The organism is Bifidobacterium aemilianum (genome assembly GCF_003315635.1).
Classification (GTDB): Bacteria; Actinomycetota; Actinomycetes; order Actinomycetales; family Bifidobacteriaceae; genus Bifidobacterium; species Bifidobacterium aemilianum.
Genome location: NZ_PDCG01000001.1, coordinates 343,204 through 400,874 on the forward strand (window position 1 = coordinate 343,204; position 57,671 = coordinate 400,874).

A 57,671-nucleotide genomic window follows, 5' to 3' on the forward strand; every position below is an offset into this window, starting at 1 on the left:
GCCTGGATGTCGACCTTCAGGGTCCGCTGGGCGGTGGCGGCTTGGGCTGTGGTGCGACCGTTGAGCAGCTGGATGGAGGCCAACTGGCCCAGGCACATCACGGCCAGCAGGGCCAGGACCACCCCCACGGCCATGCATTTGAAGGCGAAACGCCGCTTGCGCGCGAACCTGATGGTGGATGCCATGAATCCCATCACTGCTGCCCTCCGGAAGGTGCTTGATAGCCGTTGAGATCGATGGAGATGGACCCCTGCTGGGGTACCATACCCATCTGCTGGGCCTTGTCGGGCAGGGAGGCCTGGAGGCCATCAAGCGTGGCCTCGTCATCCAGCAAGTCCTGCTTGAGGTTAGCGATGCTGCTCTCCAGCTGGGACTCCTCGAAGGAGCTCTGGACCATTACGGTGCGCAGCACCAGGGAGGTGACCAGGGTGGACAGGAGGAAGATCACAGCGACGACCACGTGGATCAGCGGAATGGTACGGGACTTGGTCCAGGTGACCAGACGGTCCCAGCCACCGGCCATGGGTTTGTCTTGGCTACCCTTGCCGCTGATGACCCTGAGCTGGGGGCGCCCGGCGGCGGCCTGTGCCGTCTCGTGAACCTTACGACGACCTGCCGGAGCCGAACTGGATCGTACGCTTCGTGCTGTCAGTGCCAACGCTTTCCTCCTCTTGCCTTGCCTGCCAGGCCGTCCCCCCCAAGCTCCCGGCCGGCTGCCATACGGTCGAATTCCTGCCGCCATGAATCCGGGATCGGCCTACATAGCTCAATGGCCCTCAAGCGCACAGAGGCCGAACGAGGGTTGTTGTCGATCTCGGCCTGGTCGGCCTTGCGAGCGCCCCGAAGCAGGGGGCGGAAGAATGGTTGGGCCTGGTCGGGAACCACCGGCAGCCCCGCGGGAACATGAACCTGAATACCTTGGTTCATAAAGGATTTGACGGTCTTGTCCTCCAGTGACTGGTAGGACTCGACCACAAGCCTTCCACCCAGGGTCAGGTGGTTTGCCGCCTGTGGCAGGGTTCGGGCCAACTTGTCCAGCTCCCCGTTGACCTCGACCCGCAGGGCCTGGAAGACCCGCTTGGCCGGATTGCCGGCGGGACGGTGGGCCTTGGGCACCACCCGATCGACCAGGTCGTTGAGCTGGGCGGAAGTGACCACGGGGGCGGCCGCTCGCTCCTGGACGATGGCCCGGGCGATGGGGCCGGCGAAGCGTTCCTCGCCGTACTCACGGAAGATATGGGACAGCTGGTCGCCGGAATATTCAGCCAGGACCTTCTGCGCCGTCAGCTCTTGGTCAGTATCCATGCGCATGTCCAGCGGGGCGTTGCGGGAGTATGAGAAACCCCTGTCGGTCTCATCGATCTGCAAGCTGGAGAGCCCCAGGTCCATGAAGACGGCCTGGACTTGGTCGATCTTGAGGTCGGACAGCACCTGGTCCAAGCGGTCAAAGGCTGCATGCACGGGTATGAACCGGTCTGCCAGCCCTTCTGATTCCATACGTTTACTGGCCAAGGCCAGAGCCTGGGCGTCCCGGTCGATGCCGATCAGCCGGGCCTTGGGGGCGGCCTTGAGGACGGCGGCGGCATGGCCGGCCAGCCCCAGGGTGCAATCCACAATCAGTGAGCCCTGGTCTTGGAGGGCCGGGGTGAGCAGATCCACGCAGTCTTCCAGGAGGACTGGCTGGTGGATGTCGGCGATGTCGGTCATCAGAACTCCACCTCCGGCAGCACGTCATCGGCGATGTCCGAATAGCCCTCTTCCTTCTCGGAGAGGTAGGACTCCCAGCTTTCACGGTCCCAGATCTCGGCCCGGGTGCCGACGCCGATCACCACGATGTCCTTGCCCAGGTGGGCGTAATCGCGCAGCATCTGCGGCAGGAGGATACGCCCCTGCTTGTCGGGATCCTGGTCCACGGCGCCTGAGAGGAAGACACGGAGGTACTCACGGGCGGCCTTGTTACCCATGGAGGTGCGCTGAATCTGCATGGCTATGCGCCGGAACTCCTCTTGGGGCAGGAGGTAGATGCATCGTTCCTGGCCGCGGGCCATGACCATGCCCGAACCCAACTGGCTGCGGAACTTGGCCGGCAGGGCCATACGGCCCTTGGCATCGACCTTGGGATTGTAGGTGCCCAGCAGCAGGGCCGGCATGGACGTGGGTAAGGCGGAGGCCTGATTCTGGCTTTCATTGAGGTCGCTCTGACCGCTGGCCCCAGCCTCCTGCTTGCCTTGAGAAACCAAGCTTCCACCTCCTTCCCCGTCATCGATCCAGGATTTGTCGCGCAAACATTTCACCACTTTACCCCACTGAACCCCATTTTCCCCCACCGAGTCGCAGTTTTTTTGCATTTTTGCTCCACCACCCTCCAAAACCCCCGGGCGGTAGAGACCCGGCGATAAAATTGAGTGCCGAAGATTTCGCAGCCAAAGGATCCATGTTCTATGTCGAAGTACAGCGCACAGCTCCTGGAAGAACAAGCGGCCGTGGATAGGGCCTACGGTCGCCTGGACTCCCTGCGCACCCAGATCAAATCACGCCTGGACACAGTTCGGGCGGCTGGCTCCCACGGGTCCCCCACACAAAGGACCGAACGCGATTCCTTCGCCAATATGTATGAGGACAGGCTCACCCAGCTACGCGCAGTTGAAGACCGGCTGGTCTTTGGACGAATCGACGACAACAGCCATGACCGCCGCTACATTGGGCGCATCGGCCTGTCCAGCGAGAACCATGACCCCATCCTGACCGATTGGCGCGCCGACGCCGCACGGGCCTTCTACGAGGCCACCCCGTCCAACCATGGCAACATCGTCATGCGCCGGCATATCAGCCTGCATTTCCGCCAAGTCACCGCCATCGAGGACGAGGTCCTGGACATGGACTCCGACCAGGTGGACCAGGCTGTGGACGCAGGCACCCTGACCGGCGAGGGCGCCCTCCTGGCATCCCTGGGTTCGCGCAGGGTCGGCAAGATGACCGATATCGTCGCCACCATCCAGGCCGAGCAGGACAGAATCATCAGGGCTCCCCTGGACAGGACCATCGTGGTCCAGGGCGGGCCGGGCACCGGCAAGACAGCCGTGGCCCTGCACCGGGCGGCCTACCTGCTCTACACCTACCGCCGCAAGCTGGCCGGATCCGGCGTTCTGGTGGTCGGCCCCAGCTCCGCTTTCCTGCATTACATCGACCAGGTGCTGCCCTCCTTGGGCGAAACCGGAGTAGTCAGCCGCACCATCGGCGACCTGATCCCCGGCATCAGCGCCCAGACCCAGGACGAACCCCATCAGGCCAAGCTCAAGGGCGACCAGCGCATGGCCCGTGCCATCGCCTCGGCAGTGGCCCACCGCGAACGCATTCCGGCCCATCTTCCCACCATCAAGATCAACGGATTCTCCGTACCCATGCTGCCAGTGGACGTCCAGGAGGCCATTCAGGACGCCAAGCGGACCCGCAAGCCCCACAACCAGGCCCGCGAAAGCTTCATATCCTCGGTCCTTTCCGCCATGCGACGGCGCTACCTGGACCAGCTGGACTACACTCCCGAACAGGCCGAGATCAGCGATGTGGCCATGCAACTGCGCATGAGCGACGAGATCCGCAAGACCCTCAACCTGGCATGGCTGCCCATGACCGGCACCTGGCTGGTCGACCAACTCTTCTCCAAACCCAACCAGCTGCGCCGTTTCGCCCCCTGGCTCAGTGACCAGGACGTCCACAGCCTCATCCGCCCCAAGGGCTCGCCCCTGACCATTGCCGACATACCCCTGGTCGACGAGGCCATGGAGCTTCTGGGTCCAGACCCGAAGTTGTCCGCAGGCCAGGCCGCAGCCCGGCGCCAGCAGGCCGAGGAGGAGCAGTATGCCAAGGACACCCTGGCCCAGGCCGGCATAGGGACGGGCATTGTCAACGCCCGCATGTTGCTGGACAACATGGCAGGAGACGACCCGGAGGCCCTGGCCCAGAAGGCCGGCGCGGACAGGGAATGGACCTACGGCCATATCGTGGTTGACGAGGCCCAGGAACTGACCGCCATGGACTGGCGTATGCTCATCCGCCGTTGCCCCTCCCGGTCCCTCACCATCGTGGGCGACCTGGGGCAGACCGCAGCCCTGGGCGGAAGCCGGGATTGGGCCAAGACCATGGACCCCCTCTTCGGCCCCGACCGCTGGGACCTGGCCGAACTGACCACCGACTACCGCAACCCTAAGGAGGTCTCGGAGCTGGCGGTCAAGTTTGCCAAGACCGAAGGCCTCTATGTCTCCACCAGCTCCTCTGTCAGGGAGATGGAGGGCGCTGTCCATCGGATCACAGTCCAGCATATGGACCAGTTGCCGCAAGCGGTGTTGCGTCAAACCCTGGCCCTGGCCAAGGAGTTCCTATCAACAGATGGCAGCGGTCGCCTGGCCATCATCCTGCCAGGAAGCCTGCTCACCATGTTGGAGGGCCCCATCCGCAAGCAATTGGACCTGGACAACAAGGGGCAGGGCCAGCGATATGACTGGAGGGAGCAGCTCTCCATCTGCGACACCAATATGGTCAAGGGTCTGGAATACGACGCGGTGATCCTGGTCCAGCCCGGCCAGATCGAACTGGAGGCCCCCTCCCGCCTCACCGCGGCATCGGACCTCTATGTGGCCATGACCCGCCCGACCCAACGGCTGGTTATTATTCGGACACCGCAGGACTCTGGGGCCTTAGAGCTATAGACTGGGGCCATGCCCACAGCACTATTGTTGGAAAACATTCACCCCTACGCCGCCCAAAGCTTGCGCCAACAAGGCTTCGAAGTCGCAACCCGCAAGGGAGCCCTATCCGAACACGAACTCATCGAGGCCCTGGCAGGTGTGGATCTGCTGGGCATTCGCTCCAAGACCAAGGTCACTGCTGCCGTGGTCGATGCCTGCCCGCAACTGACAGCAGTCGGCTGCTTCTGCATCGGCACCAACCAGGTTGATTTGGACTATGCCGGCCAGCATGGCATCGCGGTCTTTAACGCCCCCTATTCCAACACCCGGTCAGTCGTGGAGCTGGTCATCGCCGACATCATCTGCCTGCTACGGCGCATTCCGGCCCACACCCACCACATCAAGCAGGGCATCTGGGACAAGACAGCCTCCGGTTCCCATGAGGTGAGGGGCAAGACCTTGGGCATCGTCGGCTACGGGCATATCGGCATGCAGCTGTCGGTCGTAGCGGAGGCCCTGGGCATGAAGGTGGTCTTCTACGACCTGGACGAGAAGATGGCCATGGGCAACGCCCAGCGCATGGACAGCCTCCAGGACCTGCTTGCATGCAGCGATGCCGTGACCCTGCATGTCGACGGCCGCAAGTCCAACACCGGCTTCTTCGGTCGGGAGCAGTTTGAGCAGATGAAGCAGGACGCCATCTTTATCAATCTCTCCCGGGGATTCGTGGCGGACCTGGACGCCCTCAAGGATCAGCTGGCTTCGGGCCACCTCTCCGGCGCTGCGGTGGATGTCTTCCCCTCCGAACCCAGCAAGAGCGGTGACCCCTTCGCCACCGACCTGGCCACCGAGGACAACATGATCCTGACCCCCCACATCGGCGGGTCCACCCTTGAGGCCCAGGAGGCCATCGGCCACTTCGTGCCCCAGCGCTTGGAGGATTACTGGTTCGGAGGGTCGACCATGCTTTCGGTCAACCTCCCCCAGGTGACGGTCTCCGGCAACCCCACGGGCATCCGCATCGGACATCTGCATGTGAACCTGCCTGGGGTCTTGGGCAAGCTCAACCACATCCTGGGTCAGTCCGGCATCAACATCACCGCCCAGTCCTTGGGCACCGAGGGCTCCTTGGGTTATGTGGTCACGGACGTGGACCGCAAACCGGACCAGCAGACACTCCAATCCCTCCAGAACATTGAGGGCACCATTCGCCTTCGGACCATGGCCTGAGCCAGCGACCAGAGCCGATATGACCGCCGGCCGCCAAACATGAGACCTTGAATTGGCAGCTAATCACATAGGTATGGGGCTGGGGCCAAATGAACAACCTGGCCCCAGCAACAATTGCATCTCTGAGCTGTAGTCTACTCAAGCACGAAAAATTCAAATGCCCCAGCCGAGTCTCCCCCGCCGACAGTTATCAGCGGCGTGGCCAGTCATCCGAGGCCCCCGCAGAGATTGGCCGGCCGCCAAAACATCCACCCCGACAGCCCCCCAACTCACCGCTGATGGGATTCGCCCTCCTCAGCCCTCAATGCATTGATGGCATCCTGGAAGTCATCCAGGTCGCTGAAGTTCTGATACACACTGGCGAAGCGTAGGTAAGCCACCAGATCCAGATCCTTGAGGGGTTTGAGGATGGCCCTGCCCACCTCTTCGGAATCCACCTGTGCCAGACCCCGGGCCCGAAGGTCCTCCTCCACCTGCTGGCCCAGCATTTTCAGGTCCTCTTCCTTGATGGGCCTGCCTTGGCACGCCTTACGGACACCCGAGACCACCTTTGCCCGGTCGAAAGGTTCCACATTACCCGAGTGCTTGGTGACCAACAGCATGGTGGTCTCCAAGGTGGTGAAACGATTGCCGCACTTGGGGCATTCCCTCCTGCGCCTGATGGCATGGCCATCCTCACTGATACGGGTATCAATGACTTTGGTGTCTGTATTCTGGCAAAAAGGACAGTGCATGGTCATAAGAATAACCACTATGTGGACATTTGTCACACACCAGCACCGATACCTAGCTCACACTTGCCCGGAAGGATCAATTCCCCACCACCGCCAAGTATGTATAAAGCAGGCAGCTATTCTGCGGGCACACGGATGTGCTGGCCGGGCTCCAGGGCGGCGTCGTCCAACTGGTTGATCCTCATCAGCTGGTCCACAGTCCGGGAAACATTCTGACCATCCGGGGTAATGCCGGCAGCATAGCCCCAGAGGGTGTCACCGGGTTGGACCGTGTAGTTGACCACACGAACAGTGCCAGTGGAGGATTGAGCAATCTGAGGAGCGACAAAGCTCCAGCCGGTCCAGGTCAGGAGGGCAACAAGGGCCAGACCCACCAGTTTCCCCCGTAGGGTCAAAGTGGTCTTGGAAGCACAGGAAGTGCCCTTCCCCCTGGAAGCCGCACCCTTCGCCGACGGTGCCGTAGCTGGCTTTACTGCCCGGCCACGCCCATTTCCATACCGCACTGCATGGGGCGCGAATCCCCTGGCGACGACTGCACTGGCCATCACGACCACCTCTCCTTCTATCCTCCCAGGACCAATCAGCTCGCTTGATGCCGATCAGACCCGCCGACACCGACCAACTCTTCCGGTACCGCATCTGACTTCCTCAAGTCATTTCGAACACATGTTCTATCGAACGTATGTTCTAGATTGGCACAGGAGCCCAAAAAAAGCAAGCTGTTTTTCGAACAGATGTTTGATTTCACACGATGGTCACGTTATGCTGTAAGCAAGCAAGACGAAAGGAAGAGCTGTGAGCACCATTGCCTTTACCCCCCCAGCAGATGGGGCGGGAACCTCCAACAACCAGCTGACCGAGCGTCAGTGCAAGGTGTTGGAGGCAATTCGCTCACACGTTGCAGAGTGTGGCTTTGCCCCTTCCTTCCGGGAGATAGGCCAGGCTGTAGGCCTGAAAAGCCCCTCCTCCGTCAAACACCAGTTGCAGGTCCTGGAGGAGAAGGGCCTGATCCGCATGAACGCCAACAAGGGGCGCGCCATTGAATTGGTCGAGGAGCCAGGCGAATCCGCCAAGGCTACCCATACGGAGACCGCCACCATACTGCCCTTCCCGGCTGAGCAGGATCGTGAGTCCATTCTTGAGTCCAGGGATGTGCCCTTGGTCGGCCGCATCGCAGCTGGCACCCCCATCACCGCAGAGCAGCACGTCGACGACGTCATGCGTCTACCGGAACGCCTGACGGGCACCGGCAACCTATTCATGCTGGAGGTCCATGGCGACTCCATGATTGATGCCGCCATCTGCGACGGTGACTTCGTAGTGGTCCGAGAACAGAACACGGCGTCCAACGGTGACATAGTGGCCGCCCTGCTTGACGATGAGGCCACGGTCAAGACCTTCCGCAAGGAAAAGGACCAGGTCTGGCTGATGCCCCACAATCCGTCCTACTCGCCAATTGATGGAACCTATGCCAGCATCATGGGCAAGGTCGTCACGGTCCTGCGCAAGATCTGAAGGTAGCCATTCCTCCCAGGATGCCCTTTCCTGGGTCAGGCAGACTGACAACCAGTCTCATACCTGGCAAGCCATGACCCATAGTACGGCAGGACTTCAATAGAGACCATTCACAGACAAACCACATAGACAAGCGGTGGACCACCCTACTGATTGGGTCCACCGCTTCTCTATATCCGCACACCGATGACCACGGCCGGCCCCTGGGGCAGCGACCACGGCCACTAGCGATGCATGGCCTCGACATCAGGCGCGCTGAAGCCCTCGGGCTCCAGCTGGAAGGTGGTGTGGGGCACCGAGACCGGGAAGTGCTCACGCAGGCAGTGCTGCAGCTGTCTGATGACCTCTCCAGCCTCCTGCATGGTCATGCTGGGATCGACCACCACATGGGCCATGAGGATGGGCATACCGGTGGAGACCGTGGAGGCGTGAAGGTCATGGACGGCCAGCACACGTGGCAGCTGCTCCATGTGCTCACGGACCTTGTCCAGGTCCAGCCCATCAGGGGTCTCCTCCAGGAGCACCTTGACTGCCTTGCGGAGGAGTCCGATGGCCCGGGGAATCATCAGCAAGGCAATCAGGCCACCGGCCACCGCATCGAATGAGGTCCAGCCCGTGGTCAGGATCACGATGGCCGAGACGACCACGGCCACCGAACCCAGGGCGTCGTTCATGACCTCCAGGAAGGCCGCCCGCATGTTCATGTTGTCCTCGCTCTGTGAGGCCAGAATGAAGATGGAACCAGCATTGGCCGCCAGACCCAGCAGGCCGAAGCACAGCAGGAGCTTGATGTCCTGGACCTCTCCCCCGCCATGGCCGAAGAGTCGCATGGCGGCCTCAACCAGGGCGTATATGCCAACCAGCAGCAGCACCAGGGCTCCGGCGGCGGCCGTGATGACCTCCAACCGGGCCCAACCCCAGGTGCGGCGGTTGGAAGGCTTGCGGCGCATGAGCACGGCTGTGATGGTGGATGCGATGAGCACGGACATGTCCGTGAGCATATGACCAGCGTCGACCAGCAGGGCCAGGGAACCGGTGGTGATGGCGCCAGCCACCTCAGCCAGGAACACCAGGCCGGTCAAGGTCAGGGTCAGACTCAGTCGCTGTTGGTGCCGCCGGCTGTCTGCCTCCAAGGCGATCTGATGGTTGCCTTGGACGGCTCCCGCCCGCTTTCCATCATCCCTCTTGCCTCCAGCCTGCAGACTCATCGAATCATCCCCTCCATATGCCTACCCTCAACTTCACCAAGACCCCCGCAGGACTTCCCGGCAGTCCGCCAGCCAGAGTCACGGACACGGGCCTCGCCCCGAACAAGCGTAGAGGAGGCGGCCGCGAGAATCAATGGTTGAATCAAGCTAGCCGAGAAGAGTTGTCCATCTTATGTATTCTCCCCGCACAGCAGTCAGCGCGAAGCTTTAAGCCCCGGATTCGCATGGAAAGGACGTGCCGAGGCATATCGTGACCATGCCCGCAGGGTCTTTCGCTTGCAGAAAGCCATTGCACGCACCTTGGAAATGCACGGGAAATCGGGGAGAAACCTATACCCCTTGTGTTCGTCTAATCAGCCGGGACACCGAACCCCATGAGCGCTCAGGTATGGCCCGCCCCCGCAGCAGCGGCCTGTCGGGCATGCATTCCCATTCCTGGTCAGACCAGTGTCGGACCCACCTACCAGGAGGTGACCATGACAGCCCAGGCGCGGCTTACCGTCGATTCCAACGTAGTTGACCTACCTCTGGTCCAGGCCACCTGCGGCCCCAACGGCATCGTGGTCTCGGGTCTGCGCAATGACGGTTGGGTGACCATGGACCCGGACTTTCTGACCACCGCCCAGTGCGAATCCGCCATCACCTTCATTGACGACAAGCGGTCAATCCTGCGCTATCGAGGCTATGGCATCGAGGACCTGACCGCCCATTCCAGCTTCTTGGAGGTGGCCTGGCTGCTCATGCGCGGCCAACTCCCCAGCCAGCAGGAATATGAGGAATTCCGGAGCAGGATCCTTCACCACACCTTTGTGGGCGAGGACTTCCGCAGCCTCCTGGGGGCCTTTCCCCGCAAGGCCCACCCCATGAGCGTCCTGGCCTCGGCGGTCAACGCCCTGGCCAGCTTCCACCCCGGCACCCGCGACATCAGCGACCCCCAGCAACTGGAGAAGGCCCGTGCCATCATCATGGCCGAGGTGCGCACCATTGTCTCCCTGATCCACCGCCGCCGGCGTGACGAACCCCTCCTGTACCCCGACAAAACCAGAGGCTACGTGGAGGATTTTCTGCGCATGAGCTTTGCCGTGCCCTACGAGCCCCACACTGCGGCCCCAGCCACGATTGATGCCCTGGACAAGCTTCTCATTATTCACGCCGACCATGAGCAGAACTGTTCGACCTCCGTAGTGCGCATCACCGGCTCCGCCCATGCCAACCTCTTATTCGGCCGTGGCCGCCGGCATCAACGCCCTGTCCGGCCCCCTGCACGGAAGGGCCAACGAGGCCGCGCTCAGGCAACTCATGGAGATACGGGACTCGCATATGCCCGTGCGTCAATTCGTCCAGCAGGCCAAGGACCAGGACAGCAAGATCGCAGGGCTGTGCCACCGGGTCTACAAGTCCTACGACCCCCTGGCAGCCGTGGTCAAAGACCAACTCCATCAGCTGACGTCACACGGCGAGGCGACCTTCAACGACAATATCCGCTCCCTGATTGATGTTGCCCTGGAATTGGAGGACCTGGCTCTGCATGACGAGTATTTCGTCTCCCCCCCCCCCCCAGCTCTACCCAACGTCGACTTTTATACGGGACTGATCTACCGGGGCATAGGATTTGCCCCAGAGATGTTCACGACCCTCTTCGCCTTGGAGGGCATACCCGGTTGGTTCGCCCAGTACCGTGAGATACTGGCCGACCCCATGACCAGGATCGGGCGGGTCCGCCAGGTCTACACGGGCGAGGGTCAGCGGCGCTACATGCCCATCGACCAGCGGTAACCCACCGGCAAGACCCAACGGCAACAACCAAGGGTATGACTGAGCGGTAAGACACAACAGCAACGATGACCGGCCACACATGCGAGGTGGGTGGCTTGGTTTCCAGTCCCGCAGGCCCCCTACACATTCCCAGTCTTCTACCTACTCCTTCTTAGCCTCCAGCGTCTGGTCGAGAATGCCGCCCAGGCTCAGATAGGAGATCTGGCTTGCGATTCCAGACGGAGCAGGCTTTCAAATTCAAGTCAGCCGCCATCGGACCGACTTGTCCTCACCCTTACCCGCTGCCTGGGCTGTGGCTGGTTGGGCAGCTGGATGTAAAAGCTCTCGCTACCGTCCAGGCCAAGGGTCTCGGCGTTCTGCCCGTCCAGGTAATTCAGGGGCACCAGGCCCATCATGGCCAGGTTGGAGCGATGGATTCGCTCATAGGATTCGGCGATGACGGCCCTGATGCCCAGGATCTTGACCCCCTTGGCCGCCCAGTCCCTGGAGGAGCCCATCCCGTATTCCTTGCCAGCCAGAATGATCAGCCCTGTGGCCGCCGCCTGGTACTGCTGGGAGGACTTGAAGATGCTGGCGAGCTCGCCAATGGGAAGATAGGTCGTATACCCACCCCTGTCTGCCCTGGCCAAGGGCATTGTGAAGCTGGGTGTTGGCCAGGGTGCCTCGGACCATGATATGGTGGTTGCCCCGCCGCGACCCGTATGAGTTGAAGTCCCTCTGGGCCACTCCCCGCTCGCTCAGGTAGCGGCCGGCCGACGAGAGGTTGGGGATGACACCAGCCGGCGAGATGTGGTCGGTGGTCACCTAGTCGCCCAGCTTGGCCAGTACCCGCAGCCCGTTCAATTCGGCTTGGGTCGGCTGCCCCTTGCTCTGCCGGTCGAAATAGGGGGGTTGGAGATGTAGGTTGATTCGGGGTTCCACGCGAAGGTCTGGGACTCGGTGACCTCCAACCCGTCCAACTCCTTGCGGCCGTCATAGATGTTGCGGTAGGCCTGCCTATAGGTGTCGGAGCTGACACAGCGGCGCATGTATTCGTCGATCTTTTAGCTGCTGGTCCAGATGTCACGCAGGTAGACCAGCTGGCCGGCCTGGTCATGGCCCAGGGGCTGGGTCTGCAGGTCGACCCGCATGTTGCCTACCAGGGCATAGGCCACGACCAGGAAGGGTGAGGCCAGGTAGTTGCCGGTGATCAGCGGGTGGATTCTGCTTTCAAAGTTGCGGTTGCCACTCAGGAAGGCCACTGTGGGAATGCCGCTAGCCCCTATGGCCTCCTCGATGGCCGGGTGCAGGGTCCGTAGTTGCCGATGCAGGTGGCACAACCATAGACCAGGACATTGAACCCCAGTCTGTCCAGGTAGGGCATGAGCTCGGTGTCGGTCAGGTAGCTGGTCACGGCTTGGGAGCCGGGCGCGAAGGAGGTCTTGATCTTGCCTGAGATGGTCAAGCCCCCGCTCCACGGCCCGCTTGGCCAGCAGCCCGGCGCTGATGAGCGCGGTGGGATTGCAGGTGTTGATGCAGCCGGTCAGGGCGGCGATCAGTATGTCTCCGGCCTTGATGGTCTCCTGCTGGCAGCCGATCTCGACCGGCACCGATAGGCCCAGGGCCTCCGGCTTCATGCCGAAGCCTTGGTTGCCCAGGGGACCGGGACCTCCCGGTCGAAGGTCTGGCTCATGTTCTGGAGGCGGATGAGGCCCTGGGGGCTTTGGGGGCCGGCCAGGCTGGTCATCACCGAGAACAGGTCGAAGTCGATCACCTGGCTGTAGGCCAGATGGTCGGCGGACCCAGCCTCGAAGCACAGGCGTTGGCTGCCATATAGGCCTGAGCCCGGTCGATGATCTCCTGCGGACGGCCGGTCAGTTCCATGTATCTGACGGTCTTCTGGTCGAAGGGTGAGAAGCCGCAGGTCGAGCCGTATTCAGGCGCCATGTTGGGCCAGGTTCGGCCTGTCGGCCAACCTCAGGCTTGGTAGCCGGGGTCGAAGCATTCGACGAACTTGCCCACCAGCTGCTGCCGGCGCAGGTTAGTGATGGCCAAGGCCAGGGCCAGGTCCGTGGTCACCACGGCGGAGGATAGCTTGCCGGTGAGCCTGACTCCGATGACCTCGGGGATGGAGAAGACGGATTGGGCGCCCAGCATGCAGGCCTCGGCCTCCAGGCTGCCAACACCCCAGTCCATCACGGCCAGGCCACGATCATGGTGGTGTGTGAGTCGGTGCCGAATACTGTGCCGGGGTAGAGCATACCGGTCTTGGGGTCAAGCTGGACCACCGGTGAGAGGTGCTCGATGTTGATCTGGTGTATGATGCCGGCGTCGGGAGGGATGGCTCGGAAGTTGTCGAAGGACTTGTGGGCCAATTTAAGCAGTTTGTAGCGCTCCGCATTGCGCCCATACACCCGCTTGATGTTGTAGGCCATGGCGCCGGGGTTGCCGGCCTGGTCGATCTGCACGGAATAGTCGACCACCAGGTCCACGGGAATCTCAGGGTTGACCTTGCTAGGGTCTATGCCCATACACCTGGCGGCATCCCGCATGGAGGCCAGGCCGACCACGCAGGGAACTTCCGTACAGTCCTGCAGAATGACCCTGGCCGGGTAGAAGTCCATGGGCTCCCCGATGTGCCCCTGCCAATCCAGCAGCCTAAGCACGTTCTGGTCGCCCAAATCGCCCTTGGCCCTGCGGACCACATTCTCGAGCAGGACCCTGATGGTGTAGGGCAGGGTTGGCAGGTCAAGTCCGGCCCGCTCGCATACAGCTGGCAGGTCCACATAACTGTGCCGCCCCAGTTTCCCGATCCACTGCGCTTCACCTATGAGATTCTCCCCTTCAGCCGACGTCTTGCCATCTGCCAGTCAGCATGGGGCGAATTTGTTTCATGTCAAGGCGGCTTGCATGTATGGGAAGTAACGAATGGAGCAATTGCCTGTAACATACCGGGGAATCTTAGCCCTCAGGCCCTTCGATGAGCCCGCGACGACATAGCCAGAAGCGACATGAACGTCCAGATATTGAGACAAGGGATAGACAGCAGCCCCATGCCCATGGCAGCACAGGTCACTGCCCTTGCGACCGCCTCATGTGCGGTTTCGCAACTGACTCTGGAAACACAAGCGCCGGCCCCTATCTCTGGAAGCCGGCGGCTGAGTGCTATGACGAGAGCCGGTCAGGGCCTGTCAGTTGTGCTTAGAAACCGAAACTGGCAGCGGTCTGCCGCAAGGTATCGGCCGAACGCTTGAGGGCGGCCAGCTCCTTGTCGGAAACGGGGGTGTTGACCTGGGAGTTGACACCGGTCTGGTTCAGGAGCGTGGGCACCGACATGCAGACGTCGGAGATGCCATAGAAGTCCTCCAGGAGGGAGGAGACGGGCAGAATCCGGTTGCTGTCGCGCAGGATGGCCTCGATGATGTCCGCCGAGGACATGGCGATGGCGTAGTTGGTGGAACCCTTGCCGTTGATGATCCGGTAGGCCGCATTCTTGACCTCCTGGTGGATCTCCTCGCGCATGGCCCCATCCAGGGGCTGGTGGCCGGGTAGTTCCTTCCAGTCGCACATGGGCACGCCGCCAATGGTGGCCGATGACCAGAGGGCCACTTCGGAATCCCCGTGCTCGCCGGCGATATAGGCGTGCACGTTCTTGACGTTGACCCCGGTCTGCTGGCCGATCAGGTAGCGCAGGCGGGCCGAGTCCAGGTTGGTGCCCGAGCCGAACATCTGGTTGGAGGGCAGCCCGGAAAGCTTCAAGGACACATAGGTGACGATGTCTACGGGATTGGTGACCAGCATGTAGATGGCGTTGGGTGCCACATTGATGACCGAGGGGATGATGGACTTCATCATGTTGATGGTGGCGGCAGCCAGGTCCAGTCGGGTCTGGCCGGGCTTCTGACGAGCGCCGGCGGTGATGACCACCACATCGGCGTTCCTGCAGATCTCCACATCATCGGAGCCGTCGATGGAGACGGTCGGGAAGAAGCTGGAGCCGTGCTGCATATCGAGCACCTCAGCCTCCACCCGTTCCTTGGCGATGTCCTGCAGGACGATTTCTCGAGCCAAGCCTCGTTGTGCAGCCGTGAAGGCCAGCGTCGATCCGACGGCACCAGCTCCGATTATGGCAAGCTTTGTGGGCTTGATTCTTGAATCAACCATCTGTTGGTCCTCTCTGCATTGCTTGCGTGAGCATATAGCCCTTTAACCTCTGGCGGAGTAATCCGTAGGCCTCATCATACTAGCCGACGAGCCGGTCTTCCATGCCGCGATCCAGGCATCAACCGGAACCTAAGCCATGGTAAGGCAGCCAGCCTCCGGCACAAGCGGGCAGGCCAGGAACATCCGTCCATCCACTCTAACAGCCACGGCCCAGGCAATCAAAGCCAGCCTGGCCAGGCGTAAGGAGAAGGACGCAGGGGGCTCAACCGACTGGCCTTTGATCCTCATCAAGGGCGGCATCCATAAGCTGAGAGGCAAGATGGCTGTCGACCTGGGCCTCGAGCTTGACCCCATCGTCCCGGTAGTCCAGGGAGATGAGGTTGCCATATTGGCGGACACGGGAGATGAGACCACCAGTCGTGTAGGGCAGGAGCGCACTGATATGAACGCCGGGGACCGGCAGAAGCCGCTCTATGGCCTGGCGGAGGTCGTCAAGCCCCTTGCCGCTGTATGCGGAGACCTGATGGGCCTCGGGGGCCAGGGCCGCCAGCCGCGCCAGGATGTCCTGGTCGGCCAGGTCCGTCTTGTTGAAGACCAGGAGGCGTGGGATGCTCTGGACCCCGTCTATGTCGGCCAGCACTTGGTTGACGGCGTCGATCTGGGCGAAGGGATCAGGGTAGGAGGCGTCGACCACATGCACGATCAGGTCGGCCTGGGCCACCTCCTCCAGGGTGGATTTGAAGGCTTCGACCAACTGGGTGGGCAGTCGGCGGACGAAGCCGACCGTGTCGACCAAGGCGTAGAGGCGCCCATTCTGAGCCTTGGCCCGGCGCACAGCCGTGTCCAGGGTAGCGAAGAGGGCGTTCTCGACCAGCTCCTTGGAGCCGGTCAGACGGTTGATGAGCGAGGACTTGCCGGCATTGGTGTAGCCGACCACGGCGATGGTGGGCAGACCGTAGCGCTGCCGCGAGCCACGCTTGACCTGGCGGGCCGGCGCCATCTGGGCGATCTGTCGGCGGAGCCTGGCCATGCGCTTGCGGATGACCCGCCGGTCCAGCTCTATCTGGGTCTCACCGGGGCCACGGGAGCCAATGCCGCCGTCGGCGCCGGCCGCCTGACCACCGGCCTGGCGGGAGAGGGAACCTCCCCAGCCACGCAGCCTGGGTAGCATGTATTCCAACTGGGCCAGCTCCACCTGGGCCTTGCCCTCACGGCTGGTGGCATGTTGGGCGAAGATGTCCAAAATGACGGCCGTGCGGTCCACCACCTTGACTTTGGTGGCGTCCTCCAGGGCGCGGCGCTGGCTGGGGGCCAAGTCGTCGTCGACGATGATGGTGTCGGCCTCCTGGGCCTGGACTATGCCGGCCAGCTCCTTGGCCTTGCCTGATCCCACATAGGTGGCCGCATCAGCTTTGGAGCGCTGTTGCAGGAGGCCGTCGCAGACCTTGGCGCCAGCGGTCTGGGCCAGGGCGGCCAGCTCCCGCAGGGACTCCTCGGCCTCCTCCTGGCTGCCGGTGGCCGAGGACCAGACCCCGACCAGAACGACCCGCTCCAGACGGACCTTGCGGTACTCGACCTCGGAGACATCCTCCAGTTCGCCCAAACCGGAGACATGCTTGAGCTGGTTGCGGGACTGCCTCTCCTGCCAGGTCTCATCTGCATCGAAGAAGGACTGGGGATCGCCATCCTGGTCCAGCAACACCTGGGATTGGTTGGTCAGCAGGTCTTCGTGACGGGACTGGTCTTGAGCCCCTTGGGGCTCCTGCGCACCGGCCCAGGAAGCGACGGCGCGGTCATCGGATGGGGATTGGATGGACTCTTGGGTCAATGACACCTCACTAGTTGAACTATGGGTCCTATTATTATGGGTTTGGCAGACAAACAGACCATTCGCAGCAATGGATTCAGGCGAGGGTCGTGGGCCCGGCCGGCGGAGGGCACTCAGCCGGCGAAGAGCCGAACAATGCATGAACTTAAGGAACAGGGCGCAGGTGGGTAGAGGACAGCAGGCACGAGGGCTTGGCGAGCGGTCAGACAGCAGGGCTGGAGGCCCCGGCCAGGGGCGCGGTCAGGCGGCGGTCGGCAACAGCCTAGGCGGGGCATCGAACCCGCAGCAGGGCCTTGGACCCGCAGACAAGCCACCGGTACAGCAGTATTTTTCCGCCCAACCAAGCTCGCCCGATATCCGCCGTGAGCTGAAGGTGACCCTCCAGGGGCACCCGCTCACCGTCCAGGTCTCCTCCGGGGTTTTTTCCGGCAACCGGCTGGACCTGGGTACGTCGGTCCTGCTCAAACATGTTCCCACCCCACCGGCAAACGGTGATTTTATGGACCTGGGTTGCGGCTGGGGTCCCATCGCCCTATCGCTGGGCCTTTCCTCCCCTGAAGCCAGGGTCTGGGCTCTGGATGTCAACGAGCGCGCCTTGGACCTGACCCAGACCAACGCCCGTTCCCATGGACTGAACGGCATCAGGGCCCTGGTGGCCGAGCAGGTGCCAGCCGAACAGACCTTCGACCTGATCTGGTCCAACCCACCCATCCGCATCGGCAAGGAGCCCCTTCACCAGCTGCTGATGGCCTGGCTCCCCCGGCTCAACCCCGGTGGGGCGGCCTACCTGGTGGTGCAGAAGAATCTGGGCGCCGACTCCCTGATCCTCTGGCTGGATCAGACGCTCAGCGAGCGCTTCAGCGTCTCCAAACACGCCTCCTCCAAGGGCTATCGGGTCATCGAGGTGTTGGCCAGGCCATGAAGTTCACCTACCCCAGCGAGCTGCCGGTTTCCGCCTCCCGGCAGGAGATAGCCCAGGCCGTCGAGTCCTCGCAGGTGGTCATCGTCTCTGGCCAGACCGGCTCGGGCAAGACCACCCAGATTCCCAAGATTCTGCTGGAGATGGGCCGTGGCACCAAGGGTCATCAGATTGTGCACACCCAGCCCCGGCGCCTGGCCGCCCGGACCGTGGCCGAACGCATCGCCTCGGAGATGGACGTGAGCCTGGGGGCCGAGATCGGCTACCAGGTCCGTTTCGACGACCGGACCTCCGACCAGACCCGCATGCGGGTGGTGACCGACGGCATCCTGCTGGCCCAGATCCAGCGGGACCCCCAACTGCGCCAGTATGACACCATCGTCATCGACGAGGCCCACGAACGCAGCCTCAACATCGACTTCCTCCTGGGCTACCTGACCTCCCTTCTGCCCCGGCGGCGGGACCTGAAACTGATCATCACCTCGGCCACCATCGACTCGGTCAAGTTCAAGGACCACTTCGAGGAAGCTCTGCACACCAAGGTGCCCGTCATCGAGGTCTCGGGCCGCACCTACCCCGTTCAGGTGGTCTATGAGCCCTTGGGGTCCGGCCCGGCCCTCATGAACCATGTGCCCGGCTTCACCCAGGGGCCCGGATCCGGCGGGGATGATGATGACTCCGATGGGGGCCATGCCTCCTCCATGGATATGTCCAAGGCCGTGGCCCGCGCCTGCGCCGAGCTGGTCATTCACTCCAGCCATGACCATGGGGCCAGGGACATCCTCGTCTTCGCCTCCGGCGAGCGGGACATACGCGAGTTCGAGACGGCCCTGCGCCGTCACTTCGGCCCCCGGGCCTCCGATATGCACCGGCCCGACGCCATCGAGATCGTGCCCCTCTTCGCCAGGCTCTCCTCAAAGGACCAGCACAAGGTCTTCGAGTCCCATGGCCACCAGCGCATCGTCATCGCCACCAATGTGGCCGAGACCTCCCTGACCGTGCCCGGCATCCGCTATGTGGTCGACCCCGGCACCGCCCGCATCTCCCGCTATTCCAAGACCGCCAAGGTCCAGCGCCTGCCCATCGAGCCCATCTCCCAGGCTTCGGCCGACCAGCGGGCCGGTCGCTGCGGCCGTATCGCCGACGGCATCGCCATCCGCCTCTATGCCCGTGATGACTACGAGACCCGCCCTCGCTTCACGGAGCCTGAGATCCTGCGCACCTCCCTGGGGGCCGTGGTCCTGCACATGCTCTCGGTGGGCGTGGCCCACACCATCGAGGACGTGACCGACTTCGGCTTCATCGACCCGCCGGATGTGCGGTCGGTATCCGACGGCGTCAATGAGCTGACCGAGCTCAAGGCCATCAGCCGCAAGCATGGCGAGATGCAGCTGACCGCCACAGGCCGCCAGCTTGCCCGCATCCCCATTGACATCCGCCTGGGCCGTATGATCATCGAGGCCGCCCGGACCACCACGCCCAACACCCTGGCCGCACTCCTGGTGGTCGTGGCCTTCCTCAGCCTCCAGGACCCGCGCGAGCGCCCGGAGGAGAAGCGCGAGGAGGCCGACCGGATCCATAACCGCTACGTGGACCAGTCCAGCGACTTCCTGACCGCGCTGAATCTTTGGGACCATGTCTTCGGCGACGAGGGCCATACCGGCAACGCGGCCCTGCGCAAGGTCTGCAAGGCCGAATACCTGAGCTTCATGAGGCTGCGCCAGTGGCGGGACCTGGTCAAGCAGCTGACCGACATGTGCCATGACTTCAAGTTCAATGTCGGCAGACCCCAGCCCATCTCACAGCCGGATACGAAGATCCTGGCCCTGCCCCTCAACCAGCAGGCAGCCCATAGTCTGTGCTGTTCCTGGGATTCCGAGGGTATCCACCGGTCCATGCTGGCCGGACTCCTCTCACAGATGGGCATGCAGGTGGTCTCCGAGCCCAAGGCCTCGGACTTCAACCACCTTAAGGGAGCCGCCAGGGCCAAAGCCATGAAGCGGGCTCAGAAGATGTCCAAGAACGATTACCGGGGAGCCCGTGGCACCCGCTTCGCCCTCTTCCCGGCCTCAGCCGCCTCCAAGACCACCCCGCCCTGGGTCATGGCCACCGAACTGGTCGAGACCTCGCGGCTCTGGGCCCGCTATGCGGCCGCCATCGACCCGGCCTGGGCCGAACCCCTAGCCGGCCAGCTGACCCGGACCACCTATGCGGAACCCCACTGGTCGGGCTCGCACGGCTCAGCTGTGGCCGAATCCAAGGTGCTGCTCTACGGACTGCCCATAGTGGAGGGCCGCCAGGTCCAGTGGGGCCGGATTCGCCCGCCCGAGGCCCGAGACTTCCTGATCCGCCAGGGCCTGGTGGAGGGCGACGTGCAGCAACGCTTCTCCTACGACGATTTCATCGACCGCAACCGGCGCATTCTTGAGGATGCCGTGGACGACGCCAGCCGCACCAGGCAGCTGACCGATACCGTCACCGACGAGGACCTCTTCGACTTCTACAATGCCGTGATCCCCGCCGAGGTGACCTCAGTGGCCGACCTGGCCAAGTGGCTCAAGACCATCCATTCCCAGCAGCCGAACATCCTGGACTTCGACCCCTCCCAGGTTGAGCGACTCCAGGAATCCCAGTCGGTCAGCCTGGACGACTACCCCGACCACTGGCACACCCTGGGCACCGACGGCCAGGCCTTGGACCTGCGGCTCTCCTATGTCTACGATCCCAAGGACCCCCTGGACGGCGTCAGCGTCCACATACCACTGAAGGCCCTCTCCCGCCTGACCCCCGAGGAGTTCACCTGGACGGTGCCGGGACTCCTGGACGAACTGATCCTGGCCCTGATCAAGTCCCTTCCCAAGGTCCTGCGCGTCCAGTTCGTACCCGCCCCTGATACAGCCAGGAAGATCCGCGAAGCCATCGACGACCTCTACCCCGACCTGCCGGGTTCCGGCGATATGGGCCGGCCCAAGCTGCCACCCGTCGACCAGGAGACCGGCCAGGCCCGCTGGCCCGACCTGGTCCAGGTCTTCACCCAGGTGGCCATCTCCGTGGTCGGCGCCCAGATCCACCCCGGCGTCTTCGACCAGGAGCGGCTGGAATCGCTGGCACCCTACCTGCGCATGACCTTCCTCATCGAGGACACCGTCACCCCCGGCAAGGCCTCCTCCAAGCCCGGGGCCCAGGGCCGTCAGCACAGGGCAGGCAAGCCCCGGGTCAAGCTGATCGGCCAGGGCAAGTCCCTGACCAAGCTCCAGGAGCAGTTCGCCGCCCAAGCCACGGCCTCGGCCCGCAAGCAGGTTGAGGGCCAGGCCAAACAGGCCGCGGCCCAAGGCAAGCTGGTCGAAGAGGCCAACCTGCTCCACAAGGCCGGAGCCAGCAAGGAACCCAGGGCCATACTCCTCTGGCGGGGTGCCCTGGACAAGCTGCGCCTGCCCACGGAGCGCATATCATCACGCTGGCTGAGCAGCGAGGCCCTGATGCTGGCCTCTTCCCCCTACCAGTCCACCAAGGCCCTGGTCGAGGACCTGCAGATGGCCGCCGTCAAGCGGCTCCTGCCCGACATTGACCAGCTCCCCTCGGACCAGGCCTTGGACCAGGCTGTAGCGGGGGTCGAACAGGTCTACGAGGACACGGTCTATGCTGTGGCCCACGACCTCATCGCCATACTCAAGCGCTACGCCCAGGTCGATAAGGCAGTCTCCGGCCCGGCCGACCTGCCCATGCTGTCCGTACTGCAATCCGTCCGCGAGCACATCGCCTCCCTGGTCCACCCTGGGTTCGTGGCCGCCGTACCAGCCAAGGCCCTGCCCTCCATAGACCGCTACCTGCACGCTGATCTTTTGCGCCTGGGGAAGGCCAAAGCCGACAAGGACCGGGACGTACGCTGGGCCTGGCAGGCCGACGAGGCCAAACAGCTTGTTGACAAGGCCTTGGCCAAGGCCGAACGCCAGCCCGCCGGAGCCCGCCGCGAGAAGGCCCAGAAGAAGGCCGACCGGGCCCGCTGGATGCTGGAGGAGTTCTACGTCTCCCTCTGGGCCCAGGAACTCGGCACCACCGAACCCGCCAGCCTCCAACGCATCCGCAAGGCCTTGGACTGAGGGCTCCCCATCGCTGACTCCCTCCAATAGCTAGCCCCCTAAATGTCGCAAAACACACGCTAGCCACACAATGATGCGTAATTTGTTACGTAAACACGCATAAAGTAACAAATTACGCAGAAAAGTGTGTGACGCGCGTGATTTGTTACGTTAGGCATGAAGACAGGTGTGCTGGGTTCCTCCTCGGAGGAGAGGGGTACGATCAATCTGTTCACAGGGGCGTAGATTACAGACCATCGCGTAGAATTGGGGGGATGACGAATTCAGGCGCAGGAGGCAAGAAGACGAAACTGGGCAAGTGGGCGCGGCCCGTATCTACCCTACGTACCATGTGGAAGCGGGCCGGTCGGGGCAGGAAGGTGGCCTTGGTTTCCGGCGGATTGCTGGCATTCATCTGCCTGATGGCTCTGATTATGGGCGTGGTTCGTTTTGCCCAGTGGCGGGTTGAGGTTCACGAGGCCGAGGACCGGCAGAGTCAGCTCACCAGCCAGTATGACTTCAACCCCGGCAAGATCGTTTCCGATGGGCAGTTCTTCAATGCCAATGCCATGAGTCAGGCGGAGATTCAGGCTTTCCTTGACGACAAGGGCAAGGTCTGTACTGCTGGCCACTGCTTGAAGACCGCTAGCTTCGACACACAGACCAAGCCTGCAGACCAGCTGTGCAAGGCCTATCAGGGGGCGAGCGCCGAGTCGGCTGCCGCCGTGATCAACAAGTCCGCCAAGGCCTGCGGCATCAGTCAGAAGGTCCTGCTCGCCATGCTGCAGAAGGAGCAGCACCTGATCTCCGCCAACAATCCCTCGGATTTCCAGTACAAGTCGGCCATGGGCCTCAGCTGCCCGGACGACGCCGCCTGCGACCCAAACTACGCCGGTTTCTTCAACCAGGTTTACGGGGCCGCCAAACGCTACAAGTACTATCAGGCCCACGAGAATGAATACCCCTACCGCACCCGGCAGCTCAACGATATCCGCTACAACCCCAACACCTCCTGCGGTAGCAGCCAGGTCTACATCGAGAACGAAGCCACACGCCTGCTGTACATCTACACCCCCTACCAGCCCAACCAGGCCGCCCTGGCCGCCGGCTACGGGGAGGGCGACTCCTGCTCCGCCTACGGCAACCGCAACTTCGCCCTCATCTACCGCGACTGGTTCGGCAACCCCCGCGCGTAGAGGCCCAGGATGATGCGACCCATGCTGGCCAGGGGAAGGAACATGGCGCCGGCTGGGCCAAGCCAGGTCAGAGCAAGGTCACTCTTGGCCACACAGCCGAACGGGTGTTCCCAGAGCTATGCCGAAGAGCAGGACCCTGGGCCAGGCAGGCTTTGGGCAAGTAAACTGGTCACGCACGATCAAGGGCAGGTAGGCGTAGAAGATGTAGCTGACCGCCGCATCGAAGACCACCACCGGCACACCCATCTCGATGCGCCGGTCGAAGAAAGGCATGAACTGGGCAGGGGAGCCGACCCGCTCTCGAAGGACGACAAGCCGCTGAACTCCTATCAGCGGCCTAACCCATGGAAGGAACGGGCACGGCTAGAGACGGGGCAGGAACTTCTCCAGCTCGTAGGGGGTGACCTGGCGGCGGTACTCCTCCCATTCCTGACGCTTGTTGCGCAGGAAGTACTCGAAGGCGTGCTCGCCCAGGACTCCGGCCACAAAGTCGGACTTCTCCATGATCTTCAGGGCCTCGGAAAGTGAGGAGGGCAGGGGCGGAATGCCCATGGCCTTGCGTTCCTCGTCGGTCAGCTCCCAAACGTCGTCCGAGGTGGGCTCGCCCAGGGTCATCTGCTGCTCTATGCCATCCATACCGGCGGCCAGCAGGACCGAGTAGGCCAGGTAGGGGTTGGCGACCGGGTCCAGGCCACGGAACTCCATCCGGGCCGAGTTGCCCTTGCCGGGTTTATACTGTGGTATGCGCAGAAGGGCGGACCGGTTGTTGTGGCCCCAGCAGATGTAGGACGGGGCCTCAGCGCCGCCCCAGAGGCGCTTGTAGGAGTTCACGAACTGGTCGGTCACGGCGCAGATTTCGGCGGCATGGTGGAGGATGCCGGCGGCGAACTGGCGGGCAATCAGGGACATGTTGAATTCCTGGCCGGCCTCGTAGAAGGCGTTGGCGTCCCCCTCGAAGAGACTGAGGTGGGTGTGCATGCCGGAGCCGGGCTGGTCGGTCAGGGGCTTGGGCATGAAGGAGGCATAGATGCCCTGTTCCAGGGAGATCTCCTTGACCACGGTGCGGAAGGTCATGATGTTGTCGGCGGTGGTCAGGGCGTCGGCGTAGCGCAGGTCGATCTCGTTCTGGCCCGGTCCGCCCTCGTGGTGGGAGTATTCCACCGAGATGCCCATCTGCTCCAGCATGTTGACGCAGGCCCGGCGGAAGTCCAGGCCAGGACTGCGGGGCACCTGGTCGAAGTAGCCACCCTCGTCGATGGGAACCGGAGCCTTGGACCAGTCCTCCTGGGCCTCGAAGAGGTAGAACTCGATCTCCGGGTGGGTATAGAAGGTGAAGCCCTTCTCCTTGGCCTGGGCCAGGACGGTCTTGAGCACATGCCGGGGGTCGCCCAGGGAGGGTTCGCCATCGGGGGTCAGGATGTCGCAGAACATGCGGGCCGTCCCCTGCGAATTGCCCCGCCAGGGCAGCAGCTGGAAGGTCGACGGGTCCGGGTGGACGATCATGTCGTCCTCGGAGACGCGGGTCATGCCCTCGATGGCCGAGCCATCGAAGCCCAGCCCCTCGTCAAAGGCCGATTCCAATTCCGCAGGCGCTATGGCCACGGACTTCAAGGTGCCCAGCACGTCGGTGAACCATAGGCGAATGAAGCGCACGTCCCGCTCCTCGACCGTGCGCAAGGCGAATTCCTGCTGCTTATCCATAGGGTTCATACTTCCATCCGATTATTACGCTCAGTTAACATGGCGGGGCGTTAGTCCAGGGCGACCCGCAGGGCCTCCTCGAGGCTGAAGGCGCGGGCGTAGAGGGACTTGCCCAAAATGACCGAATCGACGCCCAGACCTTCCAATTCCTTGATGGCCCGCAGGTCGTCGAGCTTGGAGATCCCGCCGGATGCCGTGACCTTGGCCTGGGTTCGCTGGGCCACCTGGCGCAGAAGGTCGATGTTGGGACCGGTCATCATGCCGTCCCTGGCCACGTCGGTAACCACGTACCGGGAACAGCCGGCCTGGTCCAGCAGGGCCATGGTCTCGAAGAGGTCTCCCCCCTCCCTGACCCAGCCCCGGGCCGCCAGGGTATGGCCACGCACGTCCAGGCCCACGGCCACCCTGTCCCCGTATTTGCGGATGACCGAAATGGTCCAGTCAGGGTTCTCCAGGGCGGCGGTGCCGATGTTGACCCGTGCCGCTCCGGCCTCAAGGGCGGCCTCCAGGCTCTCATCGTCCCGAATGCCGCCGGACAGTTCGATGTGGACCTGGGAGCCCAGCTCCTCCACGATGCCACGGAGCTGGCCACGGTTGTCTCCAGTGCCGAAGGCGGCGTCCAGGTCGACCAGGTGAATCCAGTCGGCCCCGGCCCTGGCCCAGGTGCGGGCGGCTTCCAGGGGGCTGCCATAGTCGGTCTCGGAGCCGGATTGGCCCTGCCGGAGGCGCACGGCCTTGCCGTCTCGGACATCTACTGCGGGTAGGAGCGTCAGCATTGCTGCCCTTCTTTCCAAACTCCAACTTCCAGTCGGAGATATTGCTGGGTACCGGTCTGATATTGCTTTGATTCTCCCCCATCGAAGCCTGCTAGGCGAGAATTTCCCATCCTGTGGAAGGCCAGGTGACCGTATGCTGAACAGGTCGGGTCCCTGTAGGGCGCAATGGCGCGAACAGGGGCGATCCGGCGCGCCGAAGTCAGAGCTCAGCCACCCAGTTGGCGAGCAGTTGGGAACCCGCCTCGGCCGACTTCTCCGGGTGGAACTGTGTGGCGAAGAGGGACCCGCGCTCGTAGGCCGCCACAAAGCGGGAGCGACCATAGCTGCACCAGCTGACCTGGGCCTCCTGGCCCCCGAAGTCAATGCGCTGGCCGTCCAGTTCAAGGTCCACTGCTTGGGCCTGGCTGGCGGCACAGGAGTGGACGAAGTAGAAACGCTCCGCCTCCAGTCCCTTCAGCAGCCGGGACCCCTCGGCGGTCTGCACCCCATCCCAACCCATGTGGGGGACCACATCGGCGTCCAGGGGCCCCACCTGTCCGCCAATCAGCCCCAGGCCCGCCGCCCGATGGCCGTTCTCCAGGCCCTCCTGGAAGAGTATCTGCAGGCCCACGCAGACACCCAGGACCGGCAGCCCCTGGGCCAAACGCTCGTAGATGACCTGGTCACCACCCACGGTTCTCAGGCCCTCCATGCAGGCGTCGAAGGCACCCAAGCCGGGGACCACCAGACCGTCGGCCTCCAGGGCCTGGTCATGGTCGGAGGTCAGGGTCACGTCCAGACCTAGGCGGTCCAGGGCCCGGGTCATGGAACGAACATTGCCGAACCCGTAATCGAAGACCACGATCTTCTTCACCCGGCCTCTCCTTCCTTTTCTGCGACTATATGTGTCTGCTCGGTATGTATGGGCGCTTCGTCAGTCTGCACTGTATGAAGTGGCACTCTGTGTATCCGCACTCCATGTGTCTGCACTGTGTATGTCTGCACTGCATGGAGTGGCACTGCGTGAAATGACACTGCGTGACATAACACTGTATGAAACGACACTGCGTGCCGGCACTGCCACCTTGGGCACTTGCGGCAGGACCGTCAGTTGGGTTACTCCCCTCCAGGCGGGGCCTGTCAGCCTTACTGAATACTGGGCCCTCCGCGTCCGTACCTGGTGTGTTCGGCGATGACCTGCATGGCCTGGTCCCTGTCCATGCTGGCCGTGTCGATCAGCGTGTAGCCCTCTTGCTTCAGGTCATCGACCGCTCCGATTCCCAGCATCAGATCCTCCAGGAAGGGCGGTGTGAAGCTGAAGAGGACCGGCGGGGCGAAGGTCTGCCCCGGCTCACCGTGCAGGTAGAGGGTGGAGTCGAGCTTGTCGGCCCGGTTGACGGTCAGGACCGCGGCCATGCCGGAGACCACGGTGGTCAGGTCCTTGGCTGCCGCCTCGGGCGAATCGCCGTCCAGGTTATGAAGAAAGGCCACGGCACCCTGGTCACTGCCGACGCATACGGCGGCGATGTCTGACAGCTGGCAGAAGGCCGCCAGGAGCCGGCCTGATGCAAGACGGGTGACCAGGGCAGCGACCTTGGCCTTGTTGCCGATCAGCCCCTGCAGCTCATCGTCAAAACTGCTCTCCGCCAAGCCCAGGGCGGCCAGATCCGCCTCGGTCTGGTCGGCCAGAGCACCAGGATTGTCCTGACCGGCATCAGCCGATGCCGCCGCCCCCTGCTGCCCTGCCGCCGCCGATGATTCAGGCGCTTGGGGAGATTCATCCTCCTGCGAGGACTGAGCAGAGGATGCGGCCAGCTCCTCCTCGAATTGGGAGAGGGCGGCTTCCAGGTCCTCGTCGCTGAAGTGCTCCTGGCCGGCATCATCCGGCTCTTGGGGCTTGTGGTCATCAGCCATTACAGGGCCCCCTTGGTGCTGGGAATCCCCTCGACCCTGGGGTCGATTTCCACAGCGGAGCGCAGGGCCCTGGCCAGGGCCTTGAACTCGGCCTCGGCAATATGGTGGGGGTCGCGGCCGGAGAGCACCCGCATATGGAGACAGAGGTCGGCGTGGAGGGCTATGGATTCCATGACGTGCCGGACCAGGGAACCGGTGAAGTGGCCGCCTATCATGGCGAACTCAAAGCCGTCGGGTTCACCGCCGCAGACCGCGTAGGGACGGCCAGATATGTCGACCACAGCCTGGGCCAGGGCCTCATCCAGGGGCACCATGGCATCGCCGAAGCGGCGTATGCCTTGCTTATCGCCCAGGGCCTGCTTCAGGGCTTGCCCAAAGACGATGCCGACATCCTCCACGGTGTGGTGGACGTCGATGTCGGTGTCGCCGGTGGCCTTGATGTCCAAGTCAATCAGGGAATGCTTGCCCAAGGCGGTCATCATATGGTCGAAAAAGGGTACGGAACTGTCAATATTGGTCCTGCCGCTGCCGTCAAGGTTCATGCTGAGCTCGACCTGTGACTCACTCGTGGTTCGGACAATCCTCGCCGTACGTGCCATCTTCCCATACCTTCCTTGCTGCTGTACGCTTCACCGCCGCATTCAGCCTGATCGGCCCACTAAGGGGCATTCTATACCAAGCGGGGGCCGCTCCCCTGGCCCGGCAGGAGCAGGATCAGGCCCAGCCACTGGCTGCTGCTCATGCCTGGGCCAGAACCTCCGCCAGGGCCTGACGGAAGGCGTCCATCTCCTCATCGGTGCCCATGCAGACCCTCAGCCAACACTGGGGGCCGACCACACGAATCAGCACCCCCCGCTTGCAGAGCTCCTCGAAGATCCATTGGCGGTTCTCGAAATGTCCGCCGAACAACAGGAAGTTCGACTGGGAGTCGGCCACCTCCAGGGGCTTGCCCCGGTAGGTCTGCCCCCTGAGCCAGTCCGCCGTCTCCTGCCTGGTGCGCCGCAGTCTGCCGACCTGGCTCAGCTGCTCGTCGGCATGGCCCAGGGCGGCCAGGGCCGCAGCCTGGGTGACGGCCGAGAGATGGCAGGGCATCCGTACGATGCGCAGAGCGTCAATGATGCCGGCCGAGGCTGCGACATAACCGACACGGGCCCCGGCGAAGGCGAAGGCCTTGCTCATGGTCCGGCTGACCGCCAGGTTGGGATGGTCCTCAATGAGCGAGACCGCCGAGGGCAGGCCTGGGTCACGGAACTCGATGTAGGCCTCATCGACCACCACCACCGGATGGACCCCCTCTGGGGCGCCCGCCACCTGGACACCCTGGCAGGCCTTCAGAATTGTCTCCAGCTCCTCCATGGGCAGCATGGTGCCTGAGGGGTTGTTGGGACTGGCCAGCAGGACCATGGATGGCCCCAGGGACTCGATGGCGGCCAGGGTCTTCTCCAGGTCGATGGTGAAGTCAGCCCGGCGTGCCACCAGCTCCCAGCCAGTGAAGGTGTCCCGGGCATACTCCGGGTACATGGAGTAGGTAGGGTCAGCGCCAAGGGCTGTCCTGCCTGGGCCGCCGAAGGCCTGGAAGAGCTGGAGCATGATCTCGTTGGACCCGTTGGCCGCCCATAGCTGCTGCGGGACCAGCCTGGTCTGGGATTCCTGGTCCAGGTAGTCGCAGAAGGCCTGGCGCAGGCGGGTGTGCTCCCGGTCCGGGTAGCGGTTGAGCTCTTGGCCCACCCTGCGCACACTCTCGGCGATGGCATCGACCACCCGGTCGCTCAGGGGGTAGGGGTTCTCGTTGACATTCAGGCAGACCGGTAAGTCCAGCTGGGGGGCACCATAGGGGGTCTCACCAATCAGGTCGGCACGCAGGGGCAGGTAGGCGGGAATGCTCCTGTCCGCCGTCCCCTCCCCCAGGGCCACCTGTCTGCTGCCGCTGGTCTGGCTCATCTCAGGCCGGCCTGCCTTTCCTGGTCCTCCAGGGTCGCCTTGTCGTAGGGGTCGTCGACGAAGCGGCTGAGCACGCTCTCTCCGTGGGCAGGCAGGTCCTCGGAGACGGCGAAGGCGTTGATCTTGGCCGCAAGCGCCTTGAGGCCCTCCTGGTCGTATTCGATGACCTCCACCGGCTTCATGAAGGTGTGGACACCCAGGCCTGCGTCGAAGCGTGCCGTGCCCCCGGTGGGCAGGACATGGTTGGAGCCGGACATGTAATCGCCCAGGGGAACCGGCGAATAGGGACCCCGGAAGATGGCGCCGGCATTGTGGATACGGGCCACGACCGGGTCCGGGTCAGCGGTCTGGATCTCCAGGTGCTCGGCGGCGTAGGCGTCTGCCGCAGCCACCGACTGGTCGAGTCCGTCGGTGAGGATGATGCCGGACTGGCGGCCGGACAAGGAGCTGGTGACCCGTTGCGCATGCTTGGTTCTGGGCACCCGCACGGCCAATTCCTCCTGGACCTGCTCGGCCAGGCTGCTGCTGTCGGTGATCAGGACGGAGCCGGCCAGCTCATCATGCTCCGCCTGGCCGATCAGGTCCGCCGCGACCCAGGCCGGCTTGGCGGTCTCGTCGGCCAGAATGGCGATCTCGGTGGGGCCGGCGACCGCATCAATGCCGACTAGGCCGGAGACCATCTGCTTGGCGGTGGCCACGAAGATGTTGCCAGGGCCGGTGATCTTGTCGACCGGGTCGCAGAGCACCTGCCCATCCTGGGGCTCGGAACCCTTGGCGCCATAGGCGAACATGCCGATGGCCTGGGCTCCGCCAACCGCGTAGACCTCATCTATGCCAAGGATGGCGCAGGTGGCCAGAATCAGCGGATTCGGCAGGCCATCGCCAGCATCGCTGCTGGGCGGTGAGGCCAGGGCCAGGGACTTGACACCGGCCACCTGGGCCGGCACCGCGTTCATGATCACGGAGGAGGGGGTAGACGGCCTTGCCCCCGGGCACATAGAGGCCAACCCGCTCGATGGGGATCCAACGCTCGGCAACACGGGCACCATCGGCAAGGTCGGTATGAAAATTCCGGGGAACCTGGGAGGCGCAGACGGCCCGGCTACGGCGCACGGACTCCTCTATGGCCTCGCGGACCGCCGGGTCCAGACGCTCCAGGGCCTGCTCCATGGCTTCGACGGGAACACGCAGATGCTGTGGACGAATATGGTCGAATCGTTCCGCATAATCTCGTAGGGCGGCGGCACCACGGGCCATGACATCCTCAAGGATGGGCCGCACCAGGTCGCTGGCCTCGCTCGTGCCCATATCGGCCCGGGGCATGGCTTCCAGCAATTCGGCACGGGTCAGGCGCTTGCCACGCAGGTCAATGGTTCGCAGGATTCTTCTATTGGTATCGTCCATAAGCCCATCATAGTGGTATAGGGGTCGAAATTCCTTGGAAACTGGCCGTTGACTCACATGCTGAGACAGGCTGGGCACGGGGCCCGGGCCCATAGCTAGGACGCCGGCAGGCAGCGCGGTCCGAAGAGGGTCTTGATTTCAGCGAAGAGCGAGGTGTCGCGTTTGATGCGGAAACGGTCGCCGAAGGTCAGGACCTGGGCGTTGCCCTTCTGGTCCAGGATGGCCATCTTGACCTCGCAGTAGCCGGGGTGGCTGCACAGAATCTGTCCCAACCGGGTCATTCTGGACTGGTCCAAGGCTATGCGGGGCAAGTTGATGACCAGGGGGCGCTCGTCCTCGGCATCCAGGCTGGGCAGCTGCATCTCGATGGCCTTGAGGCTGACCTCCTCCTCACGAATATCGACCCAACCACGAATCTGGGCAATCTCGTCAACGGCCAGGTCGTTGGCAGACCGTTCATAGGCCTTGCCGAAGAACATGCACTGGATGGAGCTTTCCATATCCTCGATGGTGACCAGGGCCCAGGCCGATCCACGCTTGGAGATCTTGCGCTCCACGCTGGTGATCAGGCCGGCCACGGTCACCTGCTGGCCTTCAGGCATGGTCTTGGCCCTATCAATCAGGTGGGCTATGGACATTTCCCTCAGGCCATTGAGCACAGCCGTCATACCGGACAGGGGGTGGTCGGAGACATAGAGTCCCAGCATCTCCCGCTCGAAGTTGAGCTTGGTTTTCTTGTCCCACTCGTCAATGTCGGGCACGGAGACCAGCACATCGCCCATGCTGTCCTCCTCGGACTCATCGGAGTCGGCGAAGAGGTCGAACTGGCCCTCGGCCTCCTTGCGTTTGAGGGAAACCACCGACTCGATGGCTGACTCATGGATCTGGAAGACGGCCCGGCGGTTGGGGTCGATGGAGTCGAAGGCCCCGGCCTTGATCAGGGATTCGACCGTCCTGCGGTTCAGACAGTGCAGGGGCACCCGGCGCACGAAGTCCATGAAGTTGACATACTTGCCCCGCTTGCCCTCGCGTTCGGCCACAATGTCGGCCACAACCTTGTCGCCCACATTGCGGACCGCGCCCAGGCCGAAGCGGACCACATCACCCACTGCCGAGTATTCCAGGATCGACTCATTGACATCGGGGGGCAAGACCTTGATGCCCATGCGCCGGGCCTCACCCAGGTAGAGGGCGGTCTTGTCCTTGTTGGTCCGTTCACCCTGGAGCAGGGCGGCCATGAACTCCACCGGGTAGTGGGTCTTGAGATAGGCGGTCCAGTAGGAGATCAGACCATAGGCCGCCGAGTGTGCCTTGTTGAAAGCGTAACCGGAGAAGGGCACGAGGATGTCCCAAACGGCCTGGGCGGCCTCCTCGGAATAGCCGTGCTCCTTCATGCCCTCGAAGAAGGGCACCTGTTCCTTAGCCAGGACCTCGGGCTTCTTCTTGCCCATGGCGCGGCGCAGCACGTCGGCTCGGCCCAGGGAATAGCCTGCCAGGATTCGGGCAGCCGATTGGACCTGCTCCTGGTAGACGATCAGACCATAGGTCTCATCGAGCACCGGGGCCAGCGGCTCGGCCACCTCGGGGTGGATGGGGATGTTCTCCTGAAGCCCGTTCTTGCGCTTGGCATAGTTCAGGTGGGAGTCCATATCCATGGGGCCTGGCCGGTAGAGGGCGATCAGTGCCGAGATGTCGTTGAAGTTGTCGGGCCTGAGCTGGCGGAGCAGCGAGCGCATCCCGTCGCCATCCAACTGGAAGACGCCCAGGGTGTCGCCCCGGGAGAGGAGCTCGAAGGTCTCCTTGTCGTCTAGTGGGATCTTGGTGTAGTCGATGGGCTCCTTGCCGTTGAGTTCGATGTTCTTGAGGGTGTCTCGAATGACCGTAAGGTTGGACAAGCCCAGGAAGTCCATCTTGACCAGGCCCAAGGTCTCGCAGGTGTGGTATTCGAAGGTGGTGGTGACAGTGCCGTCGGTGCGTTCCAGGAGGGGCGAGGTGTCGGTGATGGGTTCGGAGCCCATGATGGTGGCGCAGGCGTGGACACCGGTCTGGCGGATCAGACCCTCGATCTCCTTGGCCTGGTCGGTGATGCGCCGGGCGTCGGGATCGGACTCATAGAGCTCACGGAACTCCCTGGACTCGGCATAGTGCTTGGAGTTGGAATCGAAGATCTCCTTAAGGGAGGCGTCCTTGCCGTTCTTGGAGGGGGGCAGAGCCTTAGTGACCTTCTCGCCCATGGCATACTCGTAGCCCATGATGCGGGCTGAGTCCTTGAGGGCGTTCTTGGTCTTGATGACACCGTAGATCACGCACTGGGCCACCTTGTCGCGCCCGTACTTCTCCCCCACGTAGTCCAGGACCTTTGCCCGGCCGTCGGGGTCGAAGTCCACGTCGATATCAGGCAGGGAGACACGTTCGGGGTTGAGGAACCTCTCGAAGATCAGGCCGTGCTTGAGGGGGTCGAGTTCAGTGATGCCCATGGCATAGGCGACCATGGAACCTGCGGCCGAACCACGCCCTGGCCCCACCATGACCCCGTGGCTCTTGGCCCAGTTGATGTAGTCGGCCACGACCAGGAAGTAGCCGCAGAACTGCATCTGGCAGATGACTCCGCACTCGTAGTCGGCCTGCTTGAGGACGTGTTCGGGCACCTTGCCCTCGTAGCGGCGTTCCAGGCCCTCCTCCACATTCCTTAGGAAGAGGGAGGTCTCATCCCAGCCTTCGGGGCAGTCGAACTGGGGCATGAAGGCCCCGTCCTCTGAATCATCGAACATGACGTTGCAGCGTTCGGCGATCTCCAGGGTGTTGTCGCAGGCCTCGGGCAGGTCCCTGAAGAGCTCACGCATCTCCTCGGCGGTCTTGATGTAGTAGCCGGAACCGTCGAACTTGAAGCGGTTGGGGTCGTCCAGGTGGGAGCCGGAATTGATGCAGAGCATGGCGTCCTGGGAGCCTCGGTCCTCCTCGTGGACATAGTGGGAGTCGTTGGTGGCCAGGAGGGGGGCGTCCAGGGTCTTGGCGATCTTCAGCAGGTCATGGGTCACCCGGGTCTCAATCTCCAGACCATGGTCCATGAGCTCGATGTAGAAGTTCTCCTTACCGAAGATGTCCTGCATCTGGCCGGCGGCACGCAGGGCCTCATCGAACTGGCCCAGCCTCAGCCTGGTCTGGATGATGCCGGAGGGACAGCCGGACGATGCGATGACACCCTTGGAATAGGTATTGAGCACATCATAATCCATACGCGGGTAGCGCTGGACCCGCCCCTCAAGATTGGCCACCGAGGAGGCCTTCATCAGGTTCATCAGGCCCTGGTCGTTCTCCGCCCAGAGGGTCAGGTGGGTGATCAGACCACCGCCGGAGACATCGTCCGACTTCTGCGCCTCGGTGCCCCAGTGAACACGGGTCTTGTCCTGGCGGGCGGTCTCAGGCGTCACATAGGCCTCGATGCCGATGATGGGCTTGACACCCATCTTGACGGAGGTGGACCACATCTCGTAGGCCCCGTGCATGTTGCCGTGGTCGGTGATTCCGATCGCCGGCATGTCCAACTCCTTGGCCCTGGCCACCAGGTCTGGAATCTTGGAGGCGCCATCAAGCAGCGAGTAGTGGGTGTGATTGTGGAGTTGTACGAAATTCATTCCCGAAGATGCCATGACCTCTACGTTAATGCCTGAATCCGACTGAAGTCCAGAGCGAACGCCGAGCGCCCCAGGCAGAGCCTTGCCAGAGCTTTCCGGAGACCAGACACGCCTGAAAGACCGGGGAACAGGGTGGCAAGCCTACTGCCAGCATGCTTGCCGCAGGCAAGGGCTGTACCCTCTATGCCTGCGGGCGGCTGCGCTCCTCCAGGTCCAGGCGGTCCAGGGCGGTCTGCAGGTCTGGAGGGTAGTGGGAGCTGACCGTGGTCCAGATATGGGTGCGGGGATGGCGGAACTCCAGCCTCATGGCGTGGAGCCACTGACGGGTCAGGCCCAATTGTTCCGCGAGGACCGGATTGGCACCGTACATGTGGTCGCCGACCAGGGGGTGGCCAATCGAGGAGAAGTGGACGCGGATCTGATGGGTGCGGCCGGTCTCCAGCCTGACCGAGGTCAGGGTGGCGGAACCATAGCGGTGGACCACATCCCAGTGGGTGATGGCCTCCTTGCCCGCCGGCGTGATGGTGAACCGGAAGTCAGAGACCTTTGCCCGGCCGATGGGCGCCTCGATGGTCGCCTTGTCCTCGGTCAGGTTGCCCTGGACCAGGGCATGGTAGATCTTGATGACCTCATGCTCCGAGAACTGCCGGCGCATCTCCTTGTATGCCAGGTCGGACTTGCAGACCAGCATGAGGCCGCTGGTGCCCACGTCCAGACGACTGACGATGCCCTGGCGGCCTGCGGCACCCAGGGAGCTGATGGATACACCCCGCCGAAGTAGGCTCCCCAGCACCGTGGGACCGGCCCAGCCCACGGAGGCGTGGGCGGCCACCCCTACCGGCTTGTCGACCACTACCAGGTCCTCATCCTCGTAGACCACCGGCATGCCTTCAGCCAGGGGCTCAGGGCCCTTACGTTCGTCGGCCAGGTCGAATTCGACCATGTCCTCGGCCAGGAGGGTGCCGGACTTGTCCAGTATACGGCCTAGGACGCGCACCTGGCCGGTCTCAATCAGCCTGGCAGCCTTGGAGCGTGATAGGCCCATCATTTTTGAGACTGCCATGTCAAAACGCTGCCCAATCATGGCATCTGGGACAGGGAGCAGGTGACTCATACCCGGCCTTGCCTTCCCGGGGTGCTCTGTACGGCACCGGCCTGGTCGCGGCCCGAAGTCAGGTCGTCCAATCCACTCCCCCCAGTCGGCTCAGGAGCCCGCAGAGGCTTGCCCAAGGCAATGAGCAGGACGATGGCGATGCCTGCCAGCATCAGGTAGATGTCGGCAATGTTGCCGATGGACCAGCCGTAATCCAGAAAGTCCACGACCCTGCCATTGAGGAAGCCGTCGGCATAGGCCATACGGTCCAGTAGGTTGCCTGCAGCGCCAGAGAAAGCCAGCGAGAAGGTCAGGGTCCAGACCATGGAGTCGGTCCTGATCACCAGGCCGACCAAGGCGATGCAGGCAGCAAGGGCCAGCAGGCTGATCAACCAGGTTTGCGAGGCCCCCAGACCCAGGGAGGCGCCAGGATTTCGCAGGAGCTTCAAGGAGAGCAGGCCGGGGATCAGCGGGAGGCTGCGACCGTCGGCCAGGGCGATCTGGGCACAGGCCTTGCTGACCTGGTCCACGGCCAGGGCCAGGGCCACCAGAACGGCAAAGACGACCACGCGGTCGCGCAGTCGTCTTGGTCGTTCATTCATCATCTACGTAAACCTGTGAATACTCGTCAGTGGAGCATCAGTGCTTGGACTGGTTCTCGGCCTTGGATTCATCCTGGCCCTGATCCTTGCGGTCGGAACCATGGTTCATGTCATTGTAGGTGCTGTTGTCGGACACCTGGGAGACCAGCTGACCCAGGAAGTCTGTCAGGCGGGCACGGTACTCGATCTCGAACTGCTTGAGGCTCTGAATGTTGCCCTCGACGACCTTGGTCTTGGCCTGGAGGTTGTCGCGCACCTGCTTGGCATAGGCGTCTGCGGCCGTACGGGTCTGGTTGTCGTACTCGCCTGCGCGGTGCTGAACCTCAGCCTCATAGGTGTCGGCCTCGGCGCGGGTGGTCTTGGAGTACTGGTCCGCTTCCTGACGGGTCCTCTGCGAGTACTTGTCGGCATCCGCGTGGGTCTTCTCGGAGTAGGCATCAGCATTGGCGCGGGTGGTCTTGGAGTAGTCCTCGGCCTGCTGGTGGATCCTGGTGGAGTAGGAGTCCGCATCGGCCCGGGTCTGCTTGCTGTAGGCATCGGACTCAGTGCGTGTGCGGCTGGAGTACTCGTTGGCCTTGGTGATCAGCTCATCGTACTTGTTCTGGCTCTCCTGAATGATCTCATTGGCCCGGGCCTTGCCCTTGTCGACATACTGATCATGCAGCTGCATGGCCAGGGTGAGCATGGCGGTGGCGCGCTCAGGCTCGCTGTTGGCCCCTTGGGCGGCGCCGGCGATCTTCTGCAGGCTGCCGGTCTCGGTGTTGGGCTCGACCTTGGCGATCTGGTTGCGCAGCTGCTCCTCGCGCTTGCGGGACTCCTCCAGCTGCTGCTGGGCGGCGGCCAGACGCTTCTTGAGCTCCTGGGCCTGGCTGCCCTGCTGCTGGGCGGCGGCCAGCTGCTGCTGGGACTGGCTGCCCTGCTGCTGGGCCTGGGCCAGCTCCTGCCGAGTGGCGGCCAGTTCCTTGCTGATCTGCTCGGACTGGGCACGAATCTGATCGCGCTCCTGCTGGACTGCTGCCAGCTGCTGGGAGACCTGCTCGTTGCCGGAGGCCTTGGCTGCCTGGGCGGTCAACTGATCGACCTGGCTGCTCAGTCTGGAGACCTGCTCCTTGAGCTTGTCGTTTTGGCTGGCCAGAGCCTTGTTGCTCTCCTCGGCCTCCCTGAGCTTGGACGCGGCCAGCTGTGCGGCCTGGTCACCGCCCTTGCTGGCGGCGCTCTGCAGCTCGGCCTTGTCGGCCTCCAGGGACTTGACCTGGGCGGTCAGCTCGGAGATCTTCTGGTTGAGCTTGGTGACATCCGGCCCCAGGGACTGCGTGGATTGACCGGCCTGCATGGCCCGCTTGCTCAGTGCCTCAACAGTGAGGGTCACCTCATCAAGGAAGTTGTCGACCTCGTCAGCGTCATAGCCTTCCTTGAAGCGCACCTGGGTAAACTTGCGTTCCCTGATATCTTTCGGCGTCAACAGAGCCATGGATTTCCACCTCGCTTCGGGCATAGTGCCCCATATGTAACTATCAATCCATGATGCTAGCACAGCCCGGGAGCAATCCAGTCATTCCTAGCGATTTACACGAGCAACTGGAGGACCAGGAGGGCGAAATACAGGACCAGGAAGCCGACATCCAGGGAGATGGGACCCATCGGGATAGGGGGAATATACCGTCTCAACCAACGCAGGGGCGGTTCGGTGAGCTGGTATATGACAGACATCAGGGCGGCGATCACGCCCTGGGGCCGCCAGCGCGGAATAAGCACCAGGACCCAGTCAATGATCATGCGGATGAAGAGAACCGTCAAGTAGGCCGAAATAAGCCAGCGAAGGATGTGGTGGATGAGCAGAAGAATCATGGTCACCAGCCTAGCAATACGTTCAGAAGAAGCGGCTGAGAGCAGCAGGAGGCTGCTGGGGATCCCAGACAGCCTGTGAAAGCAGCCGACACCTGGTCGGGCCGCTGGGCGGACCTGTGACTGGCTACCAGCTGCGGCAGGAATCAGTCGCCGAAGAGGTCACGGGAGGAGGAGCCGTTCTGTGCCTCCTCGACCTTGATGTTCACCTGGGCAGGGCTGAGCAGAAATACCCTGGGTGTCACACGTTCAATGGAGCCCCTGACACCGAAGACCACGCCTGCGGAGAAGTCCACGATCCTATAGGCCACAGCCTCGGAGACCCCGGTCAGGTTGAGCACCACGGGCACCCCGTCGCGGATGGCCCTGCCGACCAGCTGGGCATCCTCATAGGATTTGGGGTGGATGGTCGTGATCCTGTTGACCTTGGTGGGAAAGGGACTGGTCTCATGCTTGGCGCCGCCAGCCGACGAGGAGGCGGACCCGGAGGATACCATGGGGGTCACGCTGTGGTCACTATCGAAGTCGGACTCGAGTTCGGGAGCATCGGCCTGATAGTCCTCATCCTCATCCACCACATCCGTCATGCCCAGATAGGACATCGCGCTCTTCATCAACCCTGCCATGGATCTTCCTTTCACTCGACTCGTTCTCTATACTCGACTACCGCAAAAAATCCGGAATGTCGAGGTCTCCCGGGTCGTCCGGGCTGAAGATCTGCTGCTCACCCGTCCCATCCATGGCCTGCTCCTGGGCGGCGGCTGGAGCCGGGCTTTCCGGCAGCTGCTGGATCAGTGACGGCTGGCCGTCCTGGGGCTCAGCGGCGGCTGGCAGCTGGTCGGATGCGGCCGGCTGGGTGACATCGCGGTAAGCTTCCTCAAGGGTGGGGGCCTGACCATCGGACTTCTTGGAATTGGCGTCGAAGCCGGCGGCGATGACCGTGACACGGACCTCGTCCCCATAGGCATCGTCCAGTGCCAGACCCCAGATGATCTGTGCCTCGGGGTGGATGGCCCGCTGGACCAGCTCGGTGGCCGCCTTGGCCTCCTGGAGCTTGAGGTCGGTCGGGCCGGCGATGTTGATCAGGGCACCGTGGGCACCCTCAACGCTCTCCTCCAGCAGTGGGGAGGAGATGGCGATCTCGGCCGCCTGGGTGGCCCGATCCTCGCCCCGGGCGGAGCCGATGCCGAAGAGGGCGGTGCCCGCACCGCGCAGGATGGCGGTGACATCCGAGAAGTCCACATGAATGTAGGAGTTCATGGTGATCAGGTCCGTGATGCCCTGAACACCGGCCAGGAGAGCCGTATCCGCGGTCTTGAAGGCGTCGACGATACCGATGGTCCTGTCGGAGAGTTCCAGGAGACGGTCGTTGGGAATGACGATGAGGGCGTCGACCTCCTTGCGGAGGTTCTCGATGCCCAGCTTGGCGGAGGCGGTGCGCTGTGGCCCCTCGAAGGAAAAGGGACGGGTGACCACGGCGATGGTCAGGGCGCCCTGCTGGTGGGCCGCCCGGGCGACGATGGGGCTGGCACCGGTACCGGTGCCGCCACCCTCACCGCAGGTAACGAAGACCATGTCGGCTCCCTTGAGGGCCTCCTCGATGTCAGACTGGTGGTCTTGGGCGGCCTTGGCCCCCTTCTCAGGGTCGGCGCCGGCCCCCAGTCCCCTGCTGGTGTTGTCGTTCAGCGAGATCTTTACATCCGCATCCGAGCGCAGCAAATCCTTGGCATCGGTATTGATGGCGACAAATTCAACGTTCTGCAGACCCTCGGCAATCATGCGATTGACGGCGTTGCCACCGGCTCCACCGACACCGACTACCTTGATATTGGTCTTGTCGTTGAAATTGTCAGTCTGGGCAATCTCGCTCACCATAGTCTCCTGTTCGTTCACGGTTATGCTCACTCTATCGCAGAACCGGTATAAGAATAGACTTATTTTCTCAGTGTGTACGAACTTTTTCCAATCTCAGCCCCATTCGCACACCTCCGGACTCCATCCACCCCGTCCCGGGTCCGTCTGCAGCACCGCTCACTATCCTAGTAACTGGCGTCCATGGGGTCGTCGCCGAAGAGCTGTTCCCGCTCCTCATGACTGCTGGTCCTGGAGTCCAGCCAGCCATAGGGCAGATGAACCTTCTTGGCATAGCGGATGCGGCCACGGGGCTTGTCCCTGACCCGCTCGGGCAGGGTCAGGGTCAGGTCCAGGTCGCCGATGCGCGCCTCAAGGTCGGCCAGGCTCTCGCATTCCATGAAGGACCGTCGGGTGGGTCCGCCGACCGGGAAGCCCTTGAGATACCAGGCCATGTGCTTACGCAGATCATGGACGGCCATCCTCTCGTCCCCGTCGTAGAAGTCGACCAGGAGCCGGCCGTGCCTAAGCATGACCTGGCAGACTTGGCCCAGGTTGGGGTCTAAGCGATCCTGGCTGCCGGCGAAGGCGTTCTTGATGTCGCCGAAGAGCCAAGGGCGGCCCTGGCAGCCGCGTCCCACGGCCACACCGGCGCAACCGGTCTGCCGGACCATGTCCAGGGCATCATCGGCCCCCCAGATGTCGCCGTTGCCGAAGACGGGGATGTCCAGGGCCTCGACCAGCTGGCCGATTCGCTCCCAGTGCGAATGGCCCCCGTAGTATTCGGCGGTGGTCCGGGCATGGAGGGTGACGGCGGCACAGCCCTCCTCCTGGGCTATGTGCCCGGCCTCCATAAAGGTCTCATGGTCATGGTCAATGCCCACACGGATCTTGGCGGTCACCGGGATGCCGGCGGCCGAGCAGACCTTGACCACGCGGGCGATCAGGTCGGCGAAGATGTCGGTCTTCCATGGCAGGGCCGATCCGCCACCCCTACGGGTGACCTTGGGGACCGGGCAGCCGAAGTTCAGGTCGATATGGTCGGCCATGTCGCCGTCTACCAGCATCTGGGCCGCCTGCTCGACGATGGCCGGGTTAACCCCGTAGAGCTGCAGGGAGCGTACCTTCTCCGAGGGCGCGAAGCGACAAAGGCGGAAGGCTTTGGGGTTGCGGGCCAGGAGGGCCCGGGCCGTGATCATCTCGGCCACATAGAGGCCGTCTGGACCGTATCCCTCACACAGGGTGCGGAAGGGCCAATTGGTCACCCCCGCCATGGGCGAGAGCACCACTGGGGTGGGGATATGGATGGGCCCCAGATCCACCGGCTTGATGACCGGCTGGCCAGGCTGGTCCGCCTCCTCCCTGTACGGCGGCCGCCCGGAGCCCTGCACGCCCGTCTCCCCGGCAGTCTGCTGTGCGCTCTGGGACTCATTCAACGCTGTCTGCTCCACCTGTCGGTCTTCCCCCACCTTCTGCTCATACCTTGAGAGGCCTCATCAGTACAGGCCACCGGCCTCGGCCACCTTGACCGGAACCGTGCCGTCCTCACCCTGCTCCTTGGAAACATCCAGACCGCCATCCGCGGCCTTGCTACCGACAACGGAGGAGGGGCCGGCCGCGTAGCGCACGCGCTTCTGGCCGATGCGCTCGCCCACATAGGCGCTCACCTGGTTCAGGGCCACCCGCTCCTGCTGCATGCTGTCGCGGTCTCGGATGGTGACGGCATGGTCGTCCAGGCTGTCGAAGTCCACAGTGATGCACAGAGGGGTGCCGATCTCGTCCTGGCGGCGGTAGCGGCGGCCGATTGCACCCGACTCGTCGTAGTCAATCAGCCAGTCCTGCTGGCGGAGGTCGGCGGCCAGGTCATGGGAGATGCCCTGGAGCTCCGGCTTCTTGGACAGGGGCAGGACCGCTGCTTTGTAGGGTGACAGGCGGGGGTCCAGACGCAGGACGGTGCGCCGGTCGACGCCGCCCTTGGTGTTGGGGGCCTCATCCACGTCGTAGGCATCCACCAGGAAGGCCATGAGCGACCTGGTCAGACCAGCGGCCGGCTCGATGACATAGGGTATGTACTTCTCACCGGAGGCCGGGTCGAAGTAGGAGAGGTCCTCACCCGAATGCTCGGCGTGGGCCTTCAGGTCGAAGTCGGTGCGGTTGGCCACACCTTCCAGCTCACCCCAGTCCGAACCCTGGAAGCCGAACTTGTATTCAATGTCGACCGTGCGCTTGGAGTAGTGGGAGAGCTTCTCCTCGGGGTGCTCGTAGTGGCGCAGGTTCTCGGGCTTGATGCCCAGGTCGGTGTACCAGCGGGTGCGGGTGTCGATCCAGTACTGGTGCCAGTCCTCGTCGGTGCCGGGGACCACGAAGAACTCCATCTCCATCTGCTCGAACTCGCGGGTGCGGAAGATGAAGTTGCCAGGCGTGATCTCGTTGCGGAAGGACTTGCCCATATTGGCGATGCCGAAGGGAGGCTTGGAGCGCGAGGAGGTCATGACGTTCTTGAAGTCCACGAAGATGCCCTGGGCGGTCTCAGGACGCAAGTAGTGCAGGGAGTTCTCATCCTGGACCGGGCCCAGCTGGGTCTTGAGCATCATGTTGAAGTCGCGGGGTTCGGTCCACTGGCCACGGGTTCCGCAGAAGGGGCATGCGATGTCCTTCAATCCGTTGGGGGGCATCTGGTCGCCGTGCTTCTCGGCGTAGGCCTCCTCCAGTTTGTCGGAGCGCTGACGCTTGTGGCAGTTGAGGCATTCGATCAGGGGGTCGTTGAAGACGTTGACATGGCCTGAGGCCACCCAGACCTGAGTGGGGAGGATGACGGATGTGTCGACCCCGACCACATCGTCGCGGGTGGTGACCATGGAGCGCCACCACTGGTGCTTGATGTTGTCCTTGAGGGCAACCCCCAGGGGACCGTAATCCCAAGCCGAGCGGGTGCCCCCGTAGATCTCGCCTGCAGGGAAGACAAAGCCACGACGCTTGGCAAGGGACACTACTTCATCAAGTTTGGAGACAGCCACATTACACCTTCTGCTCGGACGGTTCAGGGTACATTTTCGTGCTTTTGAGTCTACTGGGGCATGATGACAGACCAACGGAGGCAAAGAGGGTAGCTTCTTCGACTAGCCACTGGTTAAGGCCAGAGCACAGGCCGTCTTGTGATGCAGCAGAGCAACCGCATATGCACGCAGGGGTATATCGTGTGACCATGACCACGATGAAACAGATCGCCGAGATGGCAGGCGTCTCGGTCTCCACTGTCTCCCTAGTGATCAACAAACGGGACAAGGGCAGGGTCAATCCAGGCCTTGCTAGGAGGGTGCGCAAGACCGCCGATGCCTTGGGCTACCACCCCAACCCCTTGGCTAGGTCACTGCGGACCAGCAGGACCAGGATCCTTGGATTCATCAGCGAGGAGATCGCCACCACCCCCTATGCCGGCAATATCATCCGTGGGGCCCAGGATGCGGCCAGCGCGACCGGCTACATGATGCTCACGGTCAACACGGACGGAACCTCCAAGAAGGATGAGGAACAGGAGGTTGCCACCCTTAAACGCTATGGTGTCGACGGCTTCCTATACGCCAAGATGTACAACCGTCTGGCCCAGGTGCCCGACTGCCTCCAAGATCAACCCCTGGTTCTCGTCGATGCCACGGATGAGAGCGGGTCCGTTCCCAGCATCTCCCCTGACGAATTCCATATCGGCTACGATGCGACCCGCCATCTTATCGAGGCTGGTTGCGAACGCATCGCCTATATCGGTGCAGCCGAGACCCTGCTGGCCCAAGGCATTCGCCTGCAGGGATACCGGGCTGCCCTGGAGGAGTCCGGGAGGACCTTTGTGCAGGATCTGGTGGCCAATGTCGGCTTTAACCAACCGGCCCTGGACCAGGTCGGTGCCCTCTTTGACAGCCAGCACCCGGATGGCTTCTTCTGCTTCAACGATGCACGGGCATGGCATGTGTACGAGGCTGCAGCCCGCCGGGGCCTGACCGTTGGCAGGGACATCAGCGTGGTTGGTGTCGATAACCATCGCCTGGTGGCCGAGACCATTTCGCCACGCTTGACGACCATCGAACTCCCCCATTACGAAATCGGCTACTGGTCGGTCTGCAAACTGGTCTCGATGATTACTGGAGAACCAGTGCCAGAGGACCGGCTGCCTGACACCATCGCCCCCCTGCCCAGCATGGACGCCCCCTGGCCGGTTCGGATTCGATGCACACTGCTGTCAAAGGATTCCGTGGTTCCGCATAACAGCTAAGCATCACATGGACCTTTGCACAGCCTCTCCCCAAGCCGTGCCGCGTCTTTATTCGCTCACTACTCAATCAAGCGTAGGCAGCTGAGTTTCCGCGTATTCCCGAACCATACCCTTGGTCATAGTGACGACCCGCATCACATCAATCGTTTGACGTAAAACGATTGATGCTCTACTATCATGCTCAGGCAACGAAGCAAAGGCCACGTGCATAGTTCAGGCCGGCAGAGATGCCAAACAGCACCGTCATTGAAAGAGGTAGTCATGACTAAAAAAACTTCCGCCTGGAGGAACCCTTCCTATCTGCAGAGTTCCACCGGCATTTTTCTCTTCTTCTGCGCCTGGGGCATCTGGTGGGCCTTCTACTCCCTGTGGCTCACCACCAAGCTGGGTATGAACAACACCCAAGTAGGCAACATCTACTCGGTAAACTCCCTGGCGACACTGATCATCATGTTCGTCTACGGAGTCCTCCAGGACGAACTCGGCATCAAACGCCGCCTGACCATCTTTATCTCGGCCATCGCCGCCCTGGTCGGTCCCTTCGTCCAGTTCATCTACATGCCGCTAATCCAGTCCCATCTGATGGTCGGCGCAATCCTGGGCTCCGTGGTTCTGTCAGCAGGATTCATGTCCGGCTGTTCCCTCCTCGAGGCCGTCACCGAGCGCTATAGCCGCAAATTCGGATTCGAGTACGGCCAGTCCCGCGCCTGGGGTTCCTTCGGCTATGCCATCGTGGCCCTGGTGGGCGGCATCGTCTTCAATATCAACCCCATGATCAACTTCTGGCTGGGTTCCGCCTTCGGCGTCGGCATGCTCATGGTCTACGCCTTCTGGGTCCCCCAGGAGCAGAAGGAGGAACTGCGAAAGGAGGCAGACCCCAACGCGGAGAAGACCAACCCCTCCCTGAAAGAAATGGTCTCGGTGCTGGGCATGCCCGCCCTCTGGCTGCTCATCGTCTTCATGATGTTCACCAACACTTTCTACACGGTCTTCGACCAGCAGATGTTCCCCAAGTATTATGCTGACCTCTTCTCAACCCCCGCACTCGGAACCCAGGTCTATGGCTACCTGAACTCCTTCCAGGTCTTCCTGGAATCGGCCATGATGGGCGTGGTCCCTGTCATCATGCGCAAGATCGGTGTGCGCAATTCCCTGTTGCTTGGCGCTCTGGTCATGTTCCTGCGCATCGGCCTGTGTGGTGTCTTCCATGACCCCTATATGGTCTCGGTCGTCAAGCTCTTCCACTCCATCGAGGTGCCGCTCTTCTGCCTGCCGGCCTTCCGCTACTTCACCCTCCACTTCAACCCCAAGCTGTCCGCCACCCTCTACATGGTCGGTTTCCAGATCGCCTCACAGGTCGGTCAGGTCATCATGTCCACTCCGCTGGGCATGCTGCACGACCACTTTGGCGACCGTCCGACCTTCTTCACAATCTCCTTTGTAGTCCTGGCCGCACTGATCTACGGCGTCTTCATCCTGAAGAAGGACGATCAGCAAGTCGATGGCGACCCCTTCTACACCGATAAGCAGCTGGCCGCACAAGGACAAAGCGCTGCCTGACACGCCCTGTCTCCCATCATGGCGTCCCTCTCATCCAGATGGTCGACCATGATGGGAGACAGACCAGTACCAGCAAACAATTACCTGACACGAAAGGACGCTCGAGGATGAACACCGAACACATGCCGAGCTACGATCAGACCGCACAACTGGCCAAGGCCGAAGCTGGCGTGGACCAGCTCTTCTCCCAGCGCAATGACCGCTGGTACCCCTCCTGCCACATAGCCTCCAAGGGCGGCTGGATCAATGACCCCAATGGCCTATGCTTCTTCAAGGGCCGATACCATGCCTACTACCAGCTCCATCCCTACGGCACCCAATGGGGCCCCATGCACTGGGGACACGTCTCCAGCGAGGACATGGTCACCTGGCGGCGCGAGCCCATAGCCATGGCCCCCAGCTTCGAGGCAGAGAAGGACGGTGTCTTCTCAGGTTCGGCGGTCATCTCCGACGATGGCAAGCTGGTCATCTACTACACCGGCCATCGCTGGCGCAACGGTGTGGACGAGGGCACGGAAGGCAATCTGCAGGAGCAATGCATGGCCATCTCCGAGGACGGCATCCACTTCGAGAAGAAAGGCGTCGTGGTCCCCTGCCCTGATGACCGCATCCCCCACTTCCGCGATCCCAAGGTCTGGAAACAGGGCGACACCTGGACCATGGTCTTCGGTGTATGCACCCCTGAGCACCGCGGTGAGATTTGGATGTACACCTCCGAGAACATGGTCGACTGGACCTTCGTCGGCCCCGTTTACAAACATCCTGATCCGGATGTCTTCATGCTGGAATGCCCCGATATGTTCCCTCTGGGCGACAAGTGGGTCATCTGCTATTCAGCCATGGGCCTCAAGCCTAAAGGCTTCGAATCACGCAACCACAACAATGCCGGTTACGTGATCGGCACGTGGGAACCGGGCCAGCCCTTCCGCCAGGAAACCGACTTCCACCTCTGGGATGACGGCCATAACTACTACGCGCCGCAGACCTTCCAAGGGCCCGACGGACGCCGCCTGGTCTTCGCTTGGATGAGCCCCTTCACCAGCCCCATCCCCATGGAGAATGATGGCTGGTGTGGCCAGTTCACTGTCCCCCGCGAGGTCGAGCTTGCAGACGACCACCTGCGCACCCAACCCATCCGCGAGTACGCCCAGCTGGATCAGAACCGCAAAGATTTCGGCCCCATCACCTTGGAAGTCAACGAGAGCAGGACCCTCTTGGCAGATGCCGCAACCGCCGACATCGACTTGGAGATCGATTTGGCCCACAGCCAGGCGGAACGAATCGGCCTGGAGCTCCACCGGACCGCCAACGGCGACCACACCCTGGTCTGCTACGACGACCAGCTGCAGCGGGTCGTCTTGGACCGCCACTGCAACAGCTACGGGGACCGCGGATATCGGACCGCCCCTCTGGACCGGTCCGACGGGAGGCTCAAGTTGCGGATCATCGTGGACCATGGCTCCATTGAAGTCTTCGTCAACGACGGCTTGGAGGTGCTCAGCTCCTACTCTTTCCCAGCTGAGGGGGCTCGCGAGATTCGATTGATCGCCGAATCCGGGGAGGGTCAGGCCATCATCAACAGCCTGTCCATCGCAGGCCTGGCAACGATTTGGGAGCATCCCGACCGCAACTGACCGCCGGATCAGCTATGTTGAGGAGGCCTCCCCACTCGGGTGGGGAGGCCTCCTTATATCATGCAGACTCCCTACCACAGGAGCCCGGTCCATCAGCTGGGCAGTAAGTCGGACGGAAGCACGGGCCGATATGTCTCCTGACCCATGGAGGCCTTGAAATCAGCCTGGGCCTGGATCAGGAGTTCGGGGTCTGTCAGGGTGTCATAGACACTCAAGGCCAAGGTTTTGCCGGCCATCAGCAGACCCTTATGAGCCACAGAGGATTTGCCGTTGGCCACCCACTGCCAGCTATGGGGTGAGGTGCCCTGTGGCTCGAAGCCACCAGTGAATTGGGCGGTCGGCGTCTGCCAGCTGACATCACCGACATCAGTGGAACCCGAAGCCTTGGGGCTGAAGACCAGAGGCATCTTCCGCAACATCATGCTCGACTCGGACAGCTCCGTGACCTCCTGGTCGGTCAAGTCAGGGAAGGCTGCCCGGTTCCGGGCCCAGACCGACTGCTTGCCTGCACCCGAGACAGTATCGGTGTAGCGGCGTTCGTAGTCCAGCTCATCCTGGGTCAGGGGCAGGGGTCCCACAAGGTCCAGGTTCCTATCTATAGCCCTGGTCAACGGCTTGTTGGGCATGTAGTTGTAGCAGGCGGCATTGAGCTCGATGTTGAGCTCGGTCTCGGTCATCATGGCGGCGCCATGGCCGACCTTCTTGACCCGCTCGTAGAGTGCCTGGGCTTGTTCCATTCGGGGAGCTCGTACGAAGTAGTAGAGCTTGGCCCTGGATTGGACCACATTGGCCGACTCACCGCCGGCATCTATGAAGGCGTAATGGATGCGGGCCTCGTCGATCATGTGCTCCCGAAGGTACTGAACACCGGTGTTCATGAGTTCTGCGGCATCCAAGGCGCTTCTACCCAGCTCCGGAGCCGCGGCCGCGTGGGCCGGGGTCCCTTTGAACTCGAAGTATGACTGAATCACGGCCAGGCTGGAGCTCCCCCAGGCCGAGGTCACATCCATAGGATGCCAGGAGAAGGCGGCATCAAGACCGTCAAAAACCCCATCACGGGCCATGAAGGCCTTGCCATAGCCCGATTCCTCAGCCGGGCAGCCAAAGACCTTGATAGTCCCATGGAGGCCCCACTCTTCCATGAAGGTCTTGATGCCCACGCCGGCCGCTACGGCCCCCATTCCCAGGATGTTGTGGCCGCAGCCCTGCCCTGCCCCACCGGGAACCAAGGGCTGGTGCTCTCCTAGATCGGCCACCTGGCTCAGCCCGTCCAGGGCATCGTATTCGCCGGTGATGCCGATGACCGGCCGGCCGCTCCCCCAGCTGGCCACATAGGCATGGTCCATGTGGGCCACGCCCTTGTCGATGGAGAAGCCCTCACGCTCGAGAATCTCATAGTGGGGTTTGACGGATTCTCCGACGTCGAATCGGGTCTCCGGGGTCCGCCAGATCCGGTCGGCGGCTTCGATGAATTCCCCTCGCTTGTCCTCTATGATCTGCATGATGCGCTGTTTGTCATCCATGTCACACTCCTTCTGCTTTGCCGGTAGGCTGTATATCTGCCCAAATGGATGTCTGGGGCCATGTTCGCGCCCCCGGGGAATGCCGCCTCAGCTAGTCCTTGACCTTGACCAGGAGACTGGTCAAACCGCTGATGATGCCCACGACGGCAAGAAAAACGAAGGCGGGCATGAAGGACCCGTGCGCCGCCTTGATGATGGTCCCACCGATGAAGGGGGCCAAAAAGCCGCCGATGGTGCCGCCAGTGTTGATGATGCCGATTGCAGAGCCGATCAGATGCTCGTCCATGATCTTGTGGGGCCAGGTGAAGAGGCAGATGAAGGCCAGGATCACGATGTTGCTGAAGACCACCAGGCAGGCCATTGCCAGCCATAGGTTGTCGGCGAAGGCGAAGGCGACCAGGGACAGGGAGCTGATGACTGTGCAGGAAAGTATGACCAGCCGCTCCTTGCCGAGGAAAACTCCGGAAAGCAAGGAACCCCCGTAGATGGTGAAAACCGTCTGGATGATGGCATTGAACGCCAGGATCCATCCCATCTGTTGGATGGACAGGCCGAACTTGGAGGTGATGAAGGTGGGCAGCCACGAGCCATTGCCATAGATCAGTATGTTGATCAGGAGCATGGCAGCGAAAAGGGCCAGGACGTTGCGGTCACGCAAGAGCCGTCCCAGACTGACCTTGGGCTTGGCACCATCCACGGCCCGATCCTCCTCCAGGGTCCCCTCCGACTCCTTGGGTACGAAGAGGAAGATCAGCAGGCAGGAGACCAGGAAGCAGCTGCCCAGCACCAGGTAGGCGATGCGCCAGTCCACGGAGATCAGGGCGGCACCGATGGTGTAGAAGAGCACACTGCCGATGCCCGAGGTTGACAGGATGAGCGACTGCACAAAGGTACGCTGCTCCTTGGGGAAGTTCTCGGCAACGGACTTGGAGCAGCTGGGTGGGTAGCCCCCGTGCCCCATGCCGGCAAAGAGCCGGGCGGCCACGAAGAAGATCAGCCCGTTTGCCATACCAAAGCAGTATGTGAACACACCGATGAAGGCCATAGATGCCATCAGCACCCGTTTAGCTCCAAACCTGTCCGCCAGCCAGCCAGAGGGGATCTGCATGAGGGAATAGCCCAGAAAGAAGAAAGACATGATCAGACCAGTCTGGCTGGTATCCAGATGGTACTGCTTGGCGATGGGGATAACCGCTGTGGAGATCATGGCCTTGTCCACGTAAATCATGGTGTAGCCGGCCATGAGGGAGAATACCAGCGCCCCGCTGGTTGACTTCGATGCTCGTGTACGTCGCATAGGGAGACTCCTCTGTCGGCAGTGGCAACAACTCCTATACATGGCAAGATTACACCATGACGGGGCAGACCATTGGACGAATCCCGTAATTCGTCAATCCTCACTATCCGGGGCTGCCTAGGAGCAGTCCTACTTGGCCCCGCCGAACCGCCGGTCCCGGTGGATATAGTGGTCGATGGACCGCCAGAGGGCCCGCCGTCCGTATTCTGGGAAAAGCTCGGGGACGAAGTCCAACTCCGCATAGGCGGCCTCCCAAGGAAGGAAGTTGCTGATCCGTTGCTCCCCTGAGGTGCGGATGACCAGGTCGCAGTCCGGGATGTCGGGGTTGTAGAGGTGCTCGGCAATCATCTTCTCGGTCACCCTGTCCCCCGAGATCCGCCCATCCCGGACCTCCCGGGCAATCTCGGCGCAGGCGTCGGCCAGCTCCGCACGCCCCCCGTAGTTGATGCAGAAGACCACATCGATGACCTTGTTGTGCTTGGTGCGATCCATGGCCACCTCAAGCTCGTCGATGACTGACTTCCACAGGCGTGGCCGGCGGCCGGACCAGCGGACTCTGACCCCCCATTCGTCCATCTGGGCCACCCTCCGGTGAATGATGTCCCTGGAGAAGCCCATGAGAAAACGGACCTCACTGGGGCTCCGCTTCCAGTTCTCGGTCGAGAAGGTGTAGAGACTCAGATAACGGACCCCGGCCTCGATGGCCCCAGCGATGGTGTCGAAGACCACCGGCTCCGCAGCCTGGTGGCCGTTGGTGCGGACCATGCCCCGCTCCTTGGCCCAACGCCCGTTGCCATCCATGATGACACCCACGTGCCGTGGCACCTTGCCGTCGGGGAAGTCGGGAATGATGGAGGGGTCGGAGAAGGGTGCGGCAGGCACGTTCAGCGATTGGTAGTCAACCTGGTCAAAGCTCATATCACGAATCTAGCAAGTGCAGGGACCGTATGCGCCGTTCCAGGTAATACTCCCCCCAATCTTCAACAATCTGCCGGGTTGTCGCATCCAGAGCTCCCCGGTCAAGAATGGGCCAGTCGCCTTCGACCAGGGCTTCCAGCTCCTCCCTGCGGTCCAGCTCCACTGGCCTGGCCTCTGGAGTCCGGTCCTTGGAACACATGCTGCCACCGGCCGGAATGGAAAAGTAGTTCAGGTCGTCCCTTCGTCCGCAGACCACGCAAGAGTCTAGCCGGGGGGTCCAACCGGCCAGGGACAAGGCCCGCAGGGTATAGGAGGCACTAATCAGGCCCGGTTTGTGTCTGCCTTTGGACAGGGCCGCCAGGGCCCCGATGAGCAGACGGTATTGGTCAGGTGCGGGCTCCTGTTCGGCGGATACGATTCTATCCACGATCTCTGCCATGATGCTCGCGGCCGTATAGGCTTCATAATCCATGGAGATTCCTCCCGCATAGGCCGATAGGGAGGCCGCCTGGGAAACCACATCCAGGGACCGACCCTGGGCGATCAATAGGTCATCTCGCATGAAGGGCTCCAGACGTGCCCCGAAACGGGATTTGGTTCTTCGCACGCCTTTGGCCACAGCCCGGACCTTGCCATGACGCTTGGTCAGCAAGGTAACGATGCGGTCGGCCTCACCGAGTTTAACGGTTTTGAGGACCACTCCCTCATCCCGATAGAGGGCCATGCCTTAGAGTCGGTCCTTGCCCTTATCGTCCTGGCTGTCCTCGCCCCTGTCGGCAGCGGCCTGGCTTTCCTCCCCTTGGTTGAAGTTGGGAAAGGAGAGGTCAGGAATACCCATATCGGTATGGCCTGCCTGAGAGCTGAGGTTGTCAGCCGGGAAGACCGGCCAGTCGGAGGGACCAGAAGCGGCTGTGGCAGCGCCTGAAGCCCCTTCAGTCGCAGCCGAGTCTCTCTGGGGAAGATCAGGAATCTCCGGCACGATCGGGGTCTGCAACGGCGGCAGCTGGGCACCGAATTCGGACGGGGAGTCATCGGCTTGGGCCTCTGTCATCTCAGCCAGATGCGCCAGAGATGCCAGTGAGGAATCCTGCTGGGACTTATCGGCGGACCGGTCCGGCGAGTCCTCTGCCAGGCCTGGGCCTGCTGGTGCCAGGGATGGCTCAGGGGAAGCCACGGGTGCGAAGGTCTGGGTCTGTGCCTCGGAGGCCGTATTGGCCAGCGCGGAGGAAGGGACGGCACCCTCGGTCATCTGGGACGCACTAGCTGGCGTCTGAGCGCTGAAGAGCTTTTCCTCGGTCTCCTGCAGGAAATTGAAGGAGTCCGAGTCTTGGGCATCAGTGGATCGCCGGGATTCCTGACCTGCCGAATCTCCGGTGGATTCAAGACCGGCTGCCGGGGGCGCAGCGGGCTGTGCGATGGTGGGGGCGAAGGACTCCGGCTCCCTCTCCACGGCCGCCGAGTCTCCCAGTGGACTCTGAGCAGGCTGCGGGTTATGGAAGGAGAAGAGGGGGGCGACGCCATCGGACGAAGTCTGCTCATCGACGATGGGCTGAGCCTGCCTGCCGGCATCCTGCTCGGCTTCAGGAGCTATCTCCTCGTAATCCGCCAAGCGGGTGAAGGATTCAAAACGGGCCAGGACATGGACACAGGAGTTCAGGAAGTAGTCCACCTGCCGCTCGTCGTAGCCATGCTTGCCCCGGCGCTGAGTGAAGATGATGTTGGAGACGGTCTTGGCATTGAGGTCCACCAGATGCTTCATGTTGACCTTGGCCTTGGGTTCGTGGCCCAGTTGGTCGGCGATCTTGGCCAGAACCTGGTCCACCAGCCGGTCGACCTGCTTGCGCTCGTAGGAGGCCTTCTTGGGCTCACCGGAAGCGAAACGGGCTTTGGGTGCACGGTCAGCGTGCTGCTGCAGGGCCTGGTACAGCTCCTCGGTCCGGGCCTTCCAAGCGATGCGGCCCTGATGAGTCAGCTCCCAATGGGTCTGCCGGTCGACCACTGCCTGTTCAAGCCTGGACAAGGCCGCATCGACCTGGGAGACCACATAGCCCCCCTTGGCCCAGTCGAAGGAGATATCCTGGATGTCCTTCTGGGTCAGCTGATCATCACCACTGTCATAGAGGGTGTGGGCACGTTCCAGAAAGGCATCCACCTGACCTACGTCGTAGCCCAGTTTACGTTTGCTCACGCGCTCCATGCCTGACGCGTTACGCTCAGTCTTGGTCTTCCGAGTCATTGGACCTTTGCCTCCTCATGGATATTGTCCGTTTGGACAACGATACGCGATTGTTCGGACGCTCCAGGCACAATCAACGGCAACACTCCGGAACCCTTACGACATAGCCACATTGGCGGCCGAATGGTCCGGCCTGTGCAGGTCATGCGCTACAGTGGTGTCCCACGGGCGATTAGCTCAGCTGGTTAGAGCGCCACCTTTACACGGTGGATGTCGGGGGTTCGAATCCCTCATCGCCCACGGTCAGCCGGAACCTGCCGAACAGTCTAGGTCTTGGTTCAACGGCCTTTGCCGAAGGAACTCAGCCGGATGGCGTTCCAATCATCATCGGCGGTCAACGGCATGGCGGCATTCATACCGACCGAGTTGGCGGCTGCCTGTATGGTGCTGGAGCTTGCGGCACCTTTGCGACCTGGCTTGGGGGTCAGTATCCACATGGGGCCATCATCGCCAAGCACCGAATAGGCATCGACCAGAGTGTTGCCCAAGGTCTCCTCGTCATCACCATCGCGCCACCATACGATGACACCATCAACCGAGGAGTCAAAGTCCTCATCAACCAGATCCTCACCAGTCAACCGCTGGATATTCCTACGAATCGCCTCACTCACGTCGTCATCCCACATCCACTCTTGTACGATGTCGGCTGTGTGGAAGCCGAATTCCTCAGCCTCTTGAAATGCTGTTTCCTTCACAAGACCAATATAGCAAGACAGCACGAAGATAGGGACGACGGACGGCGGTGGAAGCTGTAGTCTTGATCCATCTCAGAACTCTGGGCAGCGGCGAAAGCCCTTGCTTTGCAGGTCTTCCAACCCCCATTCGTCATCCATGGCCCTTATGTCAACGACTCACGGACACCATGCATTCCGGGCGTGGCAGAAGGATGATATGCTGCCTCCAGCGGTCTCTTGCGGCCCACGGCCTGATGGCGGGCAGCGGACTAGTAGCCGAACTGACCCTGAGCCGCACGGCGATTCAGGACTGGGTGCAATGAGGCAGGCCCTCTCCCTTGCCCTGCCCGATGGCCACCAGAGACCTGTAGGCCTCGTCCAGATTGGAGACCTCCACATCACGAAGGCCTGAAGGCACATGGCCCACGACCTCCTTACAATTGGCTTTGGGAGCCAGGAACCAGCTTGCACCATCCCGCTTGGCACCGAGCATCTTCAGTTGGATGCCGCCTATGGCCCCCACCTTGCCCTTGGGGTCGATGGTGCCTGTACCTGCGATGGTCCGCCCCCCGCTCTCTTCCTGGGGTGTCAGCATGTCGATAATACCCAGGGAATACATCATGCCCGCCGAGGGGCCACCAATGTCTTCCAGATGCAGAGAGACCTTGACATGGGCGGTATCCAGGCCCAGCTCCTTGCTGGCGTAAGCCAAAGCCGCCTTGCTGGCCGCCTTCTGGGAGCTGGACATCTGCCCCCGGGCCTCACGTGTGTATTCCTCGGAGCTTTGCCCAACGGGGAAGACCGCCTCGCTGGGGGTAATCTGCTGGTGAGGATCAAGCCAGGCCAGGAGGGCAGCCATGTTGGGAACGGGGTAATCAGGGGTGCCGGCCGCGTTAACCGTCAATAGCAGCAATTTGCCCGAGTCCTTATGACTTCTGGCGCCTGTCAGACTGATGACGTCCCTGCTCTTTGACTCTCCCAGAACATCCTGGGTAGGGCCAGCGCTTTCAACCACGTAGGCACTGGGCAGGAGCAGCACCACGGCGGATAGGAGCAGGCAGACCAGGCCGGTCAGGTAAGGTAAGGAGTGTCCACGCACATAAGCGAACAGCGAGGAGACCTTACCCCTTGCAGGCACCTGACCGCCACCCGGCGCCACCGTTGCCGGACCGGACTCGTCACCCTTGACATCGCCTGATGGGAAGGGGCCCCCTACAGGCAGCGCAGCCTCGGTGGACCGCGTGTCTGCCAGGGCCATGATGGCAGTATTCCGTGGGGCTGCGAACTGTGCCGGCGCTTCCTGATTATTAGGCATGATTCCCATGGTAATTCAGATGGCCCACCTCGCCGGCGGCGACCGACCATGCCGGCCTATACCCCAGAAGCGAAATGTAGACCTCAATGGGCAATAATAGTGGATACGTATCTTCGCAGCCCTAACCGGCCCATATAAGGATGAGGAATCATGGACGAGAATGCATTGCACCAGTGGCTGATTGATTGCTTCGGTCAGGTCCAGGGAGAAATGGCCTGGTCCCAGCTTTCACAGCTGCCTGCCGAGGTCCGTCAGCAACTCATGAGCCAGGATCCCAACAGTCTTCCCAAACCCGGTGAGGTCCAGGCCCTCATGCAGGCCCTCACCGCTGGTGGCCTCAACACGCCTGCCGACATGCAGGAAAGCGTCCAGTCGGGTCCCATCAATGTCAAGCTCGCCAAATCCCTGGCCCTGCAGAAGGCCAATGAGGTCGGATCGGAGCGGGAGGTCACGGCAGAGGAGGGTCAGGCGGTCCGCCAGGCCATGATTGAGGCCAACCTCTGGCTGGATACGGTATGCGATATCGATCCCTCCCCCGGCCAATCCCAGGTCCTGACCCGGGCGGGTTGGGTGGAGGCCACCCTGGACTCCTGGGCCTCCTTCGCCTCGCCAGTGGCCCAGTCCATGGGCGATGCCCTCACCGCCGTGCTCTCCGACCGTCTCGGAGGCGCCTTTGAAGGCGAGATCTCCGGTATGTTCGCTGGCCCCGTGCCCATCCCCATCCCGGAGGGTATGAAGGACCCCATGCAACTCATCCGACTGCTGGGCAACACCTCCTTCGCCATGCAGTTGGGGCAGGCGGCCGGCGCCATGTCCCACGAGGTGCGTGGCAGCTTCGACCAGGGCATAGCCCTCCATAGCAATCAGGCTGGCGCCCTCATAGCTCAGAACTGCCTGGAGTATGGCAAGGCCCTGGAGATCGACCAGGGCGAGGTCCTGGCTTTCCTGGCCCTGCAGGAGGTGGCCCACGCCCGGCTCTTCGCCCATGTCCGCTGGCTCATGCCCCGCTTCGAGGCCCTGATCGGCAAGTACGCCAGGGGCGTCGACATCGACCTCGATGCCATGGAGGAGCAGCTGCGGGAGGCAATCACCATGGACCCTGAATCCATTTCCGGGGCCGTCAATCTCTCGAAGGTCGGCATTGCCGACACCCCCGAGCAGGAGGAGGCCATCACCAGCCTGGAGAACCTCCTGGCCCTGGTTGAAGGCTGGGTGGATTGCGTCACATGGAAGGCGGGCATGGCCCACATCCCCCACATCGAGCAGTTGCGGGAGATGATGCGGCGCGAACGGGCTGTGGGAGGCCCCGCTGAGGTAACCTTTGAGTCCTTGTTGGGCATGCACCTACGGCCCAAGCGCATCCGTGAGGCGGCCAACATCTGGGAGCAGATTGATAGCAGTGAAGGCCACGAGTCCAGGGACGCCAAATGGTCTCATCCTGACCTCCTGCCCACACTCCCCGAAGCCAGCACCTCAGCAGCTGATACCGCCTCGAGTGCCGACTCCGCCGGTGGCAAGGCCTCACAGGGGCATGATGAGGACGGCGATCAGGACGGCCAGCACCCCTCCAACAGTCCTGAGGCCTCATCAGCTGCCGGGTCCCGGTCCTCTTCGAGTATTGACTGGGATGCCGAACTCAGCAAGCTCCTTGACGAGGATGCGCGTTACATCGCCGATACTCAAACTGACGCCGCTCCCGAAGCAGCCACGGGCTCCCAAGGCCCCGCGTCCGAGGCAGCCGACGACGCTCAGGATTCCGGGAGTGAATCAGACTCCCCTTCCAGCCCGACCTCGCCAAATACCGACGACAGCGACCGCAAGCCCGATGACCCACCGGAGGATACCACGTCCAACGGGCACTGACCGGCATCAGACCAGGAAACGGCTGGGGGTCCTTTGCAGGGACCCCATACCGTCCTTGCTACGGGCATAGGACAGATCCAGACGGTCCTCGGCACGGGTCACGCCCACATACATGAGCCGGCGCTCCTCCTCCAACTGGTCACCCTCCTCGGGCGATCCGTAAGGCAGGAGACCTTCCGAGCAGCCAACAATGAAGACATGCTTGAACTCCAGCCCCTTGGCGGCATGGATGGTTGATAGGGTCACCGGTTCCTCGACCTTGGCCCTGCGCGCCTCCTGCTGTTCGATCAGATCCTGATGATTCTCCCCCGCCTCGGACAGGGCCGCGTCCTG

47 protein-coding genes, 1 tRNA gene and 4 pseudogenes (2 of these 52 only partly in view) are annotated in these 57,671 nt (G+C 62.5%); 12 read left to right on the plus strand and 40 right to left on the minus strand.

The window, feature by feature from the left end; translation table 11 throughout:
• The 4 genes in view from CRD60_RS01465 to mraZ are tightly spaced (each overlapping or abutting the next) and all read right to left on the minus strand, a layout consistent with a single transcriptional unit that may run on beyond the window.
• Positions 1-194, minus strand: partial view of a peptidoglycan D,D-transpeptidase FtsI family protein gene (locus CRD60_RS01465; protein ID WP_407923150.1) — the 5' end (the start) only. The gene continues 1,612 nt to the left of window position 1, outside the view; the window shows 194 of its 1,806 coding nt (coding positions 1-194); its start codon is at positions 192-194; the stop codon falls past the left edge of the window.
• Positions 194-658 carry a hypothetical protein gene (locus CRD60_RS01470; protein ID WP_113859525.1) on the minus strand — a complete coding sequence of 155 codons (465 nt, stop codon included), beginning with the start codon at positions 656-658 and terminating at the stop codon, positions 194-196. The genes CRD60_RS01465 and CRD60_RS01470 overlap by 1 nt, the downstream gene beginning before the upstream one ends.
• Complete coding sequence (gene rsmH / locus CRD60_RS01475) at positions 649-1,707, minus strand: 16S rRNA (cytosine(1402)-N(4))-methyltransferase RsmH (RefSeq protein ID WP_113859526.1); 1,059 nt, start codon at positions 1,705-1,707, stop codon at positions 649-651. Before rsmH ends, CRD60_RS01470 begins: the two co-directional genes overlap by 10 nt.
• Positions 1,707-2,150: a division/cell wall cluster transcriptional repressor MraZ gene (mraZ, locus tag CRD60_RS01480; RefSeq protein ID WP_113859658.1), complete on the minus strand. Its 444-nt coding sequence runs from the start codon at positions 2,148-2,150 to the stop codon at positions 1,707-1,709. The genes rsmH and mraZ overlap by 1 nt, the downstream gene beginning before the upstream one ends.
• A gap of 291 nt (positions 2,151-2,441) precedes the next feature.
• On the opposite strand from mraZ, the gene CRD60_RS01485 reads away from it, so the two are divergent.
• Together CRD60_RS01485 and serA are read left to right on the plus strand one after the other, a co-directional pair.
• Positions 2,442-4,706: a HelD family protein gene (locus CRD60_RS01485; RefSeq protein WP_113859527.1), complete on the plus strand. Its 2,265-nt coding sequence runs from the start codon at positions 2,442-2,444 to the stop codon at positions 4,704-4,706.
• Positions 4,707-4,715: 9 nt separating this feature from the next.
• Positions 4,716-5,915, plus strand: coding sequence for a phosphoglycerate dehydrogenase (gene serA, locus CRD60_RS01490; protein ID WP_113859528.1), 1,200 nt, complete (start codon positions 4,716-4,718; stop codon positions 5,913-5,915).
• A gap of 269 nt (positions 5,916-6,184) precedes the next feature.
• Here the strand turns inward: serA and nrdR are convergent, their stop codons facing one another.
• A complete protein-coding gene (nrdR, locus tag CRD60_RS01495) occupies positions 6,185-6,649 on the minus strand; it encodes a transcriptional regulator NrdR (protein ID WP_113859659.1) in 465 nt (154 codons plus the stop codon).
• A gap of 116 nt (positions 6,650-6,765) precedes the next feature.
• Complete coding sequence (locus tag CRD60_RS01500; protein WP_113859529.1) at positions 6,766-7,194, minus strand: LysM peptidoglycan-binding domain-containing protein; 429 nt, start codon at positions 7,192-7,194, stop codon at positions 6,766-6,768.
• A gap of 250 nt (positions 7,195-7,444) precedes the next feature.
• On the opposite strand from CRD60_RS01500, the gene lexA reads away from it, so the two are divergent.
• Positions 7,445-8,164, plus strand: a complete 720-nt coding sequence (gene lexA, locus CRD60_RS01505) for a transcriptional repressor LexA (protein WP_201737184.1) — start codon at positions 7,445-7,447, stop codon at positions 8,162-8,164.
• Positions 8,165-8,388: 224 nt separating this feature from the next.
• On the opposite strand, the gene CRD60_RS01510 is transcribed toward lexA, so the two are convergent.
• Positions 8,389-9,372: a cation diffusion facilitator family transporter gene (locus CRD60_RS01510; protein ID WP_113859530.1), complete on the minus strand. Its 984-nt coding sequence runs from the start codon at positions 9,370-9,372 to the stop codon at positions 8,389-8,391.
• Between the two features lie 476 nt (positions 9,373-9,848).
• Here CRD60_RS01510 and CRD60_RS01515 point away from each other — a divergent pair.
• Positions 9,849-11,148: pseudogene (locus CRD60_RS01515) on the plus strand (citrate/2-methylcitrate synthase).
• A gap of 242 nt (positions 11,149-11,390) precedes the next feature.
• Here CRD60_RS01515 and CRD60_RS01520 read toward each other — a convergent pair.
• The 8 genes and pseudogenes from CRD60_RS01520 to hflX all read right to left on the minus strand — a co-directional run bounded on the left by CRD60_RS01520 (position 11,391) and on the right by hflX (position 17,014).
• Positions 11,391-11,783: a hypothetical protein gene (locus CRD60_RS01520; protein ID WP_113859531.1), complete on the minus strand. Its 393-nt coding sequence runs from the start codon at positions 11,781-11,783 to the stop codon at positions 11,391-11,393.
• Positions 11,784-11,820: 37 nt separating this feature from the next.
• Positions 11,821-11,952, minus strand: a pseudogene (locus CRD60_RS09360) (hypothetical protein); the annotation flags it as partial.
• Between the two features lie 35 nt (positions 11,953-11,987).
• On the minus strand, positions 11,988-12,176 hold the full coding sequence (locus CRD60_RS01530; protein ID WP_113859532.1) for a hypothetical protein: 189 nt from the start codon (positions 12,174-12,176) through the stop codon (positions 11,988-11,990).
• A gap of 15 nt (positions 12,177-12,191) precedes the next feature.
• Complete coding sequence (locus CRD60_RS09480; protein ID WP_127975611.1) at positions 12,192-12,764, minus strand: aconitase family protein; 573 nt, start codon at positions 12,762-12,764, stop codon at positions 12,192-12,194.
• Complete coding sequence (locus tag CRD60_RS08755) at positions 12,761-12,901, minus strand: hypothetical protein (RefSeq protein WP_161522163.1); 141 nt, start codon at positions 12,899-12,901, stop codon at positions 12,761-12,763. Before CRD60_RS08755 ends, CRD60_RS09480 begins: the two co-directional genes overlap by 4 nt.
• Positions 12,898-13,751, minus strand: a pseudogene (locus CRD60_RS09380) (aconitase family protein). Before CRD60_RS09380 ends, CRD60_RS08755 begins: the two are co-directional and overlap by 4 nt.
• A 577-nt stretch (positions 13,752-14,328) precedes the next feature.
• Positions 14,329-15,291 (minus strand): L-lactate dehydrogenase, encoded by a 963-nt coding sequence (locus tag CRD60_RS01560; RefSeq protein ID WP_113859538.1) that lies wholly within the window; start codon positions 15,289-15,291, stop codon positions 14,329-14,331.
• A 262-nt stretch (positions 15,292-15,553) separates the two neighbouring features.
• Positions 15,554-17,014, minus strand: a complete 1,461-nt coding sequence (gene hflX / locus CRD60_RS01565; RefSeq protein WP_236630778.1) for a GTPase HflX — start codon at positions 17,012-17,014, stop codon at positions 15,554-15,556.
• A 460-nt stretch (positions 17,015-17,474) separates the two neighbouring features.
• Between hflX and CRD60_RS01570 the strand changes: the two genes are divergently transcribed.
• From CRD60_RS01570 to CRD60_RS01580, 3 genes are all read left to right on the plus strand, one after another.
• Positions 17,475-18,041, plus strand: coding sequence for a class I SAM-dependent methyltransferase (locus tag CRD60_RS01570; protein ID WP_236630779.1), 567 nt, complete (start codon positions 17,475-17,477; stop codon positions 18,039-18,041).
• The gene (gene hrpA, locus CRD60_RS01575) at positions 18,038-22,138 is read left to right on the plus strand and encodes an ATP-dependent RNA helicase HrpA (RefSeq protein WP_113859541.1); all 4,101 of its coding nucleotides are present in this window, start codon (positions 18,038-18,040) and stop codon (positions 22,136-22,138) included. The genes CRD60_RS01570 and hrpA overlap by 4 nt, the downstream gene beginning before the upstream one ends.
• A 254-nt stretch (positions 22,139-22,392) precedes the next feature.
• The gene (locus CRD60_RS01580) at positions 22,393-23,313 is read left to right on the plus strand and encodes a hemagglutinin (RefSeq protein ID WP_236630760.1); all 921 of its coding nucleotides are present in this window, start codon (positions 22,393-22,395) and stop codon (positions 23,311-23,313) included.
• Positions 23,314-23,391: 78 nt separating this feature from the next.
• Here the strand turns inward: CRD60_RS01580 and CRD60_RS01585 are convergent, their stop codons facing one another.
• The 17 genes and pseudogenes from CRD60_RS01585 to CRD60_RS01665 form a co-directional block, all read right to left on the minus strand.
• On the minus strand, positions 23,392-23,586 hold the full coding sequence (locus CRD60_RS01585) for a hypothetical protein (protein ID WP_113859542.1): 195 nt from the start codon (positions 23,584-23,586) through the stop codon (positions 23,392-23,394).
• Positions 23,587-23,676: 90 nt separating this feature from the next.
• Positions 23,677-25,014: a type I glutamate--ammonia ligase gene (glnA, locus tag CRD60_RS01590; protein ID WP_113859543.1), complete on the minus strand. Its 1,338-nt coding sequence runs from the start codon at positions 25,012-25,014 to the stop codon at positions 23,677-23,679.
• 50 nt (positions 25,015-25,064) lie between these two features.
• A complete protein-coding gene (gene priA / locus CRD60_RS01595) occupies positions 25,065-25,790 on the minus strand; it encodes a bifunctional 1-(5-phosphoribosyl)-5-((5-phosphoribosylamino)methylideneamino)imidazole-4-carboxamide isomerase/phosphoribosylanthranilate isomerase PriA (RefSeq protein ID WP_113859544.1) in 726 nt (241 codons plus the stop codon).
• Between the two features lie 199 nt (positions 25,791-25,989).
• Positions 25,990-26,643 carry an imidazole glycerol phosphate synthase subunit HisH gene (hisH, locus tag CRD60_RS01600; RefSeq protein ID WP_113859545.1) on the minus strand — a complete coding sequence of 218 codons (654 nt, stop codon included), beginning with the start codon at positions 26,641-26,643 and terminating at the stop codon, positions 25,990-25,992.
• 272 nt (positions 26,644-26,915) lie between these two features.
• Positions 26,916-27,683, minus strand: coding sequence for a hypothetical protein (locus CRD60_RS01605; protein ID WP_113859546.1), 768 nt, complete (start codon positions 27,681-27,683; stop codon positions 26,916-26,918).
• Positions 27,683-28,282 (minus strand): imidazoleglycerol-phosphate dehydratase HisB, encoded by a 600-nt coding sequence (gene hisB / locus CRD60_RS01610; protein WP_113859547.1) that lies wholly within the window; start codon positions 28,280-28,282, stop codon positions 27,683-27,685. The genes CRD60_RS01605 and hisB overlap by 1 nt, the downstream gene beginning before the upstream one ends.
• A gap of 139 nt (positions 28,283-28,421) precedes the next feature.
• Entirely contained in the window at positions 28,422-29,624 is a 1,203-nt protein-coding gene (locus CRD60_RS01615) for a histidinol-phosphate transaminase (protein ID WP_113859548.1), read from the minus strand.
• Positions 29,621-31,028 (minus strand): annotated as a pseudogene (gene hisD, locus CRD60_RS01620) (histidinol dehydrogenase). Before hisD ends, CRD60_RS01615 begins: the two are co-directional and overlap by 4 nt.
• Before the next feature lie 95 nt (positions 31,029-31,123).
• Positions 31,124-34,678, minus strand: coding sequence for a DNA polymerase III subunit alpha (dnaE, locus tag CRD60_RS01625; RefSeq protein ID WP_113859549.1), 3,555 nt, complete (start codon positions 34,676-34,678; stop codon positions 31,124-31,126).
• A 166-nt stretch (positions 34,679-34,844) separates the two neighbouring features.
• Positions 34,845-35,777 (minus strand): RluA family pseudouridine synthase, encoded by a 933-nt coding sequence (locus tag CRD60_RS01630; RefSeq protein WP_113859550.1) that lies wholly within the window; start codon positions 35,775-35,777, stop codon positions 34,845-34,847.
• Positions 35,774-36,358: a signal peptidase II gene (locus CRD60_RS01635; protein ID WP_407923159.1), complete on the minus strand. Its 585-nt coding sequence runs from the start codon at positions 36,356-36,358 to the stop codon at positions 35,774-35,776. The genes CRD60_RS01630 and CRD60_RS01635 overlap by 4 nt, the downstream gene beginning before the upstream one ends.
• A gap of 37 nt (positions 36,359-36,395) precedes the next feature.
• The gene (locus tag CRD60_RS01640) at positions 36,396-37,829 is read right to left on the minus strand and encodes a DivIVA domain-containing protein (protein WP_113859552.1); all 1,434 of its coding nucleotides are present in this window, start codon (positions 37,827-37,829) and stop codon (positions 36,396-36,398) included.
• A 95-nt stretch (positions 37,830-37,924) separates the two neighbouring features.
• Positions 37,925-38,206: a YggT family protein gene (locus CRD60_RS01645; protein WP_113859553.1), complete on the minus strand. Its 282-nt coding sequence runs from the start codon at positions 38,204-38,206 to the stop codon at positions 37,925-37,927.
• A 143-nt stretch (positions 38,207-38,349) separates the two neighbouring features.
• Positions 38,350-38,829 (minus strand): cell division protein SepF, encoded by a 480-nt coding sequence (locus CRD60_RS01650; RefSeq protein WP_113859554.1) that lies wholly within the window; start codon positions 38,827-38,829, stop codon positions 38,350-38,352.
• Positions 38,830-38,866: 37 nt separating this feature from the next.
• Positions 38,867-40,078, minus strand: a complete 1,212-nt coding sequence (ftsZ, locus tag CRD60_RS01655) for a cell division protein FtsZ (RefSeq protein WP_407923151.1) — start codon at positions 40,076-40,078, stop codon at positions 38,867-38,869.
• Positions 40,079-40,242: 164 nt separating this feature from the next.
• The gene (dusB, locus tag CRD60_RS01660; RefSeq protein ID WP_113859663.1) at positions 40,243-41,445 is read right to left on the minus strand and encodes a tRNA dihydrouridine synthase DusB; all 1,203 of its coding nucleotides are present in this window, start codon (positions 41,443-41,445) and stop codon (positions 40,243-40,245) included.
• 105 nt (positions 41,446-41,550) lie between these two features.
• Entirely contained in the window at positions 41,551-43,071 is a 1,521-nt protein-coding gene (locus CRD60_RS01665) for a glycine--tRNA ligase (protein ID WP_113859555.1), read from the minus strand.
• Positions 43,072-43,259: 188 nt separating this feature from the next.
• On the opposite strand from CRD60_RS01665, the gene CRD60_RS01670 reads away from it, so the two are divergent.
• From CRD60_RS01670 to CRD60_RS01680, 3 genes are all read left to right on the plus strand, one after another.
• The gene (locus CRD60_RS01670) at positions 43,260-44,318 is read left to right on the plus strand and encodes a LacI family DNA-binding transcriptional regulator (RefSeq protein ID WP_113859664.1); all 1,059 of its coding nucleotides are present in this window, start codon (positions 43,260-43,262) and stop codon (positions 44,316-44,318) included.
• 261 nt (positions 44,319-44,579) lie between these two features.
• Complete coding sequence (locus tag CRD60_RS01675) at positions 44,580-45,878, plus strand: MFS transporter (RefSeq protein WP_113859556.1); 1,299 nt, start codon at positions 44,580-44,582, stop codon at positions 45,876-45,878.
• A 107-nt stretch (positions 45,879-45,985) separates the two neighbouring features.
• Positions 45,986-47,512 (plus strand): glycoside hydrolase family 32 protein, encoded by a 1,527-nt coding sequence (locus CRD60_RS01680; protein WP_113859557.1) that lies wholly within the window; start codon positions 45,986-45,988, stop codon positions 47,510-47,512.
• Positions 47,513-47,604: 92 nt separating this feature from the next.
• Here the strand turns inward: CRD60_RS01680 and CRD60_RS01685 are convergent, their stop codons facing one another.
• From CRD60_RS01685 to CRD60_RS01705, 5 genes are all read right to left on the minus strand, one after another.
• Positions 47,605-49,035 (minus strand): amidohydrolase, encoded by a 1,431-nt coding sequence (locus CRD60_RS01685; protein ID WP_113859558.1) that lies wholly within the window; start codon positions 49,033-49,035, stop codon positions 47,605-47,607.
• A 91-nt stretch (positions 49,036-49,126) separates the two neighbouring features.
• Complete coding sequence (locus CRD60_RS01690) at positions 49,127-50,332, minus strand: MFS transporter (protein ID WP_113859559.1); 1,206 nt, start codon at positions 50,330-50,332, stop codon at positions 49,127-49,129.
• Positions 50,333-50,461: 129 nt separating this feature from the next.
• On the minus strand, positions 50,462-51,250 hold the full coding sequence (locus CRD60_RS01695; protein WP_113859560.1) for an isoprenyl transferase: 789 nt from the start codon (positions 51,248-51,250) through the stop codon (positions 50,462-50,464).
• A 1-nt stretch (position 51,251) separates the two neighbouring features.
• Complete coding sequence (gene recO / locus CRD60_RS01700; RefSeq protein ID WP_113859561.1) at positions 51,252-51,974, minus strand: DNA repair protein RecO; 723 nt, start codon at positions 51,972-51,974, stop codon at positions 51,252-51,254.
• A gap of 3 nt (positions 51,975-51,977) precedes the next feature.
• Positions 51,978-53,447: a DivIVA domain-containing protein gene (locus CRD60_RS01705; RefSeq protein WP_236630780.1), complete on the minus strand. Its 1,470-nt coding sequence runs from the start codon at positions 53,445-53,447 to the stop codon at positions 51,978-51,980.
• Positions 53,448-53,652: 205 nt separating this feature from the next.
• Between CRD60_RS01705 and CRD60_RS01710 the strand changes: the two genes are divergently transcribed.
• Positions 53,653-53,726, plus strand: a tRNA-Val gene (locus CRD60_RS01710).
• Positions 53,727-53,764: 38 nt separating this feature from the next.
• Here CRD60_RS01710 and CRD60_RS01715 read toward each other — a convergent pair.
• On the minus strand, positions 53,765-54,181 hold the full coding sequence (locus tag CRD60_RS01715) for a DUF3052 domain-containing protein (RefSeq protein ID WP_113859563.1): 417 nt from the start codon (positions 54,179-54,181) through the stop codon (positions 53,765-53,767).
• 283 nt (positions 54,182-54,464) lie between these two features.
• Positions 54,465-55,475 carry a S16 family serine protease gene (locus CRD60_RS01720; protein WP_236630761.1) on the minus strand — a complete coding sequence of 337 codons (1,011 nt, stop codon included), beginning with the start codon at positions 55,473-55,475 and terminating at the stop codon, positions 54,465-54,467.
• A 150-nt stretch (positions 55,476-55,625) separates the two neighbouring features.
• Here CRD60_RS01720 and CRD60_RS01725 point away from each other — a divergent pair, with 150 nt between their 5' ends.
• On the plus strand, positions 55,626-57,338 hold the full coding sequence (locus CRD60_RS01725; RefSeq protein ID WP_113859565.1) for a zinc-dependent metalloprotease: 1,713 nt from the start codon (positions 55,626-55,628) through the stop codon (positions 57,336-57,338).
• 6 nt (positions 57,339-57,344) lie between these two features.
• On the opposite strand, the gene CRD60_RS01730 is transcribed toward CRD60_RS01725, so the two are convergent.
• On the minus strand, positions 57,345-57,671 hold the 3' portion of the coding sequence (locus tag CRD60_RS01730) for an ATP-dependent helicase (RefSeq protein ID WP_113859566.1). 1,179 nt of this gene lie beyond the right edge of the window; only the last 327 of its 1,506 coding nucleotides appear in the window; the start codon falls outside the window, past its right edge; the stop codon is at positions 57,345-57,347.

Coding starts and splice junctions, on each gene's coding strand:
- rsmH (WP_113859526.1), bottom strand. CDS start 1,707: ATGACCGACATCGCCGACATCCACCAGCCAGTCCTCCTGGAAGACTGC.
- mraZ (WP_113859658.1), bottom strand. CDS start 2,150: ATGCCGGCCCTGCTGCTGGGCACCTACAATCCCAAGGTCGATGCCAAG.
- CRD60_RS01485 (WP_113859527.1), top strand. CDS start 2,442: ATGTCGAAGTACAGCGCACAGCTCCTGGAAGAACAAGCGGCCGTGGAT.
- serA (WP_113859528.1), top strand. CDS start 4,716: ATGCCCACAGCACTATTGTTGGAAAACATTCACCCCTACGCCGCCCAA.
- nrdR (WP_113859659.1), bottom strand. CDS start 6,649: ATGCACTGTCCTTTTTGCCAGAATACAGACACCAAAGTCATTGATACC.
- CRD60_RS01500 (WP_113859529.1), bottom strand. CDS start 7,194: ATGGCCAGTGCAGTCGTCGCCAGGGGATTCGCGCCCCATGCAGTGCGG.
- CRD60_RS01510 (WP_113859530.1), bottom strand. CDS start 9,372: ATGAGTCTGCAGGCTGGAGGCAAGAGGGATGATGGAAAGCGGGCGGGA.
- CRD60_RS01520 (WP_113859531.1), bottom strand. CDS start 11,783: ATGCCCTTGGCCAGGGCAGACAGGGGTGGGTATACGACCTATCTTCCC.
- CRD60_RS01530 (WP_113859532.1), bottom strand. CDS start 12,176: ATGCGCCGCTGTGTCAGCTCCGACACCTATAGGCAGGCCTACCGCAAC.
- CRD60_RS09480 (WP_127975611.1), bottom strand. CDS start 12,764: ATGAAGCCGGAGGCCCTGGGCCTATCGGTGCCGGTCGAGATCGGCTGC.
- CRD60_RS01560 (WP_113859538.1), bottom strand. CDS start 15,291: ATGGTTGATTCAAGAATCAAGCCCACAAAGCTTGCCATAATCGGAGCT.
- hrpA (WP_113859541.1), top strand. CDS start 18,038: ATGAAGTTCACCTACCCCAGCGAGCTGCCGGTTTCCGCCTCCCGGCAG.
- CRD60_RS01580 (WP_236630760.1), top strand. CDS start 22,393: ATGACGAATTCAGGCGCAGGAGGCAAGAAGACGAAACTGGGCAAGTGG.
- CRD60_RS01585 (WP_113859542.1), bottom strand. CDS start 23,586: ATGCCTTTCTTCGACCGGCGCATCGAGATGGGTGTGCCGGTGGTGGTC.
- glnA (WP_113859543.1), bottom strand. CDS start 25,014: ATGGATAAGCAGCAGGAATTCGCCTTGCGCACGGTCGAGGAGCGGGAC.
- priA (WP_113859544.1), bottom strand. CDS start 25,790: ATGCTGACGCTCCTACCCGCAGTAGATGTCCGAGACGGCAAGGCCGTG.
- CRD60_RS01605 (WP_113859546.1), bottom strand. CDS start 27,683: ATGGCTGATGACCACAAGCCCCAAGAGCCGGATGATGCCGGCCAGGAG.
- hisB (WP_113859547.1), bottom strand. CDS start 28,282: ATGGCACGTACGGCGAGGATTGTCCGAACCACGAGTGAGTCACAGGTC.
- CRD60_RS01615 (WP_113859548.1), bottom strand. CDS start 29,624: ATGAGCCAGACCAGCGGCAGCAGACAGGTGGCCCTGGGGGAGGGGACG.
- dnaE (WP_113859549.1), bottom strand. CDS start 34,678: ATGGCATCTTCGGGAATGAATTTCGTACAACTCCACAATCACACCCAC.
- CRD60_RS01630 (WP_113859550.1), bottom strand. CDS start 35,777: ATGAGTCACCTGCTCCCTGTCCCAGATGCCATGATTGGGCAGCGTTTT.
- CRD60_RS01635 (WP_407923159.1), bottom strand. CDS start 36,358: ATGAATGAACGACCAAGACGACTGCGCGACCGCGTGGTCGTCTTTGCC.
- CRD60_RS01640 (WP_113859552.1), bottom strand. CDS start 37,829: ATGGCTCTGTTGACGCCGAAAGATATCAGGGAACGCAAGTTTACCCAG.
- CRD60_RS01645 (WP_113859553.1), bottom strand. CDS start 38,206: ATGATTCTTCTGCTCATCCACCACATCCTTCGCTGGCTTATTTCGGCC.
- CRD60_RS01650 (WP_113859554.1), bottom strand. CDS start 38,829: ATGGCAGGGTTGATGAAGAGCGCGATGTCCTATCTGGGCATGACGGAT.
- ftsZ (WP_407923151.1), bottom strand. CDS start 40,078: ATGGTGAGCGAGATTGCCCAGACTGACAATTTCAACGACAAGACCAAT.
- CRD60_RS01670 (WP_113859664.1), top strand. CDS start 43,260: ATGACCACGATGAAACAGATCGCCGAGATGGCAGGCGTCTCGGTCTCC.
- CRD60_RS01675 (WP_113859556.1), top strand. CDS start 44,580: ATGACTAAAAAAACTTCCGCCTGGAGGAACCCTTCCTATCTGCAGAGT.
- CRD60_RS01680 (WP_113859557.1), top strand. CDS start 45,986: ATGAACACCGAACACATGCCGAGCTACGATCAGACCGCACAACTGGCC.
- CRD60_RS01685 (WP_113859558.1), bottom strand. CDS start 49,035: ATGGATGACAAACAGCGCATCATGCAGATCATAGAGGACAAGCGAGGG.
- CRD60_RS01690 (WP_113859559.1), bottom strand. CDS start 50,332: ATGCGACGTACACGAGCATCGAAGTCAACCAGCGGGGCGCTGGTATTC.
- CRD60_RS01695 (WP_113859560.1), bottom strand. CDS start 51,250: ATGAGCTTTGACCAGGTTGACTACCAATCGCTGAACGTGCCTGCCGCA.
- recO (WP_113859561.1), bottom strand. CDS start 51,974: ATGGCCCTCTATCGGGATGAGGGAGTGGTCCTCAAAACCGTTAAACTC.
- CRD60_RS01705 (WP_236630780.1), bottom strand. CDS start 53,447: ATGGAGCGCGTGAGCAAACGTAAACTGGGCTACGACGTAGGTCAGGTG.
- CRD60_RS01720 (WP_236630761.1), bottom strand. CDS start 55,475: ATGCCTAATAATCAGGAAGCGCCGGCACAGTTCGCAGCCCCACGGAAT.
- CRD60_RS01725 (WP_113859565.1), top strand. CDS start 55,626: ATGGACGAGAATGCATTGCACCAGTGGCTGATTGATTGCTTCGGTCAG.